Genomic DNA, 57,671 nt, shown 5'->3' with positions numbered 1-57,671 from the left:
AACAAAACGCTCCGTTGTCGTCGGCATTTTTATTCTGCTGGGGATCGTCATTTTCATTGCCGGAGTCTTCGTGTTGGGTGGCCAACAAAAGCGTTTCACCAAAAGCATTCAAATTATTGCCGTTTTTAAAGATGTGGCCGGCCTGAAAGCAGGCAACAATGTCTGGTTTTCGGGCGTCAAAATCGGCACGGTTAAGCGAGTAAGCTTTTTCGGAAACGCTCAGGTAGAAGTGGACATGAACATTGAGCAAAGCTCGCAACAGTATATCCGTAAAGACGCCAGTGCTACCATCAGTTCAGATGGACTTATCGGCAATAAGATCGTAGTGATCACCGGCGGCACAACCAACCACCCCGAGGTAGAAGAAGGAGATCGGCTGAAAACGCAGGAAGCGCTCAGCTCCGATCAGATCATGACGACGCTTCAGGAAAATAACCGCAACCTGCTTAAGGTGACCAACGACTTCAAAGCGCTGGTTGGCAACATCAGACGCGGGAAAGGAACCGTTGGAGCGGTATTGACCGATTCGATTGTCGCGCTGAACTTCAAACGCGCCATGCAGAATCTCGAACGGGCTTCCGAAAATACGGCAAACGTAACGCGCTCGGTTTCGCAGTTCGCGGGCAAGCTGAATACGAAGGGCACGCTGGCCAACGAACTGGTTACAGATACCACCGTATTTCGCCGATTGAGCCGCTCGGCCAATCGACTCGAAAGTGCCGCCAGTTCCGCCGATCAGACCGTCAGCAATCTCAACCGCACGTCGGAGAATATAAACCGGGCTTCGGAGAAACTAAACAATACCAACAGTCCTCTGGGCGTGTTGTTGACCGACCAGGAAACGGCGACCAACCTGCGCAGTACGTTACGTAATCTAAACCAGGGCACCCTGTTGCTGAACGAGGATTTGAAAGCGGCTCAGAATAACATTTTGTTACGTGGTTTTTTCAAAAAACGCGCGAAGGAAGAAGCCAAACGCAAAGCGGATAGTACAGCAGCCGTTGGTAAGCCTTAAGGGTTCTCATTAGTAAAAACGTGGCGCCTGTTCTTGAGACCAATCGGTAACAAGAGCAGGCGCTACGTTTTACGTTTATAACGTTCGCTTCTCTCCTGATAACGCTCTTCCTAAAGGCAGGTTATGGACGTTAGGTCCAGCAACCACGACCAGTAAAGCAAGCGGTTTACATCTTCCGCCGACAGCGCACAGGTATCTATAGATCCAGCAACCGCTGATCGTAGCTGTGACAATCTGCTTTTATCAGGATTGCGCCCTCTCGTAAGCTTCACCAAGCAGTATTTATAAAATTTTTCAAAATATTCTTTCCCAAAGAGAGTATTCACCGCTACGTCCTGCATCTTTCCTTTAACAAAGCGAAAGTATCATTGGCGTTTATGCACGAATACAGAGATTTTGAGCCTGAAGAATTAGCTGCTGATACTTCATTTCAACGTTGGAAACTTTTTGACAATCCCATTGACAAGGCATTTTGGGAGCAGTGGCTGCTCAGCAATCCGGACCGGCGCGAAGTCGTGAATAAAGCGTACCACTTGCTGGTTACGCTGCACACTGATTACAAACGGCAGATTGACGAGGGTGAATACATCTCGAAGCAGGAAGTAAAGCAGGAGATTACGCGGCTGCGGGAAGCCATCGACCCACCGAAGCGGCATGCTGTTCAGCCAGGCTGGTGGCAGTTTACACCGGTTCGATACGGCATGGCGGCCAGTTTTCTGGTCTTAATTAGCCTGCTGGGCTGGCACCTGTTTCATCCGGCCTGCGCAAAGCGTGAGATTACGTATGCCGAACTCGTTGACCATGCGACCAGCTCCCTGACGGAAGTCAGCAATGCAACGGACAAACCCCTGCGGGTGAGTCTGCCCGATCGGAGCACCATTCTGCTGTCCCCAAAAAGCCGCGTGAGTTACGCGAAATCGTTTTCGGGTCGTAAACGGGAGGTGTATCTGTCAGGCGAAGCGTTTTTCAGTGTCATGAAAGACCCGACCCGGCCCTTTTACGTACACAGCAATCGGCTGGTCACAAAGGTATTGGGAACGAGCTTTATTGTGCAGGCCTACGAAGGAGCGAAACAGGCCCGGGTGATTGTCAGAACGGGTAAGGTATCGGTTTATCCGCAGAGCCGGGCAACGGCAACGAATTCAGCGAAAGAGCCAAAAGCCGAAGGGGTTGTCTTAACGCCCAATCAGCAGCTGGTTTTCTCACCTGAGGAGTCGAGCTTGGTAAAGAGCATCGTTAAACAACCGGCCCTGCTCGCGCCATCGGCCCCGAAGCAACTCTTTACGTTCCGCCGGACGCCGATTGCAGACGTGTTTGCGACGCTTGAGCAGGCTTACGGTATCCGGATTGTCTTCGACGAAGAGCTGATGCGCGATTGTTACCTGACGGCAGCCCTGGCCGATGAACCGCTGTACGAAAAGTTGACCTTGATCGGGCATACGATCGACGCGACGTTTGAGCAGCTGGACGGATACATCATTATTCACAGTAAAGGCTGTAAGCCGCGAACGTACTAGTTTCCTAACAACCACTAAACTAACCGATTGCCTATGCACATCATTACCTCGTCCCAATAAAAAAAGAGTCGAAAATGCGCCAACATCTTCGACTCCGAATGTCCCTCATGTATTGCCTACGATGATGTCCGCAAGCCGGACCAGGACTCCTTTTTGCCGAATTGTGAACCCGACAAAAGCCAAAACTATGTCAAAACGAATACAGTTTCAAACGACATTACAGAAAATTATGCACGCTGGCCTTTATCAAGTCTTCCTGGCTGTGGCCTTCGTTTCCCTGGCGCACGCCGTTGACGTCAGCGGCCAGAAAGTACTGGAACAAAAGGTGACGCTTCGGCTCACCAGTGCCGATGTAGAAACGGTGCTGGAGCGAATTGAGCAGGTTGCCCGCGTTAAGTTCATGTATAACCCCCAGATTTTTGGGAGCAGCCGCAAGCTTTCCTATACCTTCCGCGAAGAGCCGCTCGGTCAGGTCCTCACGACGGTATTGGCTCCTTATCAGGTTGGTTACGACGTATTTCAGGAACGGATTATTCTGAAACGGCAGGAGAGCAGGCTGGAAAGTAAAGCCTCCGATCGACCGGAAGCGCCCAAACGAAAAATAACGGGTACTGTACTGGATGAAAAAGGGGCACCACTGCCCGGTGTTAGTGTGGTCATCAAAGGTACGACGCGTGGTACCAGCACCGTCGCCGACGGTACGTTCGCGCTTGACGCTCCCGAGCAGGATGCGGTGCTGGTCTTCAGCTTTGTGGGGTACAAACGGCAGGAAGTGACCGTTGGCAACCAAACCAACCTTGCCGTAAACCTGGAACCTGAATCCAGCACCTTGAGTGAAGTGGTTGTTACGGCCTTAGGTATCTCCAAAGAGAAAAAAGCCCTTGCCTACGCCGTATCTGAAGTAAAAGGCAGTGAGTTTACGCAGGCTCGTGAAAACAACGTAGCGAATGCTTTGACGGGTAAAATTGCGGGTGTGAACGCTACGGGTATGTCGACGGGTCCGGGTGGCTCCAGCCGGATCATTATCCGGGGGAACGGCTCGCTGAACGGCAACAACCAACCTCTGTACGTCATCAACGGGATGCCTATGGACAATAGCATTCCGGGTGGTGGTACTATGGCTGACGGTAACGGCATGAACGTCGACCGGGGCGATGGCATTGGCGGCATCAACCCCGACGATATCGAATCGATCAGTGTCTTAAAAGGCGGTCCGGCTGCGGCTCTGTACGGTGCCCGGGCGTCGAATGGCGTTATTCTGATCACGACTAAGAAAGGACGTGGCCAGAAGGGTCTTGGCATTGAAGTAAACAGCACGACAACTTTTGAAGACATTGCCGTGATCCCGAACTGGCAGTATGAATACGGCCAGGGCCTGGACGGTAAAAAACCCACAACCCTGACGGAGGCTAAAAGTACCGGTCGTCTCTCCTACGGTGCCCGGATGGATGGCCAGCCCACCATTCAGGTTGACGGTCAGCTTCACCCCTACTCGCCCCAGAAAGATAATCTGAAGAACTTTTACCGAACCGGCAGCAACTACATCAACTCGGTAGCCTTTACGGGTGGTAACGAAACCGTCAACTTCCGGTTGGGACTCAACAATACGAGTTCAAACAGCATTGTCCCGAATTCGTCGTTTACCCGGCGTATTGCCAACCTCAACCTCAATGCATTCCTGGGTAAAAAACTGAGTATTGAAACCGTGTTTCAGTATAATCTGGAAGAAGGCATAAACCGCCCAAAGGTGGGGTATGCGGACATGAACCCGCATTGGGCAACGTACCTGATTGCCAATACGGTCGACATTCGTTCGCTGGCTCCGGGTTATGATCCAGTGACGGGTAAAGAAGTGGAGTGGAACCCCGTTCCGGCCGCACCAAACCCATATTTCGTGGTGAACAAGTTCAAGAACGACGACCGGAAAAATCGATTTCTCAGCCAGGGAAGCATCCGGTACGACATCCTGAATAATCTGTCCATCAAGGGTAGCGTCAGCCAGGACTACTACAGCTTCCAGTCCGAATACGTCCAGCCGACCAACAACGCGTTTCAGCCCCTCGGTACGTATGACGCCCGCAAAGTGATGTCGTCGGAAACGAACGGGATGCTGACGCTGAACTATAACACGAATTTTTTGAAAGACAATCTGAGCTTCTCCGCGTTATTGGGCGGCAACGCGCAGCAGTCTATGTACGACCAGACCCAGATTGCGGGCAGTGAATTTACAGTTCCTTACTTCTATAGTTACACCAATCTGGCCGCTTCGACCACGACACCGACGTATCTGAAGAGTGCGATCAACTCGGTGTTTGGCTCGGTGGACTTTGGGTATAAGAACGTAGCGTACCTGACCCTTTCGGGCCGTCAGGACTGGTTTTCGGTCCTGAACCCGAAGAGTAACAATATTTTCTATCCCTCGGTTGGCGGCTCGTTCATTCTGTCGGACGCGTTCCAGTTACCCAAGGCGATCAGTTTCGCCAAGCTCCGGGCTTCCTGGGCGCAGGTCGGTGGCGCAACGGTAAACGCGTATCAGATCTACCAGTACTACTCCATGCAACAGGGCGGTCACAACGGTCGGCCGGTGCAGGTCCTATCGTCGTCACAGGTGCCGAACCCCGACCTGAAACCGTTGACCTCTACTACCTATGAGGGCGGTATTGAAGCGAAATTCCTGAACAACCGCCTGGGTATTGACCTGACGCTGTACAACCGAAAAACCACGAATGATATTGTAACGACCAACATCGCGGTGTCTTCGGGCTATACGTCGGCGCTGCTGAACGTAGGCGAACTGAGCAACAAGGGTGTTGAGTTGCTGCTCACCGGAACGCCCGTCAAACAGAGTAATTTCAGTTGGGATGTGAGCTATAACATGGCGTACAACCGAAGCAAGATCGAACGGCTGGCCGAAGGTCTGACCGGCATCGACATTGGCTCCGGCGTAGGCGGTGGCCTGGTCCGTAACGTACTGGATCGACCTTACGGAACCGTCTGGGGGTATCGGAAGAAAACCGATGCGGGCGGTAACGTCGTCTTCAATCCGGCCAGTGGGTACGCCGTCCGGGGTGATCTGGAAGAAATCGGCCAGGGTACGCCACCGCTGACAATGGGTATCACTAACAACTTCCGGTACAAGAATTTCTCCTTGAATTTCCTGATCGACGGCAAATTCGGCAGCATCGTGTACTCGAACCTCTACCAGTATGCGTATCGCTTTGGCTTGCCGCAGGAAACCCTGCCTGGTCGCGAAACCGGTGTAACGGTAACGGGCGTAACCCCGGAAGGGGCTCCCTTCACCAAAACCTGGAAGAAGGAAGAGGTGGATACGTATTACGACAATGACAAGAACTACACGGCATTGTTCATGTTCAACAACGACTTTATCAAGCTTCGTCAAGTCGTTTTGAGCTATAATCTACCGGTTAATAAGCTGTCGTTTCTGAAGATTCAAAGCGCATCGATCTCGCTGGTTGCCCGGAATCTGGCCATCCTCTACAAGGACAAAAAGAATCAGTATTTCGATCCGGAGTCGAGCTACACCAGCACGAATGCCCAGGGTCTGGAAGCGTTCGGCGTGCCCAGAACCCGTAGCCTGGGCGTGAATCTAATGGTGAAATTCTAATCACGTAATCCTCTGAACCATGAAGCGTTTGATTCAAAAGATACTCTGTTTGGCTCCGTTATTCCTCATCTTGTCAGCCTGCGACAAAGGCTTTGAGGAGATGAACGTAGACCCCAATAAATACTCTCAGGTTGTTCCCGAATACCTGTTCACCAGAGCGCTGCTGGATGGCGTAAGCACCAATTTTACGGGTGCGGCTTACCTGACCATCGGTCAGTCGATGCAGCACTTCGCTACGTATAAAGAGGTGCCCGCGGCCGGTGATAAGTACTTCAACTACAACTATTCGACCGCCAGTTGGGACGCCTACGCAGGCACCGCAGCCGGGCAAGGTTCGGTGATTTCGATTAGTCAGGTGATTGATGCCGTATCGGGAAACGCTGCCAACGTAAACAAGCTGTCGGCCGCCCGCATCTGGAAGGCATACCTCTTCCACCGGCTGACCGATCTGTACGGCGACATCCCCTATTTCGACGCCGGGAAAGCGCTGGCGAATAAGAATTACGCGCCAAAGTACGATACACAACAGGTCATTTACGCCGATCTGCTGAAAGAACTCGACGAATCGATTGCCGCCTTCGACCCGGCCAAAGTCACCTTCGGCAATGCCGATCTAATGTACGGTGGCGACATTACCAAATGGAAGAAGTTTGCCTATTCGCTGATGCTTCGTTTAGGCATGCGCCTAACTCAGGTTGACCCGGCTTTGGCAAAAACCTGGGTTGAAAAAGCCATTACCGGTGGGATAATCCTCGACGACGCTGACCGCGCCGTGATTGCCTACGTAGATGGGTCGCAGATTGCCAGCCGTAATTTCATCGCCAACGGATTGCTCAGCACGGATTACATTACGCCGGGTGGCGACAACGTAGAAGGTGGTAAACTGGCGAAAACGCTGATCGATTACCTCAAGAACACAAAAGATCCCCGGCTGAACGTCATCTCGATTGTCTGGACAACGACGGATAACAAAACGTTCACCGCCGACACCACAACAGCTCGCCAGAGTGGAATGCCCAATGCAGCCTTCAACAATCTGCCCGCTAACTTCAACTCATTCTCGGAGCCGAACCCCAATACGTTGCTGAAGTACAGTGCACCGTTGATTGTGCTGGGCAATGCGGAAACGAACCTGCTGCTCGCCGAAGCCGCCGTGCGTGGCTGGTACAGTGGCAGTACGGCCGAAGTGGCGTACACCAACGCCGTTAAAGCGAATATGCGGCAGTGGTCGCTGTTTGGTACGGGTGGTGTCATTTCGGATGCAAAAATCAACGCGTATCTGGCCGCTAATCCGTACAAAGGCGGAACGGTGGCTCAGCAGATCGAGCAGATCAGCACCCAGAAATGGGTTTCGCTTTTCCTGGAAGACGAATACGAGATCTTCGCCAACTGGCGACGGACGGGATACCCAGTGCTTACGCCAACGAACTATCCGGGTAACCTTACCGGCGGCCAGATTCCAACCCGCTTCGTGATTCCCGATTCGGAAGGCATTTACAACAATGCCAACTTCGTTGAAGCGCGGACGCGGCAGGGCGGCACCAATACCCTTTCCAGCGTCGTCTGGTGGGACAAGTAAATTCTGGCTTTATCTGACTATTACCAGTACCCTCTCCCTATAAGGAGAGGGTACACTAATTCAACCGTTCATTAAACCCGTAATGAAAGTAGAACGCCGATCCCTTTTAAAACGTCTTTTCGCATTCCTAGCCGGTCTGACCGGGCTTACGGCAAGCCCTTCCACACTCGCCGAATCGCTGACCCGAAGTCAACTCGCGGATTTAGACGCGCAGCCGGACAACCCGCTCTATTCGAGTTCAACGAAACTAGGCAACCTGGTTTTCATTCAGGGTATTGGTGCCCACTTCGAAGGCGACGTAAAAGCCCATACCGATCACGTACTCAAAGAAATGGAGAAAGAACTGGTAAAAGCGGGCTCGTCGATGCAAAAGGTGTTGAAGGTTGGCGTTCTGCTTCATGACCCCAATGATTACAAAGCGATGAATGAGGTCTACAAAGGACGCTTTGGCAGCAAGCCCCCCGTCCGCACCACGGTGGGTGTACGGTCAGGCGTACCGAACAAATCTCTGGTCGAAATGGATTGCATTGCCTTCATCTGACAAGAATCTCCTCTGTTTTACGATTAATTAGCTGGTCCTGGAATGAAACGAATCGGTTGGATAGTCCTCTTTCTGGTCTTGTATGAGTGCTACGTAGCCCCACACGCCTACGCGCAGGAGAAGGACTCGTCGGTGATTCACATTCGCAAAACAGAAGATTTTCAGGTCAACGGCAAAGGCGATCACATCAATTGGACGAAGACGCCCTGGCTACCAATCACAATTCAGGAATCGGCGGGCAGAATGCTGACGACCAACACCAAACTGCTCTACTCAGCCACCGGCCTCTACGTCCTGTTCCAGTGCGAAGACCAGAAGCTGACGGCAAGTATTGAGGAGGATTTTGCCGCTTTGTTCAAAGAAGACGTAGTAGAGGTGTTTATCTGGCCCGACCCATCGGTACCCATCTATTTTGAGTATGAATTGTCACCCCTGAATTACGAACTGGCGATTCTGGTGCCCAACATCAACGGGCGGTTTAACGGATGGAAGCCCTGGAATTACAAAGTTGGTTCAAGAACCCAGCACGCGACCAGCGTACAGGGTGGCGACAAAATCAGCCAGGCAACCGTCAGCGGCTGGACGGCCGAAGTGTTTATTCCGTATCGGCTGCTGGCCCCCCTCGTACAGTCACCGCCCACGCCGGGCACCCGATGGCGGGGCAACCTATACAGAATTGATTACGACCAAGGCTACACAACCTGGTCGTGGCGAAAAACGAGTGGCAGTTTCCACGAATTCGATAAATACGGAACCTGGATTTTTGACTAATTATCTTTTCCCTTTACATCCCCTACAACTATGCTCAATCGTAGAAGTCTCATCAAGCGTTTGTCGGCCCTGCCTTTGTTTGGCGGCTTTTTAGGTACTGCCACACCGTTTGAATCTGCCGTAGCCGCTCCGGCGCTGGCGGCACGTAACGTGGTCAAAGAGTTAGGCATTCGGACCTTTATCAACGCGGCCGGTACGTATACGGCCATGACCGGCTCCCTCATGGAGGACGACGTTGTCGATACGATCCTGGCTTCGTCGAAGGAGTTTATGATGCTCGACGACGTACAGACGAAGGTTGGCGAAAAGATTGCCGCCTTGACCCACGCGGAGTCGGCCGTGGTATCGGCCGGTTGTTTTTCGGCGATGACGCTGGGACTAGCGGGTGTCCTGACGGGCATGGATCAGAAAAAAGTAGAGCAACTGCCGCACCTCGAAGGCACGGGCATGAAGTCCGAAGTGATTGCCCAGAAAGCGCACGACATCGGCTACTCGCACGCCTTGACCAACACCGGCTGCAAGATCATCCAGGTGGAGACGATTGAGGATGTCGAAAAAGCCATCAGCGACAAAACGGCTATGCTGTGGTTCCTGAACATCCAGTCTGACAAAGGCAAGATTACGCACCAGCAGTGGGTAGACCTCGGCAAAAAGCATAACATCCCGACTATGATCGACATTGCCGCCGACGTACCGCCGGTCGAGAATCTCTGGAAGTTTAACGACATGGGCTTCGACCTGGTCTGCGTATCGGGTGGTAAGGCGATGCGTGGTCCTCAAAGTGCGGGTCTGCTGATGGGCAAGAAAAAATACATCGATGCCGCCCGGCTCAGCATGCCACCCCGTGGCTCAACCATCGGCCGGGGTATGAAGGTCAACAAAGAAGAGATTCTGGGCATGTACGTCGCCCTGGAAAAGTTCGTGAACCTGGACCATCAGAAAGAATGGAAAATGTGGGAAGAGCGGACAGCACACATCGCCAACACGGCCATGTCGGTGAACGGCGTATCGGTCCAAACCTTCGCGCCGGAATTGGGTAACCACACCCCCACGCTACGTATCGCCTGGGCGGCCGATAAAGTAAAAATTACGCCCAAAGCGCTCCAGGAGCAGCTACGTAATGGCAATCCGTCCATAGAAGTAGTGGGCGAACCCGCAGGGATCAGCATCACCACCTGGATGCTGAAACCGGGACAGGAAAAAATCGTGGCCGCTCGTCTTAAAGAAGAATTCACCAAAGCGTCGGCTTAGTATACCCTGTCTATTCGCAGCACCTATGCGTACCTTGTATTCATTTTTTATTGCGCTTAGTTTACTCGGCAATGCGGTCTGGGCGCAGTCCTATACGATTGTCATCAAAGGCGGGCATCTGATCGATCCGAAGAATAACATCAACGCCCCGATGGACGTAGCGATCACCGACGGCAAAGTCGTTAAAGTCGCCAAGTCCATCGACGCCAAACAGGCCAAGCAGGTCGTGGATGCCAAAGGCATGTACGTAACGCCCGGCCTGATCGACATTCACGGCCACGTTTTCCACGGCACCGAACCCGATCACTACCTCAGCAATGGGTTGGTGGCGGTTTCGCCCGATGGATTTACCTTTCGGGTAGGCGTAACGACCATCGTCGATGCGGGCGGAGCGGGCTGGAAATCCTTCGAGACGTTTAAGCAGAACGTCATTTTCCCGTCTAAAACGCGGGTATTGTCGTTCATGAATATTGTCGGCGAAGGCATGCGGGGTGGCAAATTCGAGCAGGATACGTCTGACATGGACCCGAAGATGGCGGCTAAAGTGGCCCTCGAAAACAAGAACGACATCGTCGGCTTTAAGGTGGCTCACTTTCAGGGACCAAGCTGGGCTCCGGTCGATCATGCCGTTGCCGCCGGGAAGCTGGCCAATATGCCCGTCATGATCGACTTTGGTGGCAACACCCCTCCGCTCCCCCTCGCTGACCTGTTCCTGAAACACCTGCGGCCGGGCGATATTTTCACCCATGCCTACACGCTGCTGGAAGGTAATGTTCGCGAAACGATCGTGGATGAAGGCACCAAAAAAGTAAAGCCGTTTGCCTGGGAAGCCCGCAAAAAAGGCATCGTCTTCGACGTGGGCTATGGCGGAGCCAGCTTCAACTATTCGCAGGCTATTCCGGCGGTGAAAAGCGGGTTTTACCCCACTACCATCAGCACTGATCTGCACACGGGCAGTATGAACGGCTCAATGAAAGACATGCTCAGCATCATGTCGAAGTTCCTGGTGATGGGCATGGACATGCCGAGCATCGTGAACGCCAGCACCTGGACACCCGCTCAGGTCATCCACCGCGAAAATCTGGGACACCTGTCAGAAGGCGCGATTGCCGACGTCGCCATTTTCAGTATGCGAACCGGCAATTTCGGCTTCTACGATAAAACAGGCTACAAGATGGCGGGCAAGCAGAAGCTGGAATGTGAGATGACCATCAAAGGCGGTAAGGTAGTCTATGACCTAAACGGCATTGCCAACCCCATTGTGACGCGATGAGGAGATGATACTCCCTTCCCGGCTTTATCTATTCATTATTCCCTTCCTTCTATGACCTCTAAAGTTTACGCGAAAGGATTTGTGCTGGCGCTGGTAACCTTGGCTGGGTTTGTCCAGCGAGAGTCCGGAAACGGAATTCCTGTTCAGACTGACGAAAACGGCGGCCTGTTCCTGCCCGATGGGTTCGAGGCTACCGTCGTCGTTGACAGCCTGCCCGGCCGCGCCCGGCACATTGCCATTAACGACAACGGCGACATCTACGTAAAAGCCCGCTTCGCCCGCGATAAAGGTGAGTCGGTTATCGCCCTCCGCGATACAAACGGCGATGGTCGGGCCGACATCATCAAAACGTTTGGCGGCAACGCGCGCGAACGGGCCTACGGTACGGCCATGCGGATTTACAACGGCTACCTGTATTTCAGTTCCGAACTATACGTGTACCGCCAAAAACTGACGCTCGGCAAACTAGTGCCCGAGGAACCAATGGAGGTTGTGCTGACCGACGATCATAAGCACGGCATGCACGAGCACATCGCCAAGCCAATCACCTTTGATGACAAAGGCAATATGTACGTACCGTTCGGAGCGGCCTCCAATGCCTGCCAGGAAACAAACCGTATGCCTAGCTCACCCGGTATCGACCCTTGCCCGATGCTCGACGACCACGGGGGCATCTGGCGGTTCGATGCAAACAAAATCGGTCAGACGCAGAAAGACGGGTATCGCTTCGCCAGTGGCCTGCGGAGTGTAGTAGCGATGGACTGGAACCCCGAAGACAAAAACCTGTACGCCCTTCAGCATGGCCGCGATGATCTGCTGATGCTGTGGGCGGGGGTGTATACATCCTGGCAAAGTGCCGTGCTGCCCGCCGAAGAGCTGTTACTCGTCAAGGATGGTATGAACGCCGGGTGGCCGTATTGCTACTACGATCAGATTCAGGGCAAGAAAGTGCTGGCTCCCGAATACGGTGGCGATGGCAAAACCGTCGGCCGCTGTGGTGACTACGAAAAGCCGATCATCGGTTTCTCTGCTCACTGGGCTCCCAATGACCTGCTTTTCTATCGCGGTACTACGGCTAAAAATGGCTTTCCAGAGCATTACAAAAACGGCTCGTTCATTGCCTTCCACGGCTCGACTAACCGTGCTCCGTATCCGCAGGCGGGTTATTTTATCGGCTTTGTTCCGGCCAGAAACAACGGCGCACCAACGAGCGACTGGGAAGTGTTCGCCGACGGTTTCGCTAAAGTCGACCCAATCGTTAACGTCAGCGACGCCGTCTATCGCCCAATGGGTATTACGATGGGGCCAGACGGTTCTCTGTACGTAGCAGAAACCGAAAAAGGCAAAATCTGGCGCATTACGTATAAAGGGAATAAAGCCAGTTTCGGCAAGGCACAACTGGCGCAGATGGAGAAACGTAAGACCATGTCCAACATCCGTGACCCGGACCTGGTGGCCGACAATCTGGACAAAGGCAAGCCGGTTGCGGGTGGCAAAGTATATGGTGTGTACTGCTCGGCCTGTCACCAACGTAACGGCCTGGGCGACTCGCAACGATTCCCACCCTTAGCGGGCTCGGAATGGGTTACCGGCGACAAAAAGAAGCTGATCACCGTCCTGCTGAAAGGCCTGGAAGGCCCTATCGAAGTAAAAGGGCAGTCCTACAACAACGTAATGCCGCAGCACAGCTTCTTGAAAGATGAAGATATTGCGGAAGTGTTGACGCACATCCGTAGCAATTTTGGCAACGTAGCCGATGCGATCACCGCGAACGAGGTCAGCGAGGTCAGAAAGAGTATCGACAAGAAACCCACAGATAAGCCTAGGGGCGCAGTTAATCGTAAAAAGTAACCATTTAATTTTCAATTATTCTCTCATGAAAGCAGAACGCCGTTCCATTCTTAAGCGTCTTTTCGCATCTGTCGCCGGAGTTGCCGGTCTGAGCACCGCAGCCAAAGCCGTAGCTGAGCCAGCCGCCGAAAAAGAAGTCTTCAACGTAGTTAATCATCAGGATGTGCCCTTGTTTTCGGGCTCTACCAAGCTTGGCAATCTGGTCTTCGTTGCCGGAAAAGGCTATCATAAAGAAGGTGACATTAAAGTTCATACCGACGAAGTCCTCAAAGAGCTGGAAAAAGAGCTGATCAAAGCGGGCTCATCGATGGAGAAAGTTTTGAAGGTAAGCGTGTTCCTGCACGATCTGAACGATTACAAAGCCATGAACGAGGTCTACAAAGGTCGGTTCGGCAGCAAGCCCCCCGTTCGTACCACGGTGGCCGTGTACGGTGGCGTTCCCGGCGATTCGCTGGTTGAGATGGATTGCATTGCTTACATCTAATCCGTACCAACAACCTCTATGTTAAGCCGACGCAAACTCATCAAGCGCTTGTCGAGTGTTCCCGTTCTCGGTGGACTACTCGGCAGCGGCTTACCCATAGCGGCTACCGAAGCGCTGGCAGCCGCTCCCAAACGCGACTTGTTCAAAGAGCTGGGCGTACGTACGTTCATCAATGCCGCCGGTACGTTGACTTACATGACCGGTTCGCTCATGCCCGACGAAGTACTCGATGCCATCAACTACGGGGCCAAAGAGTTTTGTCTGCTCGACGAAATTCAGGACAAAGTAGGCGCGAAGATTGCCCAGATGACGCATGCGGAGTCGGCGGTGGTTACCTCCGGAGCTTTCTCGGCGATGACGCTGGGGCTGGCGGGAATCCTGACGGGCATGGACCAGAAAAAGGTAGAAATGCTACCGCATCTGGCCGGTACCGGCATGAAAACAGAGGTGATCTGTCAGAAAGCGCATGACATCGTCTACAACCACGCGCTGACCAACACCGGCTGCAAAATCATTCCGGTTGAAACGGCCGAAGACGTGGAGAAGGCCATTAACGAGCGGACGGCGCTTATGCACTTCCTGCACATCGAAGCCGACAAGGGCAAGATCATGCACGAAGAGTGGGTGGCGCTCGGCAAAAAGCACAACATCCCGACCTCCATCGACATTGCCGCCGACGTACCGCCGGTCGAAAACCTGTGGCGCTTCAACGACATGGGCTTTAGCTTCGTGGTGATTTCGGGCGGGAAGGCCATGCGTGGTCCGCAGAGTGCAGGTTTGCTGATGGGTAAAAAAGACATCATCTCGGCCGCCCGGCTTCACATGCCTCCCCGCGGTTTCAACATCGGCCGGGGTATGAAGGTCAACAAAGAAGAAATTCTGGGTATGTACGTCGCCCTGGAACGGTTCATCAACCAGGATCACGACAAAGTCTGGAAGTCGTGGGAAGAGGGTATTTCGCACGTCGACAATGCCGTCAAATCGATCAGTGGAGTAAAAACGGAGGTGAAGGTTCCACCGCTGGGCAATCACACGCCTACGTTACGTATCGCCTGGGACCCGGCAAAGCTCAAGATTACCAGCAAAGATTTGCAGGAAGCCTTACGGAAGGGCGACCCCTCCATCGAAGTCGGCGGTGGTGGTCCGAGCAATATCAACGTTACGGTCTGGATGCTGAAACCCGGCCAGGAGAAAATTGTAGCCAAGCGCTTAAAAGAAGAGCTTTCTAAAGTAGCCGTTTAACGTTATCCTTCCCTAAAAAGCCCATTACGTTTGTGATGGGCTTTCCAAATTATTCACGTTGTAGCCAGGTTAAACTCCTCAACCCATGAAGAAACTATATCTCATCCTGTGTCTCCTGATCAGCTCGTTTGGACAGCTAGCCGTTGCGCAGACGTACAGCGTTGTTATCAAAGGCGGACACGTTATTGACCCCAAAAACAACATCAATGAGGTCATGGATGTCGCCATTAACGAAGGTAAGATCGTTCAGGTGGCCAAAAACATCGATCCGAAAGGCGCTCTACAGGTCGTCAATGCCAAGGGTCTCTACGTAACACCCGGTATCATCGATATCCATACGCACGTATTTTTTGGCACTAATCTGGACCAGACCTACAGCAACGGTCCCAACGCCCTGCCGCCCGACGGCTTCACGTTCCGGAACGGCGTAACAACCATTGTGGATGCAGGTTGCTCCGGCTGGCGCGACTTCGAAGCGTTCAAGAAACAAACCATCGACCTGTCGCAGACCCGTGTGCTGGCCTTACTAAATATTGTCGGCAGCGGGATGCGGGGCGGGCGGTTTGAGCAGAACATTCAGGACATGGACGCCCAACAAACGGCAGACATGGCCAAAAAGTACCCCGAACAGGTAGTCGGTGTTAAACTCGCGCATTTCAACGGCTACGACTGGACCCCAACCGATCGGGCCGTCGAAGCTGGAAAGCTGGCCAACATACCCGTTATGATCGACTTTGGCGGTAGTACGCCTACGCTGTCGCTCGAAGACCTTTTCCTGAAACACCTGCGGCCGGGCGATATCTACACCCACTGTTTTGGTCAGCTCAAAACCCGCGAAGCCATTGTGGATGTCGCCAATAACAAGGTCAAACCGTTCGTCTGGGAAGCGCAGAAGAAAGGGCTCATCTTCGATGTAGGCTACGGTGGCATCAGCTTTGCTTTTTCGCAGGCCATCCCGGCTCTCAAGAGTGGCTTCTTCCCCAACACAATCAGCACCGACATTCATACGGGCAGCATGAACAACGCCATGAAAGACATGCTCAATGTGATGTCGAAGTTTATGGCAATGGGTATGGATTTGCAGCAGGTCATCAAAGCCAGTACCTGGAACTCAGCCAAAGCGATCCGGCGCGAAGAACTAGGGCATCTGTCGGTGGGCTCAGTGGCCGACGTAGCCATTCTGAACCTGCACGAAGGCAAGTTTGAAGTACGGGATACGGGTGTTTTCGGCTTCTTCGATTATACCGGCTACAAGATTGAAGGCAAACAGAAATTAGCCTGCGAGATGACCATCCGTAACGGAAAAATCGTGTATGATCTGAACGGAATTGCCAATCCAGTTGTGGTTACGCAGAAACCTCGTTCATAATCCAAAAAAAACTTCAGCAAGCAGCCAATGCGTTTACCCTTATTTTCCTTAATTGCTTATAGTACGGTAGCGGTGTCTGGTGCCGTGAATTCGGCGAACGCCCAGCAAAGCCCCGCCCTCAAAGCCAGCGTCTTGACGCCTGCCAACGGTTTTACGTCGGGCGTTGAAGGTCCCGCCGTCGATAAGGCTGGTACGTTGTACGCCGTAAATTTTGCGCGTCAGGGCACAATCGGCCAGGTGACACCCGATGGTCAGGCCAGTGTCTTTGTTGAGTTACCCGCAGGCAGCATTGGCAACGGGATTCGGTTTAATAAGCGGGGCGATATGTTGATTGCCGACTACCCGAAGCACAACATTCTGAAAGTGGCGGCTGGCACGAAGCAAGTCAGCACGTTGGCCCACGAACCGCGCATGAACCAGCCCAACGACATCGCCATCGACAGCAGAGACCGCCTGTACGCCAGTGATCCGAACTGGAAAGAGAACACGGGCAACATCTGGCGCATCGATCCTGATGGCAAAGTGACGCTGCTGGAAGCGAACATGGGCACGACGAACGGCATTGAAGTGAGTCCCGACGGCAAGACCCTGTACGTGAACGAGTCGGCGCAGCGCAAAGTCTGGGCCTACGATTTGTCGGCGACCGGCGAAGTCAGTAAAAAACGCCTATTGATCGAGTTTCCGGATTTCGGCATGGACGGCATGCGCTGCGACGCGAAAGGAAATCTGTACATTGTGCGCTACGGCAAAGGCACCGTCGCGAAAGTGTCGCCGTCTGGAAAGGTTATTCAGGAGATTACCTTGATCGGCCAGAAGCCTACGAACATCGCGTTCGGCGGCAAAGACGGACGTACCGCCTACGTAACGCTCCAGGATCAGGGCAACATTGAAACCTTCCGCGTCGATGAGCCCGGTCAGGAATGGGTAATGCGTCAGAACTAAGCAGAAGCTTCAAGAGTCAGCTGGCCAGCAGAAGCACCAGAATGATCCAATACGTAAAAAAAGTCATCTGGCTTTTCAGCGCGCATAACGCTTTATACAGCAGATTAGCGACCGATTGCCGATTGATGTCCATCAACTCGGCAATCTGGTCGTTTTCCAACCCCTTATAAAATTTAAGAAAAACGGCTTCCTGCTGCCGTTTGGGCAACGTACCGATAGCCTCCCGAATTCGGCGCTGGCTTTCAGAATCCGTTTCGCTTTGTTCGATCTCGGTCTCGATGGTTTGCCAGTCTGACAGTTCGCTTACTTCCTGACTATAGACTGAAGAAAACGGCTGTTTGCTCCGCCGAAATTCCTGCAACAACTCGTTACGCAGCGATTTGAATAAGTAGATGGCGATGAACTGAATGCTCGTAACGGCCCGCTTTTCCCAGATGCGAATGAATATATTCTGGATCGAATCTTTGATGAACTCCCGGTCATCCGTAAAATTCGTTGCGTACGCGAACAAGGAGCTGTACTGAGTTTCGGCTAACTGACAAAACGCCATTTTGTCTCCAGCTTGTGCTTTGTGCCAGAGCTTTAGCAAATACTCATTCTCGTCGATAATACGTTGTCGCTGATCCAAAACGCCTTACTTCGGTTTACGAGTAAATTAATGACAAAATTTGCAAAAAGGCGAATAAAATAGGGCTAATCGTTAGATAGCCCAAACATCTGCCTAACTGCACCTACGCCCGTTTTTCTGTAAACCGTACGATCAGATGGTTTGTAACTCCTGCCACGAGATCAATCCGATAGCCAGTATCGCCAGCACTAAACCGATTTTGTTGGCCGTCGTGAGTTTTTCGTAAAAAAAGATAGCCGCCGTGAGCGCAGCGACTAGAATCACGCCAATGTTGTAGATGGGATACACAAAGGCCCCGTTACCGCCAAAGGCCGATAAGGCCAGCAGCAGGGTATAAAAACTAAGGAAATTGGGAATGCCTAATGTAACGGCTCCAATGAGGCTTCGCGGCTGAATGGTTTCTTTCCCCTGAATAATTCGTACGCCCAGCATGAGCAGACCGGCCACAATGGCACCAATGACCATAGTTAACGTAACCTGGACCGTCTTATCGGGCGAGGGAATGTAGTGCAGGTTCATGTAGTTGATCAGGGTATTTGTTGCCCCATAGAAGAGAAACACTGCGACCGGCAATAAGACGTTCGCGTTTAGTCGGCTCGGCTTTGGAAGAACCTGCCCTTCAGCCAGCCCGGAGTCGGTCTTCTTATACGTGCTGAGCCCAACGGCGACAACAGCGAGCACAAGACCCAGGTAGTTCAGCGCGTCAAACTCTTTCCCGCCCACCTTAAACACGAACAGGCTGAAACAGACTGGTATCACCAGCGACAGATTATTCGCCAGCGACGTAGCGGTGATGCCTGTGCGCTGCGTAGACGCCCCCGACAGCAGGAACGTAAGAATGAAGCCAACGCCAAGCCCCAATGCAAGCCACGTCCAGGTCTGACTGAAGTCAATTGAGAACGATTGTCCGGCTGGTAGCAGCAGAAGCCCCGTCAGGAAGCAGACAGGGTAGTTAAATACGATGGCCTGAAACGTATTAACCTCGTAGCGCGGAAAGAGACGAAAGTTCAGCAGTAACAACACCGATAACAGGATACTGAGGCCTAGGAAGAGCATGGCTTGGGGGATCGGCTGGGTAATTTTCGGGCGAAGTTAACAGGAGCAATCGGTTGTCCATGTATCTTTAGCAGCGGGTCGAAACCGCTCTCTTCGTAATGAATAAACCGCTGTATGTTCTGCTTTTGCTGATAACCCTCTTTAATTCCTGTGCTTTCGGCCAGAAAAAAGTGTCGGTTTCGGTAACAGCCGCGCCTGTTTTTGCCAGTACCAGCTACGTTCGCCGTTACTTTTATCCGAATAGCGACGGCCAGGTTGTTGAACCCATTTTCATCAATGGCCGTCGCTGGTCGACGGGTTTTTCGGCCGGCGTGACGGTGCAGTATACCTATGCGCCCGGCTGGTCGGTAGCCTCGGGCCTATGGTATGGACAGTTAAGTGTTCGCCAGGAGCGCCTGCCCATCATGGGTGAAGGCCAGTCGACGGTGAGCAGCCGGGCGATTCGGCTTCCGTTTTTGGTCAACTACCGCTCCTCGACCCAACGACTCTCCCCGTATTTCAGTCTTGGCGTACTGGTCGACTTCCCGTTTACGTCGCGCGTGGTGGTAACCCGCGCCAATGAATCCACGCAGCGCCTTAGCCTGGATAGCGGTAAAGGACCAGTCTTCCAGCCGCTTCTGAGCGCGGGAGCGGATTATCAACTCAGCAGCCGATATTCGCTTTTGGTACAACCCACCTGGACCTATAATATGGGCCGCTTCGGTGGTTCTGCTACGTACAATCCTTCGTTTGAGCTAAGTTTATTAACCCAACTTGTTTACAAGCTCTGATCAATCACGTAATACGGCAACGTTTACAGCCGGATCCGCATCATTTAGGTATCTCTTCCCATCCGCTCATGAAACTAGCCTCTCCATTACGTTCTGCGGGACTCCTGGCCTTGCTGCTGTGTTTGACCATCGGTGCAAAGGCGCAATCTGAACAACCCGATTTGCGCCCAACCACACTCGATCCGTTCATAACGCGTCTGATGGTCAGTGCTCGTATACCAGGACTGACCATCGCTATCATCCGGAATGGGAAAGTGGCCTACAGCCAAGGCTATGGCCTTACCAAATCCGATTCAACGCAGCGCGTAAATTCAGCGACCATTTTTGATGCGGCTTCATTAAGTAAACCCGTATTTGCCTATGCCGTTTTGCAGTTGGTGGAGCAAGGGATGCTGGATCTGGATAAGCCCTTGTACGAGTATCTCCCCTACCCGGACGTGGCCGACGACGAACGGTACAAGCAGATTACCGCCCGACTGGTGTTGAGCCACCGGACCGGTTTTCCCAACTGGCGGAAAAACCGGCGGTCGAAACAACTGGCGATGATTGCCCCTCCCGGCGAACGGTTTGGGTATTCGGGCGAAGGGTTCGTGTATTTGCAAAAGGTAGTTGAGAAAATTACGGGCAAGTCCATAAACGATCTCATGACGGAGCGCGTATTTACCCCTCTCGGCATGAACCGCAGCAGCTACGTCTGGCAATCTGCCTTTGACGCTAATTTCGCGCTGCCCCACAACGAAGCAGGCGAGCCCGATACGAAGGGTAAATCAGCCGTTGCGAACATGGCCTACTCACTGCAAACGACCGCCGACGATTACGCCCGGTTTATTCTGGCGGTTCTGGATGCGAAGGGACTAACGGCAGGTACCGTTAAGCAGATGCTTTCGCACCAGACCCGACTCCCTAAACGACTTTCAGCCGGCGATACGTTATCGACAAATCTGTATTGGGGGTTGGGCTTTGGACTGGAAGAGACGCCATCGGGTGAATGCTTCTGGCACTGGGGCGACAATGGCAACTTCAAATGTTACGTTGCCGCCAGCAGCGATCAGAAGCAGGCAGTGGTCTACTTCGCCAATAGTGAGAATGGCCTGAGCATAATCGAACCGATGTTGCAGCACACCATAGGCGGTCAGCACCCCGCCGTTACGTTCCTGGGGTATAAATCGTACAAAAAGCTGGCAGAGCAAGCGAGTAAAACTCCTAAAAAGTAAGCGTAATACACCAACGCTACCGGTAAGGCTGGTCAGTGCTGCTCATATCAATGGCTTTGGTTTCGCCCAGCAACCGCATCCGGTAGGCGTTCATAGCAGTGCGGCCCAATTGGTTAAGCAACCTGTAATTGACGACAATACCGACGGCGGCACCAATACCCGGAATGAGCTGCGCCATTTTGGCCAGATCAATATAATCGCGGTATTCCTGCTGAAACGTCTGCCAATCGAACTGATTAATGTCTTCAGGAAGTTGTCGGCTGTGCTCGGGCCAGTTCGCCAGGTGTTGATACACAGCCTGCCGGCGCTCCTGACTCGAAAAAGCCAGTTGAAAGATGTACAGAATATACACCCGCTCGCGGTAATCGGTCACCGAGTATCCGTATAACGTAGCGATTTCGAACAGCATCTTCATTTTCAGGGTCAGCAGCAACGGAAAATCGGCAAACGCCAGTAATAGTCCGCCCGCGCCCGTCACCCCGCCCTCCGCGGCTCCGGCTTTTTTGTAAAACTCGATCCGATCCGCCACGGCCCCATCGCGCTGGGTGAGCGTTAGCCCTTCGGCGGGTGCGCCCGTGAAAAATTCGGCTCCAAACAACACAGCCCGCGTCATCTGCTTAATGGCAGCGGTGACTACGTCGTGCACTTTTTGGGGGATCATGCGATTGATTCGACGCTGCACGGCCGTCGATAATCGCCCTACCCGCGAGGGCGGCTTTTGCATCGCCAACTGCCAGCGAATGAGTTCGGTGCGCACGGCCTGTTCATACGTAACGGGGGTGGTCATGGTAAAATGTAGTGCCTTTTGCGAATTAAAACGTCATCAAAACGGTTTTATTCGTAGATTTCCTTATAAAACCCATAACGACCGATTGTGCTTATGAAGAAAGTTCTTTTGCTGCTGGTTACGCTCGCTCTTTTCAACTTTGGCAGCTCAGGTCCTAAAACCATCCGTACCGTTGCTATAACCGCACCGACCACACCAAAGGCGGCTGATTCAAAAACGATTGTTCACCTGGACGTGTACGATCAACTGAACCTGGGCCACACGGGCTTGCAGAAAAGTGTATTTGAGTATGCCTTGCGCGGCTGGCAAAAAATGGGAGCCACCAAACCGGTTCTTTCCATTGTCGACATGAGCCAGCCTTCAACCAAAAAACGGCTCTACGTTGTTGACCTGCAAAATAAGAAACTCTTATTTAACACATATGTTTCGCACGGACGCAATTCGGGCGATCTGGTGCCGAATCAGTTTTCGAATACGCAGTCATCATTCCAGACCAGCCTGGGATTCTATCAGACCCTGAAAACCTACATGGGTAAGCATGGGTTGTCGCTGCAATTGCAGGGGATGGAAAAAGGCTATAACGATAACGCCTACAACCGGAACATCGTCTTACACGGCGCCGATTACGTCTGCGAAGATTTTATTCGCAAAACGGGCCGGCTAGGTCGCAGTCAGGGTTGCCCGGCGGTGCCATATGCTGAATCGAAGGGCATTATTCAGGCTGTGAAAGATGGTACGTGCCTTTTTGTGTACTATCCGAATACCGAATATTTGAAGAATTCAACCTTTTTAGCGGAGGCCAACACCCCGATCACTTCGCTATAATCCTCAATTAATATAGACATACGACAGCCAACCGGACGATCCGGTTGGCTGTCGTATGTTTGGGCCGAATCGAATACAATAACCTTATTTTGTTCCCATTTTGCCATGAAAAAAGCCCCGCCGGAATATAGACGGGGCTTTTCATTTGCAAGTCAGTACGTATCAATTAAGGCAGACCAAACTACTGCTTCTCCACAGATACCTGTACGGTATAATCCTCCAGCTTGATTTCCTTACCCACTTCGGGATAAGGCAAAACTTCGCTCAGGTTCAACTGGTACGTCTGTCCGTTCACCGTGAACTGTTTCTGAACCGGTTTTTCGGGGTAAGCCGGTAAATCAACTTCTACCTGCTGGGTGGCGCCCTGTTCGCTGGCTTCGAATGATACTTTGACTGAACCAGCTGTGATGCACCGGGCGTTGATTGGGCACCGGCTATCAGCCACCTGGGCCACTTTTAAATCCAGGGCCGTCCCCGCCAGTCGAACGCTTTTTTGATACGCTACTTTCTGATCCGATGCTGGATTTGGCGTTACATTAGCCTGCTTGTCACACGCTGTCAGTAATCCCAGCAAAGCCAGACTAAAAAAAACAGTTTTCATAAGGTACTACGTGTAATGGTTACGCCTGAACGACTCCATTACCCCAACAAGCGTTGGAAAGGCCGATAAACTTTTTTACCCGTTAATCAGCCATCTGCCTTAACACGTTGGCAGCCAAGTTGCTTAACAACCTAATACCTTACGGTCAGCTGCACGCAGCGCAGACTATTGAGCGTCCTTCGCAGTCAGCGCGTATACATCTTTATAAAACCGGAGTCGCCCGGCCGCGTCGACATCCGCGGTGTTGTACGTAATAAAAACCGGAAATGGCTTAGGCATGGCTAAGGTCTGCGGTTTCTGGTCGATCAGGCAGCGATTCATGAAACCAGCGTCGAAGGTTTGCTTACCCAGCACAAAATTGGCCAGTTCGACCGGTTTCTGCACCCGAACGCAGCCATGACTACGCCAGCGGTCGTTCGTGAGGGTAAATAAATCCCGACCGTTGGTATCGTGCAGATAGATGGCGAGCGGATTTTCGAGATCAAACTTGATCAGCCCGAGTGAGTTTTCGCAACCTGAAGCCTGCCGAATCCGGTATGGGAAATTTGTTTCGGAAAGACTCTCCCAGTCAATCTCTTCCGGATCAACCTCCCGGTTACGCTCGTCGAGTACCTGTAGGTTCTGATTGTATAGAAAGCCGACATCCTTTTTGATCTTGGGCAACATTTCTTTCACCGCGATCCCTTTCGGTACGTTCCAGTACGGGTAGGCAACGATGCCTTTGATGAAGGTGGTCATGCAGGGCGTGCGCTTATCGGGTTTTCCTACAATCACCTGCATAGGCAGCAGACGCTTGCCGCTTCGATCGAATACGTTCAGTTCGCTGGCCGGAATATTCACAACCGCAAACTTGTCCGCGTTGAAGCGATTCACGTACCGGTAGAAATTAAGCGACTGCCGAATCAGCCGCAGGGAATCCGTCAAGGCAGGGCTTGAGGCTCCGCGTGACCGCAACCGGTTATAGTGCCCAACCAACTGACTGTATGGGGCGAAATTAGCGAACTCAGCCACTACAGACGGCGAGAAGGCCGTATCGGCTTGTTGCGCCCAAGTCGAGTCGATCTGTTCTTTCAGACCAGTAAACTGCATCCCCGAAGGCTGTTTACCGTAGCGAACTTCCATCAACAGGCGGGTTACCTTATCGTCGATTTCGGCTTTAGACATACCGGCGGTAAGCGCAAAGCGGCTGGTGTCAATCCCAACCGAGTCGGCATATTGACAAACCTGATGAAGCGTTTGCTTTGCTTTAATCAGGCTTCGCTCCGCCTGTTCGTGCTGCTGTTTAGAATTTTGCCAGGAAATAACTTCCCGTCCGGCAAAATACAGCAACACAAGGCCCGCGACTATGGCAAGGCCAATTCCTAGTTTCCGTTTATCCATGTTCATTTGTTGAGTAAATCTGTTCTTATAACCGATAAAGCCCCGTATTGGTTGTTTTTTGGACTTCTTGCAGCAAATCAGGCGATTTCGAACGCCTGAAAACACAAAGCCCGATCAACTAGACGGGTCGATCGGGCTTTGCAAAAATGGCAGGACGGTTAGCTGTACGGTGGCTTACCGATGTCAACCTTACCATCCCGATTTCGGTTTGGGTGGGTTGTTGCTACGTCATCGTCTTCACCGTCCTCAGCGGGTTCGGTTGGTAGTCCGTCAATTGGTGAGTCTTCGGGGCGGTCGTTGCCGGGCAACCTCGTTGCCTTATCCGATCGATCGCCTAAACCAGCGGGCGAAACAGCCTGCTTAGCCCGCAGAATATCTTCTTTATCCGGGTCCTGATTTTCCATAACGCTAGTCGTTTATACGATAAAACTTATCCTCTCTAACCGGCCTCGCGCCAGATTGTTTGCCCCATTGCGTAACAGGCCGCTTTATCCTACAGCCTTTCTATGGTTCAGGTTGGTGCAGCCGATCAGACGCAAAACGGCCAACTACCGTATGGTCAGGGCAGTTGGCCGTTGTTGAGTCGATTATTTCTCCGAACGGATTATTTGGTGCTGGTGGCGGGCATGAGCACCGTATCAATGGAGTGAATAATTCCGTTGGTGGCTTCAACATCGGCGTAATTTACGGTTGCCGTGTTTCCAGCGCCATCGGTAATGGTAACCGCATCGCCTTGCTTACCAACCGTTAATACGCCCCCCGTTACGGTTTTCAGTTTCTGCCCGTCCTGCAACTGAGCGGCCGTCAACTTGCCCTTCACGACATGATAAGCCAGTACTTTCACCAGTTTGTTTTTCGCAGCAGGCTTTAGCAGTTCGTCGACAGTACCAGCCGGTAGCTTGTCGAACGCTTCGTTGGTTGGCGCAAAAATGGTGTACGGGCCTTTGCCAGCGGCTTGCTCGGTTAAGCCCGACACGCGCAACGCCCGGAATAACGTAGTGTGGTTGGCTGATTTTGCCGCGCTGATGGCCAAATCCCGCCCCGTTGACCCACCGGACTTCACTGCACCTTCCGACATAGATGTGGTCGATGCGGTTGCTGGTTGAGCAGCTGTGTTCTGATCCTGAGCGTTGACGGCTGCCTTCGTTCCGGTTAGCAGCGTAAGTGCCAAGGCCCATCTGAAACCTGATTTCATTGTCATTTGGGTATAGTTGGTAAGTGAAACATCCGGCTCGTCTGCCCGACAAGCCCGGAGCGACCTGCTCCGATTTGTTGATTCAACGGTATGTTCAAGTAAAAAAATGCCTGACAGCCAGAAATCTGAGCCAAAGGTCCGGATTAGGGACTTAGCGGACTACGGTAAGCTGACCACGGTAGGTGTTCGCTTTGGTTCCTGCACCGGTACGGATCTGGTAGGTATACACGCCCGCGCGCACCAGTTCCTGCTGATAAGTGCCATCCCAGGGCTGCTGGTACCCGCGTGAATAAAAGACCAACTCGCCCCAGCGGTTGTAGATGGTTACCTCACACTGCGGAAACGAGCCGATGTTCTGAATTATCCACGCATCGTTCACGCCGTCGGCATTGGGCGAAAATGCCGACGGGATATACAGCAACTCGATCACTTCGACCAGCACCGCGAACGTAGCGGCACAGCCACTCTCGCTCACCGCCGTCAACTGATACGGCGTTGTTTCGGCCGGGCTGGCTAAAGGGCTGGCTACATCCGTTCGGTTGAGCGCGGTTGGCGGAGTCCATTGGTAGCGGCTGATGGGGTCACTGGCCTGAGTCTGCAGCCGAACGGTATCACCCCGCGCAATCAGGTAGGTGGTTTTCCCCGACAGGGTGGGTCGTGCGTTTAGGGTAATCGTCAGGCTGTCGGCGCCCTCGCAGGCGACATCGGACGCCCGGGCAACAACTTTATACTGACCAGATTGATTGATACGTAGCGTAGGCTGCTGTTGCCCCGACAGTTCGCGCCCATCGCGACGCCACTGGTACTGATAACCCGGCTGTCCGTTGGCTTGTAAGGTGACCGTATCGCCTACGCAGTAAGGGACCTTGCCCAGGGCAGATAGGCTTACAGAGGCTGGCTTTGCCAACGAAACGCGCATGGCCTGCGAGACCGTATCATTCCCACAGGTTTTGGCCTGGCTCCTCACTACCGTATATACCCCCGACTCGCGCACCTGTAGGGTACTGGTTGTGTCGCCCCGCAGATTTTGGCCATCTCGTTGCCACTGGTAAGCCCATTGCGGGGTTTTCTCGACGGTTAACACAAGCGGCTGCGCAGAACACCAGCTAATGTCCTGTGCGGGTTTGTTGTTCACCATGATCACCGCCGGGGGGGGCGTATTCTTCGAACAGTCAATAACCGGTAGCTGAAAATCCCGCCGAATGACGCCAATGCGCTGTCCGTTCCTGAACTCTTCGCATTGGACGGTGAATAGAAATAAGCCTTCCTGCGTAGCCTGAACGCTAAGCTGACCCGTAGTGGGGTTGATACTAAGGGGAGGATTACCAGGAATAATATTCTGAAGACTGATACCAGGTGCCCAGGCGATGGTTGGATAAGAGGCTTTGGGCGCATCGTTTACGCTCTCGGTTGTCTGGCGCGTGGTGTAGCCATTCAGCGGGGTAACGAGCGAATAGCGCAACTCATCACCGTCGGCGTCGGTAGCGCCAGCCTTGAACGTAAACGGTTTGTTGAGACAGATGTAATCGCCGTTAGGTATGCCGAAATTCGGGGATGAGTTTAGGAATGGCGCACCATTCTGGCGCATGGCGGGGAATTCCATGTAGAAGACCATACCCAAGCCGTCCTGCCCGGAGCTTATCGTGTTCGTCAGGACATCGTTGCGGCAGCACCGCTCCCAGACCATGTAGTACCCACCCGGATCGGTGTATTTACTAACATCAAACTGGTAGGTTTTATAATACCGGGCTTCCAGAAAGCTGAGTTTTTGCAGCTTGGCGCAGGCTTCGTTATCAAACACAAGCGGTAGCACCTCCTGCAGGTTTAGGGTCAGGCTTTCAATTAAGACCGGTTTTTGCTTCCGATAGATTAGCAGACGGACCGATTTATCCTGGTTCCCGCTCGAGGAATTCGCCTGGTCCCAATATTGATTCAGCTGAATCCGGAATGAACCAGGCGTATTGCCTACGGCCTGCATCGTTACGTCACCGCCGATAATGTGCGTTGCACTGACCCGAAAGGAGACGACTACAGTCAGGAAGTATAAGATCCAGACCCACTTGTTACGGAGGGTACGATACGAGTTGACCACCTGCATAAACTCAGAGCTGCAAAATGCAGAACAATATAACTGATTTACAGCTCAGTTCAGCGCAGACACGTATCGAATTTTACCAACCGGCTCCGGGTTGAATACTTACTCTGGCAGGCTTTCTGACGCAGGGTTATTTGGAGAGAACACCTTTAGTAATGAGGTAGGGAATTAAGATCCATAAAAGTCCTTTTATCAGAAAGAAAAGGAAGCCAAGCCAGCCAACACGCCTGATCCATTTTTTAAAGCGCTCATTCATACGGTAAATATAGCGAATTCCGCTCCCCTCGCTCATAGGCACAGACCCGCCTAGGCATTTTATAAACCGTCCAGACTAAAAAAATTAAAAAATACGTAATGGCACTAAGCCAATTTGCCCGTTCATTTGTTGTCTTACCATAACCAAAGCAGTGCACCGAGAATCAGTCATGAACATCACTAAACACAAAGTAGCGGCTATCCACTATACCCTGCGCGACAGCAATGGCAACGTGCTGGATTCAAGTCAGGGTCGTGATCCGCTCTATTATCTGCACGGAGAAAATAACCTGATTCCTGGCATGGAGGAAGGACTGGAAGGGCGCGCGAAAGGCGATAAACTTCAATTGGACGTAACGCCCGAGAAAGGATACGGCCGACGCGACCCTCAACTGGTTGAAGAAGTGCCCCGTAAGGCGTTCGGTGGTCAGAATATCGAAGTGGGTATGCAGTTTCAGGCTAACGACGGGCAAGTCATTACCGTAACCAACGTCGGCCCCGAAACGATAACGGTAGATGCCAACCACCCGCTGGCCGATCAGAATTTGCACTTCGACGTCGAAGTCATAGAAGTGCGCGACGCGACGCCGGACGAACTGGCGCATGGTCACGTACATGGGCCTGGTGGACATCATTAAGCCGATCTTGTTTTATATGAGCCTGCGTAACTACGCAGGCTTTTTTCTGCCCTGCTTGTTTCTCCGTATCTTTGCGGTCCACGATTATGGCACAGATTGGTCAGGACAGGCAGGCTGCAAAGGCGCTCCTGGAACAAGGAAACGTGGTTGGTATACCAACCGAAACTGTATACGGATTAGCCGCAAACGCACTCGATGCTGACGCCGTTCTCACGATTTTTCGCGTCAAAAACCGCCCCTCCTTCGATCCGCTTATTGTTCATACCGATTCCGTTGACAAGCTTTCGCAGTTTGTTACCACTATTCCGGAAGCTGCGCGTCAACTGGCAGAAGCGTTCTGGCCCGGTCCGCTAACGCTGCTATTACCCAAACAGGCACTCATTCCGGACCTGGTTACGTCGGGACTGCCGAACGTAGCGGTTCGAATTCCCAATCATCCCTTAACGCTTGATCTGCTCCGTTCGCTGGACTTTCCGCTGGCCGCCCCCAGTGCGAATCCATTCGGTTACATCAGCCCGACAACGGCCCAGCACGTAGCCGATCAGCTTGGCGAGCAGGTCCCGTACATTCTGGATGGTGGCCCGTCGGCGGTTGGTCTGGAGTCAACGATCGTCGGCTTTGAAGACGATCGGCCAACTGTTTACCGCCTGGGTGGTATGGCCCTTGATCAGATCGAAGCCCTTATTGGACCCGCCACGGTGCGCAGCCATTCTACGTCGAACCCTAAAGCACCGGGTATGCTTAGCAGCCATTACGCGCCACGCAAGCCGCTTATCTTACTGCCAATGGGCGAAAGTGCCCCCGTTGGCGAGCGTATCGGAGCCCTCGCATTCCGCGAACCGTTTGGCGGTATCACCGGTACGTATCAACGCGTGCTCTCCCCCACCGGCGACCTGAACGAAGCCGCCAAAAACCTCTTCGCAGCCCTGCGAGCCCTCGACGGGTTGGACGTGGATGTTATTTACGCGGAAACGCTACCCAACCAGGGACTGGGCTGGGCCATGAATGACCGGCTACGTCGGGCCAGTACACGCTAGATTGATTACACCTTACCCGTTTCAATTGAGGCCACCGCTTTGTTGGCCAATTCAACAATCATGGGCAGGAGATGGCCAAATCGACTGTCCTGGCTATGACCCTGTTTCCAGCGCGCATAGATCTGCTGCGCAATCACCGCATTTTTGTATAAGCCGAAGACGTAGTAAAACAGAATATTCGACACGTCACGACCGCTTTTATCGGCATAACGCGTCACGACCTCCTGCCGGGTCAGATTGCCGGGGAGCCAGGTCAGGTTAAAGTTCTTGTACGCTGGGCTGTCGGTAGCTTCTGACCAATACGCCAGCGTAGCACCCAAATCCATCAGCGGATCGCCGACCGTAGCCATTTCCCAGTCGAGTACGCCGGTTATTACGGGCGTGGGCATTCTGTCAGCATCCGCAGCCAGCACGACATTATCGTATTTGTAATCGTTGTGCAAAAAAGCCGGGGGCTGCGGCTGTGGGTAGTTAGTCGGCAGCCAATTTCCCACCGCATCCATAGCCGGAATTGCATCCGTTTCAGCCGTTCGGTACCGCTTTATCCACCCCTCCACCTGCCGCTGCACGTATCCTTCGGGTTTACCCAACTGAACCAACCCAGTCGATTGCGTATCGAGAGCATGAATGGCAACCAGATTATCAATTAGGGCTTCGGACAATTGCCGCATCAGTGCAGGCGACAGGCTTAATTTCGGAGCCATCGATGCTCGCAGAATTATCCCCAACACGCGTTCCATTACGTAGAACGGCGCCCCCAGCACGTCCGTGTTTTCGCAGTACGCAATGGGTACCGGAATCCTGTCGTAATGCCCCTGGAGCAAGGACAGCACCCGAAACTCACGGCCCATATCGTGCCCACCTTTGATGTTTGCCCCGAACGGCGGCCGACGAAGTACATACTCGTTATCGACCGTTTTGAGCAGATAGGTCAGGTTAGAAAATCCGCCCGGAAACTGCTGTACGTCCAGAATTACGCCTACAGTGGGGGCGTGTTCGTGCAAATACGCATTAAGCGTAATCAAATCAAGTTCTTCACCCATTTGGACCGGGCGCGCAGCGTCAGGAGACATCATACATCAAGGAGACTATTCTGCAAACAGGATCAAATTCAGGAAGCTGTTCACTTGTTCATGTTTCTTTTATTTCTGTCATTCCGGACGTAGCGACAGAAACAATCTTATTTCATAGCTCTTTGCTGAACCTTAAATAGCTTCTACATTACACCTGATCAATCACACGCTGCTCGGCCGCTATTAGTCGACGGAGTTCCTGTAACTGACGGGCTTTTTTCTTTACGTCCAGCCCGTAGTTTTTTAAGATGCTGGCGGCCAAGTTCTGCTTATGGACCTCGTCAGCCCCATCCCAGATTCGGGCCCCACGCTCGTGGCGATACATCGCCGACAGAATGGTATCGTCCGTGACGCCCAGCGCCCCATGGACCTGAATCGCCCGATCCAGCACCCGCAGAAAGGCGTTTGCTACAAAAAACTTAATTGCCGATACCGCATCGCGTACGTTGGCCACACCGACCGTATCGATCTGGTGGGCCGTATTCAGTACGTATAGGCGACTGGCGTCAATTTCGGCCCGGCTCTCGGCGATGAAATCCTGAATGAACTGCTTTTCGCCCAGCATCACGCCGTCTTCAATTTCGCGCGTAGCCGCTCGCTGGCACATCAGATCCAGGGCGCGTTCGGCGTTGCCAATCCAGCGCATACAGTGGTGAATCCGGCCCGGCCCCAGCCGCTCCTGCGCCAGTCGAAAGCCCATGCCTTCGCCCCCGATTACGTTAGAAACCGGTACCCGGCAATCGGTGTACGTAACCTCAGCGTGACTGAACCAGCCCTCGCCGACTTCGCCGAAGATGGGAATGTTCCGCTCAATGCTAAAGCCGGGCGTATCGGTCGGCACAACGATCATGCTGGCCCGCTGGTGCAAAGCCGCATCCGGATTAGTCACCACCATCGCAATGGCAAAGGCAGCGCCATCGGCCGAGGATGTAAACCATTTACGGCCGTTGATGACGTATTCATCTCCGACGCGCACGGCCGTCGTTGCCATACGTGTGGGATTAGAACCCGCGAATTCGGGCTCTGTCATGGAAAAACACGAGCGAATTTCACCCGCCATCAGCGGCTTCAAGTAACGCGCCTTTAGTTCGTCGGACGCGAACCGATGGAGCAGTTCCGTGTTGCCAATATCAGGTGCCTGACAGCCAAATACGTAATGCCCGAAAAACGGCGAATACGCTAATACTTCGCTGATCTGCCCAAATTCCGTAAGCGTCAGCCCATGTCCACCGTCTTCTTTAGCAAGGTGCAGTCCCCATAAGCCTGCTTCCTTAACTTTATCCCGCTTCTGATCGAGCACCGGAATCAGCTCGCCAAGTTTATGGTGCGAAAAGCCTTGTTCAAGTGGAATCAATTCGGTCTCCACAAACTCCCGAACGCGGGCAATCAACGGGCGTACGCGTTCGGTGGTAAATATCGTTTCCATGTCATACTAGCAATCTATAAACATAACAACCAGCGTTCACCCTGGTTGATTGAATGCACAATTCTAGTCCAAGGTAAGGCTTTTTTGGTTAGAGAGTCCGCATTCGAAGCGCTAATCCAGCGCTTTACTTCTACCCTGTAAACCACCCGTATGCACGGCAACAACGGTAGCCCCGTCGGGAAAGAAACCCTGCCGAGCGAGGTCATAGATACCATACAGCATCTTCCCGGTATAGACCTGCTCAATACGTACCCCTGTTTTTTGCTCAAACCCGCGGATGAACGCCAGCAAATTGGGCGTTGTTTTGGCATATCCACCAAACGCATATTCAGACACTAGTTGAACATTGGGAGCTGGTAGCGGTAACTGGAAATCGCGCGCATTTAGCGCTAAAAATCCTAGAACGGTTGTGGCTACCGGAGCGGTCTGGGCGAGTCCAAGCACGGTTCCGCCTGTGCCAACCGCGCAGCAAACGTAATCGAGTGCGCGCCCGAGTTGGCTTATAATTTCGGGCATAATTTCGGCCGTTCCCTGAATAGCCAGCGCGTTGGTTCCGCCTTCGGGCAGGACGTAACAGGGCCCAAACCGATGCGTTAGTTCCGCCAGAAACGCCCACTCGTCTTTCTGCTTATAATCCGTTCGGCTGACGAAAACGAGCTGCATTCCGCACGCTTCACAGAAGGCTAAGGTAGCATTGCGGGGTACCTGGGCTAATTCATCACCCCGCACGACGCCAATCGTTTGAAAACCGAAGGTCTGACCAGCCGCAGCCGTCGCATACAAATGCGTTGAATAAGCCCCGCCAAAGGTCAGCAACGTAGCATACCCCTCTGCTTTAGCCGCCAGCAGATTGTACTTCAGTTTACGCCATTTGTTTCCCGAAATCTGCGGATGAAGCAGATCGTCCCGTTTCAGATACAGGCGAATAGGCACCGACTCCGCAAATGGCTCATCGAGGTACTGAAGGGGCGATTCAGCGTCGAAGCGGGTAAGTAGCCGGTTTATTTCGGTCATCTGCGTATCTTCGTGGCTTGGCATCAGGCAAAAATAGCCAGCGATACGTAACCGGAGTCAACCCTTGTTGGTTCATCCGACGACCGGCTTGCCCAAACTCGACAACGATAGTGACGGACGAACACGAAGTTAGCTCCGAAGAGGACGACGAATTATACGAACACCACCGCATTGTGGTGGATAAAGGCCAAAGCCTGTTGCGGATCGACCGATTTCTGATGGATCGGCTGCAAAACGCGACGCGCACCAAAATTCAGGCCGCCATTGATGTTGACTCCGTGCGGGTGAACGGAAAGATTACGAAAGCAAGCTACAAAATCAAGCCGTCGGACGTTATTACAGTTTCGCTGCCGCACCCACCCCGCGACACCGATATCAAGCCCGAAAACATACCACTGACCATTGTTTTTGAAGACGACGAGCTGCTGGTACTCAATAAGCCCGCAGGAATGGTCGTCCACCCCGCGCACGGGAACTGGGACGGTACGTTAGTAAACGCCCTAGTGTATCATTTTCAGAATCTGCCGACTTCACGTAACGGCGAAATCCGGCCGGGGCTGGTGCATCGAATCGATAAGGATACCTCGGGTCTGATGGTGATTGCCAAAACGGAGTACGCTATGACCCACCTGGCCCGCCAGTTCTTCGAACATAGCATCGAACGTACCTACAATGCCCTGGTCTGGGGGGTGCCGAATCCGGTCGATGGCACCATCACCGGTTACATTGGCCGGTCGGTGAGAGACCGGAAAGTGCAGACCATCTACGACGACGAAACCAAAGGTAAATGGGCCGTTACGCATTACAAAACCCTTGAAAATATGCGCTACGTAGCGCTCGTTCAGTGCAATCTGGAAACTGGCCGAACGCACCAGATTCGTGCGCATCTGAAGCACATTGGTCACCCGTTGTTCAATGACGCCATGTACGGTGGCGATCGTGTGCTGCGTGGCAATCCCGTTGGCAGTTACAAAGCCTTCGTCGAAAATGCGTTTAAGCTCCTACCACGTCAGGCCCTGCACGCGAAGTCACTGGGTTTCATGCATCCGCGCACGCATCAGTGGCTTCAATTCGATTCGGCCCTGCCCGATGACCTTCAGGCGGTAGTAGACAAATGGCGCAAATTCAGTGGGCCGCTGTCCGATAATCTTGAACCGTAAACTAGTTGGCTTGCCCATTATATAGTTGCCTTTACCCAATTTTGCGTTCCTGCTAACCATTCCTCCTACTATGATTTCCATCCGCCCCGGCACCCGAGCCGATATTCCGCAGGCCTTTGGCTTAGTTACCGAACTGGCCGTCTACGAAAAAGCGGCTGATCAGGTCTCCAACACCGCCGAACAAATGGCCGAAGATGGGTTTGGACCCAACCCGTTGTTCGGCATGCTCGTCGCCGAAGACTCCGATAGCCAGAAGATTGTTGGGCTGTCGCTGTATTATTTTCGGTATTCGACCTGGAAAGGAAAACGGCTGTACCTGGAAGACATCATTGTGACGGAAGATTTTCGGGGCTATGGCATTGGTAAACTGTTGCTGGATGCGACCATCGACATGGCCCAGGAAACCAAATGCACGGGCATGATGTGGCAGGTTCTGGACTGGAACCAGCCCGCCATCGGCTTCTACCAACAGTTCGGCACTCGCTTCGACGATGGCTGGACCAATTGTCACCTGGACTTTTAGCAGCAGGATAAGAACACGCTGGGGTTACCGCAAAACCCGCTGTCTGCGGCCGGTGCCCTATTCTCAAAAACTCTATCTTTGCGCTTCCGAATTAAAATTCAGCATGACGTATCGTCAACGTAAAGCTCTCCGGATTGCCGGCTGGGTATCGTTAAGTCTTTTTTTACTAGCCCTGGTTGGGGCGGGGATTGCGTATTCGAAGCGCGAAAGCCTGCTGCAAACTGCCCTAGAGCGCGCCATACGTAAAGCCAAACGCGACTATGATCTGAATGTGCGCATCGGCTCCGCAAAATTTACTGGCTTTAACGCGCTGGCTTTTTCAGACATATCCGTTGTTCCCCAGGATCGCGACAGTCTGGCCCGTATTCAACAGGCCGAAGTCAGCGTTCGGTTCTGGCCGCTGCTGATGGGGAAAGTAGCTCTCCAAGGGCTGACGCTCGACAATGGGCTGATTCAGGTGGTGAAGCGCGATTCGTTGACGAATATCGATTTTCTGCTGCGCCGGAAGCGACGCGATTCGACCGCAACAACGACTAAACGGCGCACTGACCTGGCCGACGTCGCTGAAAACCTGATCGATAATCTGCTATCCAAAATTCCCGACGACCTGAACGTTCGCAATCTGGAATTTCGGGCTATGGACAATAACGACACCATAAGCTTGTTGACCCAGACCGCCTTAATCAAAGACGAGGACGTAACGTCGACGCTGAAACTCAATCAGAATCAGGCCACCTGGCACGTAACGGGTACCGCTGACCCCGGCGACCGCGAATACAATCTGGCTTTATACGCCGACGGAAAACCGCTGGAACTGCCTTACATCCAGAAAAAGTACAACCTCAAACTCCAGGCCGATACGTTGCGGGCTGAGTTGCACGACGTGGACCGGAGGGGCGGTGAGTTTCGACTTGAGGGAGCCGGGTCGGTACGCAATCTACGCGTCAATCATCCGGCCATTGCCCGCACTGACGTACTGGTGCAACAGGCCGCGATGGATGCCAATGTATTTGTGGGCGAGAACTACGTTGGCGTCGACAGTTCCTCTACGTTACGGCTGGGCGAGGTGAGTGCCCGCCCGTTCGTGAAATATACGTTGTCGCCGAGTAAGGCTTACGAGGTTCAGTTGCATACGGACCCACTCGACGCGCAGGCATTGTTCAACTCGTTTCCGCAGGGCTTGTTTGAGTCGCTGGAAGGTATGCAGGTTGCCGGAAAACTGAAGTACGATCTGTCCTTTCAACTGGATACATCCCTTCCCGACTCGGTGAAGTTTAACTCTGGACTAACCTCCGACGGGTTTCGCATCCTGAAAATGGGACGTACCGATTTCGGCTCGATCAACAAGCCTTTCGTGTATACACCGTACGAAAAAGGAAAGCCTGTCCGTCAGATTATTGTCGGTCCCGAGAATCCGGATTATACGCCCATCAACCAGATTGCGCCGGATTTACGGAATGCGTTGCTGACGTCCGAAGATTATAACTTCTTCACCCACAAAGGCTTTAACGAAAAAGCGTTCCGGGTATCCATCGCGACAAACTTTAAGGAAAAGTCATTTAAGCGCGGGGCGAGTACTGTGTCCATGCAGTTGGTGAAGAATGCTTTCTTAAGCCGCAACAAAACGCTCTCCCGCAAGATTGAAGAGATTCTGATCGTCTGGCTTATCGAGAATCAGCACATCGTCCCGAAAGAGCGGATGTATGAAGTGTATCTGAACATCATTGAATGGGGACGTAACATTTACGGTATTGGCGAGGCTTCGCGCTATTATTTTGGCAAAAGTCCGGCTTACCTTACCCTTGGTGAAAGCATCTTCCTGGCCTTTGTTGTGCCACGTCCGAAAGCGGCCCTCGACTGGTTTTTGCCCGATGGATCGCTACAGGCACGTAACGTTCGGGGTTATTTTCGGCTTATCGGCCGTATTATGGCCCGACGTGGCCTGACTGCGCCCGATTCCGGAGCGTACGGTTTCTACAGCGTTCGGCTGCGCGAAGGGCTCCGTCGGCAGGTAGCCCCGGTGGATTCGCTTTTTCAGACCGACAGTCTGTTAACAGACCCGATTAATGGCGATGCCGAAGAAACGGATGAAGCGGCTGGCATCAGCAATTTCTTCCGGCGTTTGTTTAAAGGCAACCGGGACAATAGCCGGACGGAGGATCAACCGGCGGTTCAGCCCGACCGTCGGACCTTTGACCCGGCAACCGGCGAAATCGCTCCGACCGATACCGTGAAAACGCGTCGGCAGCTGCGCCAGGAGCGACGCGAACGCAAACGGCGCGAACGGGAAGAAGAACGTCTGAGGGAGACAAACGGCACGGGTGGTTAAATCACTGAGCGGCAACCAGGCTGGTTATCGCGGTAATCGCAGCCTCGAATCCGTGAATCGTTGTGGGTTTAGTAATAAAGTGGTTAGCCCCCAGTTTCAGACAGTAAAGCTGATCATCGAGGGCCGATGAAGTCGTTAAGACGACCAACGGAATAGTCCTGAATACATCCGTAGTTTTAATCAGTTTCAACACCTCGCGTCCGTGGACGCGGGGTAGGTTGAGATCCATGACGATAACATCGGGCAGGAGCGTACACGTTCGCAGATACGGCGCGACCATATCCCCTTCCATAATCACATCGAGCTGACACGATAGGGCATTCGAGGACAGGGCGTAGCGGAACAGATCCACATCGTCCTGGTCATCTTCTATCAAAAGAATACGTATATCGTCCTTCATTCTGATGGTTAGCCGTCATCCAAAAATAGAGAATAGATTTCATACTATCCTACTGGTTTAGAGACAAATCTGCTATCTAGTTCTGGGTTAGCAGATGCTACCTCCGACGAAGATTAAAGCGAAGTTTGTACATTTGGTTAGTAAGCATTTTAACCAGGTTCTTTCACCGTTGCAGCCTATGCAAACCTCACGAACCTACCCCAATAACCTGTTACTGAACGGTGGTGAAATGGGCGACCTTATTCGGGCAACCGACTGGTCGCAGACTACCCTTGGTTCCATTGAGACGTGGCCCCTGTGCCTGCGTCTGGCCGTTCAACTGATGCTGGACAGCGACTTAAGCATGTATATGGTCTGGGGGCCGGATTTCACCCAAATTTATAACGATAGGTTTCGGCAAATTCTAGGTACGGAGAAGCATCCGGTCGCTCTGGGCAATAGCGCAAAAGATACATTTGCCGAAATGTGGGACCGGCTCGAACCTATACTGAACCGCGTTTTAGAAGGCCAGCCGTTCGGAGCACAGGATATGCTGGTTAATCTCAATCGCAATGGCATCTCCGAAGACTGTTATTTTACGTTCTCCTACACGCCCCTGCGCGATGAAGCCGGACAGATACAGGGCATTCTTGTTTCCGTTACCGAAACGACCCAAACGGTCCGTGCGCTCCAGCGCGCTGGTGAATCGGAACGGCAGTTGTATAACCTCCTCGCCCAGATTCCCGTAGCCATTGCCATCTTTCGGGGCCCAGCGCACATTATCGAACTAGCCAATGCGGCTCATTTAAAGCTGTGGAAACGTAAGGCCGAAGAAGTAATAGGAAAACCTTTTTTTGAAGCGGTGCCCGACGCGAAAGGCCAGGGCTATGAGGAGTTGCTCGGCTCCGTTTTACGCACTGGAGAACCCATTTACGCCTATGAACAGTCAGCCAATCTGACTCGTAACGACCAGGTACAAACCGTTTATTTCAATGTCGTATATCAGGCATTACGTGGCCTCGACGGTGATATTTCGGGCGTTGTCGTCATTACCAACGAGATTACTGAACAGGTAGAAGCCCGGAAAAAGCTGGAAGAAAGCGAAACGCATTTTCGGGAGTTAGCCAACCTGATGCCGCAAATTGTGTGGACTGCCCGACCCGACGGGCAATCGGATTATTACAACCAGCAGTGGTATGAGTTTTCAGGTTTAGAACAGAAAGCCGGAGGTCAGGATTGGTCGTTTATACTGCACCCGGACGATCGCAAGCGGTCTGCCGAAGCCTGGTACCACTGCATAAAGACGGGGGAGCCTTTTGCGGTTGAATACCGGTTTCACGATCGGCGTAACCCCGGTACGTATCGCTGGTTTCTGGGAAGAGCCACGCCCATTCGGGATGCCAATGGTAACATAACCAAATGGTTCGGGTCGGCCACCGACATTGACGATCAGAAACGATTGGCCGAGCTGCTGGAATCGCGTGTGTCAGAGCGCACGGAAGAGCTGAGTCTGGCCAATAACCGACTCGAACGCTCGAACTTCGATCTGATGCAGTTTGCTTCGGTAGCCAGCCATGACTTGAAAGAGCCGCTGCGCAAGATCCAGATGTTCGGCAACCTGCTGCGTTCAACAGCTGACGAAAAGCTGACGCCCACCGAGCGCGACTATTTTAATCGCATGATCAGCACCTCCAACCGCATGCAGGATCTAGTCGACGACGTATTGAATCTGTCGAAGTTGTCGAACCAGGCCATGTTCTATACCGAAACGGATCTAAACGCTGTGATTAGCAGTACCCTCGACGACCTGGAGATTACCATTCGGGAACGCGGGGCGACCATCAACGTTGGCCCATTGCCCACCATCGAAGCAAATACCGGACAGATCCGTCAGCTTTTTCAGAACCTGCTCAGCAACGCCCTGAAATTTCACAGTGCCGATCGGATGCCGGTGATTGCCATTCAGCAGGCCCCTCTTTCAGACCCTGAAGCCAGCCTGATACCGGTTCGTCCTGACAAGTACGTTTGTATTCAGGTAGCGGATAATGGCATCGGCTTCGACAAAACGTATCAGGAAAAGATTTTTGGTCTGTTCCAACGCTTGCATGGTGGGCGGTACCGGGGCACCGGTATAGGTCTGGCGATCTGCAAAAAGATTATCGAAAATCACCAGGGATTTATTCGGGCGGAAGGTACGCCCAATGTAGGGGCAACGTTCACCGTTACGTTACCCCTGAAGCAGGAATAATCAGGTCAGCAGATCGGGACGACGTAGGCGGGTCCGCTCCAGTGCCTGTTCGTGCCGCCACTCATCAATTTTAGCTTCGTGCCCCGACAGTAAAATATCGGGCACGCGATGGCCTTCAAACTCAGCCGGGCGCGTGTAAACCGGTGGGGCCAGTAAGTTATCCTGAAAGGAGTCGGTCAGGGCCGATGTCTCGTCATTGAGAACACCCGGCAACAATCGAATAATGGCGTCCGACAGCACCGCGGCAGCTAGTTCCCCGCCCGACAATACGTAATCACCAATGCTGATTTCTTTCGTCACAAATAGTTCCCGCGCCCGCTCGTCGATGCCTTTGTAGTGCCCACAGAGAATAATCAGGTTTTGACGTAGTGACAACGCATTTGCGGTTTGCTGATTTAAACGCGCGCCGTCGGGGGTCATATAAATGACCTCGTCGTAGGTACGAGCGTCTTGGAGCGAGCGGATGCAGCGGGCGATCGGCTCAATTTGCATAACCATACCGGCTCCACCACCGAAGGCATAGTCATCGACCCGCCGGTGCTTATCGGTGGTATAATCGCGCAGATCATGCACCACCACTTCTACGTAACCGCCCGTTTGCGCTCGTTGCAGAATGGAATGGCTGAAAAAACTGTCCAGCAGCCGGGGCAGGCAGGTGATAATATCAATCCTCATCGGTATCGTCAACGTCTCCGTCGATCTCTGGCTTTGCCTTACCGTCGTCTTCCATATAAATGGCCAGCAAACCTTCGGGCAGCGCTACGTTCAACTTCTGATTAGCCCGGTCCACCGTCCGGACGATGTCGCTGTTGATCGGAATCAACACTTCTTTACCCTGGTAATCCATTGCGATCAGATCCTGCGCGTTCATCGCGTATACGCCCCGTACAACCCCCAGCTCACCCGCTTCGGCGTCGACAACCTGGTAGCCGACGATTTCGTGGAAATAGAAGCGAGTCTCGTCCGTGATGGGTTCCAGTTCGTCCAGCGGCAGATATGCGCCACAGTTGATCAGTCGTTCGGCCTGTTCAATGGTATCCACATCCTCGAAAGCAATAATGGCCCGGCTCCCCTTCACAATAGCGATGGACTCGATGAAATAGGGGATCAACTCTCCTTTTACCTCCAGGAGAACGGACTCCAGATCAGCGTACTCGGAGGCATTATCGACATCTAAGAAAAGCACCAGTTCTCCGCTGACACCGTGAGTTTTGGTGATATGGCCAACTTGATAACAATCGTCTTTTGTCACAGTAGTAATAGGTATAAAAAGAGCCTGTCCAAAGTCGAACAGGCTCTTTAGTAACAGATTTAAGCAGAAAACTATTCCGCAGCCGGAGCATCCGTTGCAGGAGTCTCTTCGGTTGCGGGTGCTTCTTCAGCAGCTGGCGCTTCTTCTGCAGGAGCTTCAGCAACAGGCTCTTCTACTTTGTTTTTCTTGGCGATAGCCTCAGCGCGGGCTTCGTTCACCTTACGCTCAGCCTCCAGGCGAGCCGCACGGCTCTGCTCTTTAGTTTGCGACTTGGTTTCGGCAGCACCCGCTTTGCGGTTCTCTTTGTCTTCTTTCCAGGTATTGTATTTCTCATCAGCCTGATCCTGGGTGATGGCACCTTTGTTCACACCTACCTGCAGGTGTTTACGATACATTACGCCTTCGTGCGACAATACCGAACGAGCGGTGTCTGTCGGCTGAGCGCCAACCATGAGCCAGTAAACAGCCCGGTCCGACTTCAGGGCGACCGTCGAAGGGTCGGTGTTGGGGTTGTACGTACCGATTTTCTCGATAAACCGGCCATCGCGTGGAGAGGTTGATTCTGCCACTACGATGTCGTACATCGCCATCTTCTTGCGTCCACGACGCGCTAAACGAATTTTAACAGCCATTTGTGCTTGTAAGTTTTGATGAGGGACGCATCCCCCCTGTAAAACGTGGCCGCAAAGGTACGAAAAATAGTTGAGGCTTCCCTACTGATTTACAGTTTTTGTCTTCGTCCGAAAAGTGGCGTTCAAAGCAATCAGTCACGAACGCCCTTAAAGAGGGTTTTCGGCCTGATGCAAGGCGCATTTATTTACTTTCGTGCAGAGGAAATACCTTTACCTACCACGTAGAACGTTCAATACGTGTCGCCTTCTCTCCTAATACTGCCGCATGTCCCCCTAGCACCTGTATTAATGAGATTTGTGCCCTCACAAAACCCGTTTCAAATAGTTAACGAACAGGTGGAAAGAGAAGAATAATCGTTCAAAACTTGGCAGAGACCTACTGAAAAGGAACCATCATTTGTAGTCGATCCATATCCTTTCTTTAAGCAAGTGCAGTAAAATGAGGCTCACAATTCAATCAGCGCTACCTGATCCGTCGATTTCGCATTTTCTTCACAGCTTCTGGTTTCTGGAAAACAAGACTGGCAAAGATGTATCGGCAACTCTGCTGCCGAATGGAATGGTTGATCTGGTGCTGATGAGCGTAAATTCTGAATATTGGGAACTGTCGCTGAGAGGTATTGATACGGTACCTGGCCAGGTTACCATTGCAGCCAACACAACTATGTTTTCCATAGGACTGAAATTATTGGCTGTAGAATACTTGCTGGGCGATTCGGTTAACGATGTCTTGAACGAAGGAAGAAGTCTTACAAATGATTTCTGGCAATTTGAAGCAGGCGATGTGAGCAGTCTGGAAACCTTTTTAACGAAGGCCACCAAACGAATACAAACCATTACAACGGAGCATATTGATAACCGGAAGAAGAAATTATTCGATCTTCTTTATGCCTCTCATGGCTCAATACCGGTAGCCGAACTATCCAAAAACGCGTCCTGGAGTAGTCGGCAAATGAATCGGTACTTCAATCAACAGTTTGGGCTTTCGCTTAAATCCTATTGCACCATTCTCCGTTTCGCGGCATCGTTCAAACACATCAGCGAAGGCAGGCTTTTTCCTGAACAGAATTTCACCGACCAGAACCATTTCATCAAAGAAATCAAGAAATACGCTGGCGTTACGCCAAAAGAGCTGAGCAAGAATACAGATGGCCACTTCATCGACCTGGTGGCTATCAAAAACCTCCCTCCTTTAAACGGCTGATTTTTACTATTTCCTGTCTAACCTCCCCATCAATTTTGCATCGTCAATTTATAATGCAAAATCATGTTATTGAACAACAAAAGAGTAGCCATCATCGGTGCAGGCCCCGTTGGTCTGACCATGGCCAGACTATTACAGCAAAAGGGGATCGATGTACGAGTTTACGAACGAGACAAAGACGCGCAAACCCGAGTTTGGGGTGGCACGCTCGATTTGCATAAAGGTTCTGGACAAGACGCCCTGAACGCAGCAGGACTGCTGGAACGGTATTACGCCCTGGCGATACCCATGGGAAGAACCGTAGCGGATGAACAAGGCAACATCTTATTTTCTCAGATACCAACACCGGAAGAGCAATACGACGCTCCGGAAATCAACCGAAACGACCTTAGAAAGATACTGCTGGACAGCTTAACCAGCGATACGGTTGTCTGGAACAGAAAGTTTGCAGGGCTTGAGGAGCAGCATGGCGTGTGGGTGTTGCATTTTGACGATCAACCGGACGCAAGTGCCGATTTTGTGATCGGGGCTAACGGCGGCATGTCGAAAGCGAGACGATACGTAACGGATGCCGAAATTGAGTATACGGGTACGTATATCATACAAGGTGAAGTCGCTCAACCCGAATCAACATGTCCGGAGTTCTACCAGTTCTGTAACAACACCATATTAATGGCAGCCAGCCGGGGCAATCTACTGGTAGCGAGTCCAAGAAACAACGTATTGAGTTACAACGTAATATTCAAAAAGCCAGCAGAATGGAGTCAGGAGACCAGCCTAAACTTCCAGGATACGGACAGCATTAGTACGTTTCTTTCGAATAGATTTTTAGACTGGCATGATTGCTACAGACAATTATTCCAGGCAACCTCTTTTTTCGTTGGGTTGCCGACCAGAAGATTACCGTTGGTTTTCCCCTGGAAAACGAACCGGCCGCTACCTATAACGCTGATCGGAGATGCTGCACACGTAATGCCCCCTTTCGCCGGCCAGGGTGCGAATATCGGACTGCTGGACACCTTAATTTTAACCGATAATCTGACTAACGGAGAATTTGGGACGCTCGAAGCGGCCATCGACGATTACGAACAAAAAATGATCGTTTATGCCACCGAAGCCCAACTTGAAACAAGCCAGAATGAAATACAGATGCTTCGTCCCGACTTTTCGTTTCTTCAATTTATTGAGTAGCCACGCAGTCACTACGTAGAAGGCAATTCTAATAACTTCAAAACGCTGCCGATGAAAAGCGTTTTGCCACCCACACCACTCTTAAACGAAAACCAGCTTTTTGAACCAGCAGCACTCAATCGTTGCTGGTTCAAAAAGCTGGTTTATAACTCCATACCTAAAAAGCCCCTATCTAATCCAGACCTATAAGCCGGGTTCTGTCCATCAGCAGATGCTGACTGGCTTATCATTTATCTGGGATGCCGGTCACCCGACACCTCGTTCGACCTACCCGCGTCGGTGTTGGCCCTGGTGGACCGCTGGCGACGAGCAGCCGCGCGTCCGACGCTTATTTGGTCTTTCAGCCCTTAAGGGTTGCCGTGCCCCGTTGGTCACCCAACGAGCGGTGGGCTCTTACCCCACCGGTTCGCCCTTACCTTCTTAATCAGTGAATGAGTGATTGAGCGAATATATTCAGTTTTGCTGCCAATTCGCTCAATCGCTCATTCACTAAATAATTTTGGCGGTATGTTTTCTGTTGCCCTGTCTGTCAGCCGATCGTCGCCAATCGACTGCCTTCCCGTTAGGAAGTAAGGTGCTCTGCGCTGCCCGGACTTTCCTCGCCCGATGTCTCGGACGCGATAAGCCAGCCTGAGCTAGTTAGGGACGACAAAAGTACACATTTAGGCGGTACCGTCGGCAACGTTATGCCTCCTAATGACGATCCATAACCGTTTCTTACTGTAGGCCGTCAACCTTCACATCAATACGACCACGGGCATTCACAACGGCTAGCAACGCCGTGGGCGTCAAATACACCTGGTCGGGCTTAATCTCGTCGATACGTCCATTTACAACGATTCCCTTCGCCACCTGATTATTCTTAAGCCGATCCTGCAACAATTTTTGCATATCGGCCAGTTGCGAACCAACCGGAATAGACAATTGCTTTTCGAGCGTTCGGGCAAACGTACCCTGCAAGAGCCAGCTAGCTGATCGTTGCAAAATATTTTTCGTATCCAGATCGTAGGTTAGGTCTTTGAGCGAAATGGTCTGGTCTTTAGCGTCGTAATACGGACGCCCACGCAGGTAAATATCGCCACTGATCGTGCCTTTCAACCCCGCCTTAATAATCAGGTTGTCGTTCTGACCGTACAGGTCCATGTTCGTGATCGTAATCGCATAGCGGTCATTGTTGAATTTGAACGTCTTACCAACGAACTCTTCAGCAGCCAGTTTCGCAGCCTCCGGATACGTAGCTTCACTCAACAGACCAATCTGAAAATTATCGTTTACTTTCGAAACAACCGTCAGATCAGGCAGCGATACCGCCGGACGTACATCCGGTTTGGCTCCGGTAGTGGTAAGCGTATAGCCCTCGATACCGATAGTCGAACGAATAAACCGCCCTTCAAAGCGCAGCGGAGTGATCAACACCCGCTTGGGTACTACCTGTAAGTAGGTGCGGTATTTTTCCGAGATCAGATACGGCTCCCGAAGTGTATTCCAGGCTTTCAGGACGGGCGTTTTCAGGTCTACGTTACGACGTACCTGCTGGTCGATGGCTTTGGTAATGGTGCCCATGTTTTTATCAATCATCCGACTGACAAAACTTGTAATGGGAATATTTACGCCAACCACACTCACCGTGGGCCGACGAACCCACCCGTAGCCATCGGCCTGCGTCTGCGTACTTACGGACCAGTCTTTGTCGAGGTCGAATCTGGTTTTAAACCGCAGGTCGATCTCGAACTCGGTTTCTTTATACTGCGTAAGGCCCAGAACCGATATTCCTGCTTTCGCCCATATTTTTAGCGGAACCGTAAACTGAAACAGACTGTCTTCGGCGCTGACCAGAATGGTACCGCGCTTCCAGACTTTCGCCATGAAATTATCCCGATTGTTATCTTCCAGGCTATTGTCCTCGTAAATAAGCCCGTTGATCTGCGCGTTAATTTGCCGCTCCACATCACTCAGGGCAATGGCTACGGGCACATGGGCGGTAGACAGAAAACGTTCGTTACGGACTTCCATTTCAGAGGTAGAATAGGTTTCTTTGGGTGCCTTCGGATTGATTCGGCTGGTAGATGACTGACAACCTGCCAGCATAACTACCCAAAAAGAGAACACAAACCAAGAACCCCTATTTAATCGTAACCTTGGTGGCACCATAGCCAAATTTTTGTTTCTGCGCGTCTTCAAAAAACCGTACGTTTGGATGCTGCCCCAGACGTTTGTGCAACTCCGTCCGCAAGGCCCCACTGCCAATGCCGTGAATAAACGTAATGTCGTTCATGCCGGTCGCAATGGCGTTCTCCAGCGCTTTTTCAAACGTATCGAGTTGAAGCTTCAGGAGATCAGCCGGGTTCCGGTTCGCGGTCCCCTTGGGCAGCAAAGCCTCAATGTGCAGATCCACCACCGCCGATGGTCGCTCCACCGATAAGGCAGTCGCTTCGGCTTTAGGCTTCAGCATTTCGGCTTTCAAGTCTTCAGGACGTATCGTAGTCGGCCGGGATTGCGCCGACCGATTGCTGGAAGGGCTAGTCGCCTGCGACGGATCCATCGCTTCGCCATCCAGTTGCGTCATGAAGCCGGGCTGGTTGAGAACCGGCACCGACGTCTTGTTCTTGAAGAACGTAGCGGCCCGCGCTTTAAACCGCTTCACTAAAGGTTGCCGCAGCGATGCCTTTCCAGACCTGAACCACAAGCCCTGCACCACAAACGTTGGCCAGTCTTCAAATTTGGCGTGGGCGTAGAGCTCATTCGTTTTTTGCTGTGACTTGGGTTTGAGCACCCCGCTTTGCAATCCGATGAACTGCACGCCCCCTCCTGCCGCGGCCGATTCTTCACCCAATACGTACGGGAATTCCCAGTCGGTGTTATTCACCAGATGCAGCGTGTATTCGCGGTCGTTTACCGGCACGAAAGCCAGGTAAATACCCTGGTTCGACAGGATCGACTGCGTTGGGGTTGCCGCTGGCTTCTGCGGGGCGTAAGCGCTGGTTTTCAGTAACCGCTCAGCCTCTAACGGTGAAACCGGTACCAGCTCCGATTGCATAACGGGAATCCGAAAGCCGTCTTCTATTTCTATTTCTATCATGTTTCCGGCCAAGAAGCGGGTAATCACTCCTTGCTCCTTAGCCCGCAACAACCGAACTCGATCGCCAATATTCATACGTAGTCAATAAATCAATTAGATTGTATAGTACAACACGAAGTCAACGCATTTCGATTTCTCAAAAGTACAATTTGACTGCCTAAAAGCGCTACGTAGCCAAAATCATCAACAGACTTTCTGTAGTTAAGAACTGGTAAAGGCCTGATCAACGTAACGTTGTCATAAAAGGTAGTCTCCGAATTCCGGTACGCTCTCAAAAAATATGGGCAAATCCTCAAACGGATTTGCCCATAGATAACGTAACAGACAAGCCAGCAGGAGCCAGCGATCAGCCAACCTAGTAGCCGCCGTAGAATTTACGCAGGCCCCACTCAATTGCCGCCATGGTCAGCACGACAAAGAACAGCCACCGCCAGTTGATAATCTCGTTCATTTCTTCGTTGCTCGTCAGACGGGCGGGACGGGTTTGACTGGTCAGGTTACGCACTAACTCATCCACACGATTTGGTCCGTAAAACTGACCACCCGTTTGTTGAGCCAGTTGCCGGAGCAAACCGTGGTCGGCCGTTGTGTTCAGGGCTTCGATTTGCAGATCGCGCACTACAAACTGACCAGCCGACTGTTCGGCCCGGTTGTTAACCGTAACGCTGGCCCGGAACCGGTAAGCCCCTTCGGGTAGCCGACTAATTTCGAAGCGGCTGTTCGTGGTCGTGGGCATGTAATTATATGTTCGGGTCAGGCCTTTTTCATCGCTGATTTCAAGGCGAACTGGCTTATCGTACACCCGCTCATAGATGTCGTTATACAGCTCGGTTTCGAATATGACCTTCTCCCCGGCCACGAACTCATTCCGGATTGGATACACCCGCAGTTTACGCCGGTCTTCTTTCACCGATATAAGCTGAATGACTTTCTGAACCAACTCATCGACTACGTCCTGCTTATCGGTCAGAGCATACTCTTCGAGTCGCCAGCCCCAAAGACCTTCGCCCGCCAGTACGGCGGTTTTACGGGGGCCTGCTATGTTCAAAGCTAGCAACGGCTTGGTCGTACGCACAGTACCCACCTGCTGCCACAGCACCACTTCGCTGCCCGGCTGTAGCCGAAACTCGCCATAAGGAACCAGCATTGGTGGCAGCTTGGCCAGCAGGGCAAGCCGCTCCTGGTCCAGGTTAAGTTGCCGGAATTCCGGATTAAACACGCCCGTTACCTTATCACTCTGATTGGGCTGAGCCGTTACCTGCATCACCGAATTCGACGTATTGAACGGCCCCAGCGACGACTGATTACCCAATACAAACAGAACGGGCGTGTTTTTGGCCAGATACCGCTGAATCATGGCATTGCCTACCCCACCGTTGTCGGGAATCTGATGCAGAATAATCAGATCATACGTTTTATCGGCCGGTGTACGGTCCGCCGATGCGGTTGCCTCGGTCGGCGTACCCGTTAGGATACGAATGTCCAGTTCATAGTTCTGGTTCTTTTCCAGAATACTACGTAACGCTTTTAGGTCAGGATGGGGCGATAAGGCTAACAGTAAGACCTTCTCTTTGCCATCGATCACATCGAGGTAAACATCCTGCCGGTTGTTACGGGTACTGAATTCGCCCGGCTGTGGCAACACCTCAACGACGTAATGCTGAACGCCTTTCTGGGTGGCCGTTGCCTGGAATGTTAGCTGGTTAAACGTATCGTTCCGCCCAAAGCTTACGGACTGCCGACCGAGTTCTTTGCCATTCTGCCGCAGCACCACCGTAGCCGTTTTGCCCTGGAATCCGTTGCTGACCACTTCAGCCTGCACCGGAAACTGATTACCCAGGTAAGCGATGCGGTTCACCGTGATGCCTTTCAGTTGAATGTCCCGCTTCGGAATCGTATCGCCCAGTCCCACCGTTTGCACGGCAAAGGGGTATTGACCAAACGTAGGCGAAAGTCCCTGATTAAAAATCCCGTCCGATACCAGCACGACGTCAGTTAGGTTTCGGCCTTCATAGTCGGAGCGGATACTGGATAGCAGTCCCGATAAGTCGGTGGTGCGCCGGGTAAACGGAATCTGCGTCAGATCAGCCTCGGTAACGGTGTCACTGAGCGTACGTACCGAAACGTCCAATCCTTTATCGACAAGCTGCTGCCGAATCTGCTGCAAGCCCGCCAACGTCCGGTTCAGAGCAGGCCGACCTGCGGCTGCTACCGACTCGGAGTTGTCGACCGCCAGAACAACCTTGGGCTTTTCAGTGAAGGTACGCAGGCTGCGAATGAGCGGATTCAACAGCAGAAAGCAGAGCAGGCTTACAATGATAAATCGCAGAGCAGCCAGCCCATACGTAGTACGCCGGTCAAATCCGCCTACGGTAGCCCCGCCGACTAACTTCGGAAGCGGCTGATACATGGCAAACGCATAGACGGCCCCTACCAGCAGGCACACCAGAATCCACCAAGGCGAGGATTGAAAAGTAACATTCATGTACGAAGTGCGATAGGCGACTTACGATTTACTGACGCACGTATTTCCACCGTACCTCGTAACCCAAACCATAAATCAAAATTATTACGTTAACATACCGCCATCTACCTGCAGTACCTGACCGGTAATGTAGCGGGAAAGGTCGGAAGCCAGAAAAACGGCACAATCGGCAACCTCATCGGGTTGGCCACCCCGTTTCATTGGGATCTGCTGCTTCCATTCTTCAACGGCTTTTTCGTTTATTTCACCGGTCATTTCAGTCTCAATAAATCCGGGGGCAATGGCGTTGGACCGGACGTTACGCGATCCTAACTCAAGGGCTACCGACTTGGTAAATCCAATTATACCGGCTTTTGACGCTGCATAATTGGCCTGCCCTGCGTTACCCCGAATCCCAACGACCGAAGTAAGGTTTATGATTGACCCTGCTTTCGCCTTCATCATCGGCTTGATAGCCGCCTTTGTGAGGTTAAAGACCGACTTTAAGTTAACGTTAATAACGGTATCCCATTGTTCTTCCGACATCCGCATTAACAGGCCATCTTTTGTAATACCCGCATTGTTGATCAATACGTCCAGCTTACCGAAGTCAGTGATTACCTGATTAATCAGTTCTTCGGCCGCTTTATGGTCTGACGCATCCGACCGGTAGCCTTTTACCTGACCGCCAAACGCCCGCAGTTCTTCTTCCAGGGCCTGGCCTTTTTCAACACTCGATAGATACGTAAACGCCACTGCGGCCCCCTCCTGCGCAAACTTCTGAGCCATGGCCCGTCCAATCCCGCGCGACGCGCCGGTAATCAGCGCAACTTTTCCTTTCAGTAAATCCATTTTTGATTAGATAATGAACAAAGGATAACATAAGTACAAAGAATAATACGCCAGTACTACTGCTGGGTACGCTTTCTCTAACTTAGTTATCAACAGGGCCAAAAATAAGGCTTTGCCCGGAAACGGCAAGGTGGCCTAGCCTTACTTAAAGGCGTAACGGACGGCAAAATTACCCGTTAGTTCCGCCGTAATGTTGGCACTCCAGGCATCATTAATCGGGCCTCCTTTCATATAATTAAACGATACGTTAGCCAGCGAGGTTTCGACGATGAACCGTTGCCCGGCCATGTACGCCAGCCCTAAATTAAGTCCAGCGCCAAAGTTGTTGACTTTCTCATCAATGGTAGTAAACGACACCAGCGTATAATTGGCACTCACTCGGGTGTAGGGTGTTAGACGCGTCGAAGACCAGTAGCGCTGGTAATAAGGCGATATGCCTATGTTCCAGTTCGTGACTGATTGACCACCGGGCTCCGTTTTATATGTACCGATTGATACGGGTACACTGATACCCAGCAGGCTATTCTTTTTGACAAAGAATCCGACTGAAGGATTTAGGGCGTACGTAGTATTGGCCAGACGCACACTTGTTCTAGGACTGGTTTGATCTTGTTTAGTTGTTTGGCTGGAAACCGAGAAACTACCTTCCAGCAACCAGCGTCCTTTGTCTGTTTGTGGATTGGCTTGCTCACGTGGTACACTAGCTCGTCGGCCGGGGCCTGTCCAGTACACTAATCCGACATTCACTCCAGCTACTCTAAACGGAATTGATGTAGTACTGGCTACGAGTTGCAACCCCAGTCGATTCGTCAGCAAGTAATTTAGTCCTCCCTCAAAATAAGGATCAACTGAGACACCAGTTAAGCGCTGCTGGACAAAAACGGGTTGTCCATCATTAGAGACCAAGTCGGTTTGCCGCGACCCCGTCACACCGATGGTAAGCCCGGCCCCGGCGAAAAAGTGAACCGGATCGAACCGCCAATACCGACGAACGAAGGGAGTAATGGACGACCTGACAGTGCTGTTATTGATGAAAGGCTCACCAGGTAAGCCAGCAGGTTTTGTTTTCAAAAACGTTGTATTGACCGTTGTCGACAGCCCCATTAACCAATTATTGGCAAAAAAATGTCCGGCCGTAAGGTTGAGACCGGGTGCAATTGAGCGGTTACTATTATTCGCTTTCGAGTAATCTACAGAAACAGTGCCGCTAATAATGCCATTGCTTTTTTCAGTTTGTGCCCAACCAGCGCTAGCTAAAAACAGCCCAATCACTATCAGTACGTATTTTTTCATTGTGTTGATTAAAAATTACGGCAATTATACACGTCTGGATAGGAAGTTACTTCACACTACGTCCTAAAATTTCTTTCCTGTCTTCTGGTTTAATCATGCTATAATCCAAGACTGTTGCTTAACTTTCTGCGCACTCAGCCCACCACCTTTTCGCTATTTGTATGATGATGCGCTACGTTCTCTTCTTCAGTTACTTGCTGACCGCTTCTTTTGCGTCAGCCCAGAAGGTGCACTCCCACAACGATTATAGCCAGGCCCAGCCGTTTGTTGGAGCTTATCAACAACGCGCAGATTTCATCGAAGCTGATGTCTGGTTACAAGATGGTAAACTGGTGGTATCCCACGACAAGCCCCAGGCGAATGCGCCAACTCTGGATTCACTTTACTTAAAACCGATTGCTAAACTGTTTGCCCACCACAAGGATAAGGTTAGCGCTGATCGGGATTATACATTCAACCTGGTCATTGACGTAAAAGATAGTCCAGCCGATGTGCTCCCAAAACTGATTACGCTCCTCCAGCAAAACCTTACGTGCTTCAACCGCTCAGCCAACCCCAAAGCCGTGCAGGTGATTATTAGCGGAAATCGCCCCAAGATTGATACATACCTCGATTACCCGATACTTTTGCAATTCGACGGTCGCCCCAGCGAAGTCTACGATAAAGAAACGCTTGAGCGCGTAGCGCTGATCAGCGACAATTTCCGGTCTTATTCCAGGTGGGATGGTAACGGCGAGCTTTCAGACATAGATCGCGAGAAGCTCAAGCGGGTCATCAAACGCGCGCACAGTGACAATAAACCGATTCGGTTCTGGGCCATTCCAGATACGCCTAATGCCTGGAAACAACTGAAAAAGCTCGGCGTAGATGTTATTAACACTGACAAAGTTGCTGAATACGTTCAGGCCATGCGCTAGTCCAAAGCCCCTTAACTAGTTGTTAGCTGTTTTATTACGTGTTGCAGATTATCAGTCGGTAAGCGTAAAACGCTGGTTACTACAAAACAAGAAAGGCCGGACATCACTGCCCGGCCTTTCTTGTTTTTATACTCTATTACGTTATTCGACCACTGCTTCCGGTTTTTTAACCGTGATGGTGAGCGTTTCGCCTTCACCGCTGTAGTCGGCCTGAATCACGTCACCATCCTTCAATTCACCTTTCAGAATCTCCTCAGCAACGGGATCTTCTAGGTAACGCTGGATGGCCCGGCTCAATGGACGAGCACCGTACTGCTGGTCGTATCCTTTTTCAGCTAGGAAGTCCTTAGCCGTATCAGTCAGCTCGACTTTGTAACCAAGGCTGGTTACGCGGCCAAGTAGTTTGCCCAGCATCAAGTCAATGATCTTGTGAATATCCTCACGTAGCAGCGAGTTGAACACAATCACATCATCGAGACGGTTGAGGAACTCTGGAGAGAACGCTTTGCGAAGGGCACTTTGAATCGTGCTCTTCATCAATTCGTCCTGGCTTTCGGCCGACCGCTTGGTAGCAAAGCCGATACCGGCACCAAAGTCTTTCAGGTCACGTACCCCAATGTTCGAGGTCATGATGATGATCGTGTTGCGGAAGTCTACCCGGCGTCCCAGACCATCGGTCAGGATACCATCGTCGAGCACTTGCAGCAGGATGTTAAACACATCAGGGTGTGCTTTCTCAATCTCGTCAAGCAAGACGACAGAATAAGGTTTCCGACGAATCTTCTCGGTCAGTTGACCGCCTTCTTCATAACCGACGTAGCCCGGAGGGGCACCAACCAGACGGCTGACGCTGAACTTCTCCATGTACTCCGACATGTCGATCCGTACAAGAGCATCGTCTTTATCGAAAAGATAGGTAGCCAATACCTTAGCCAGCTCTGTTTTACCAACACCTGTTGGACCAAGGAAGATAAACGAACCGATCGGCTTCTTCGGATCTTTCAGACCAACCCGTGTGCGCTGAATCGCTTTCACAAGCTTCTCAATCGCAGCGTCCTGACCGATAACCCTGCCTTTCAGTTCCTCGCCCATGTTCACGAGCTTCTTGCCTTCGTCGTTCGATACACTGGTAACCGGGATACCCGTCATCATCGCTACAACCTCGGCCACGCTTTCTTCGTTAACCGTATACCGACGCTTCTTGGTATCTTCTTCCCAAGCCTGTTTCGCACGATCAAGCTGGTCGATCAGGCGCTTCTCTTTATCGCGAAGCTGAGCAGCCTCTTCGTACTTTTGGCTCTTGACAACCTGGTTCTTTTCCTTCTTAATGTTCTCGATTTGCTCTTCGAGCTTGAGAATATCTTCAGGAACCGTAATGTTCGAGATGTGTACCCGAGCACCCACTTCGTCCAGAACGTCAATCGCTTTATCGGGTAAGAACCGGTCCGAGATGTACCGCTCCGACAACTTAACGGCGGCTTCGATCGCTTCCGGCGTGTAGTTGACGTGGTGGTGATCTTCGTACTTATCCTTGATGTTGTTCAGGATTTCAATGGTTTCGTCAATCGACGTAGCATCGACCATCACCATCTGGAAACGACGCGCCAACGCGCCATCTTTCTCGATGTACTGACGGTACTCATCTAAAGTCGTTGCACCAATGCATTGAATGTCGCCCCGAGCAAGCGCTGGTTTGAACATGTTCGAGGCATCAAGTGAGCCAGAAGCGCCACCTGCACCTACAATAGTATGCAACTCGTCAATGAACAAGATTACTTCAGGAGATTTCTCCAGTTCATTCATAACGGCCTTCATCCGCTCTTCAAACTGACCACGATACTTCGTGCCAGCAACAAGCGATGCAAGGTCAAGAGTAACTACGCGCTTGCCGAACAATACCCGCGATACTTTCTTCTGCACAATACGCAGGGCAAGACCTTCGGCGATGGCGGTTTTACCAACACCAGGCTCACCAATCAGAATCGGGTTATTTTTCTTCCGGCGGCTCAGGATCTGAGCAACGCGTTCAATTTCTTTTTCGCGACCAACGATTGGGTCGAGTTTGCCAACTTCAGCCAGCTTTGTGAGGTCACGGCCGAAATTGTCTAACACAGGGGTCCGCGATTTTTCGGAGCCTTTCGGGTCTTTACCCGAGCCAGAGCTACCGCTACCGCCAAACATACCCCGGTCGTTGTCGTCATCGTCGGTTTCGGGGCCCATCACCGGACGGCTTCCCGAAGATTGATATTCCAGCATCTCCTTAATGACTTCGTAATTAACGTTGAACTTGTTCAGAATCTGCGTGGCGACATTGTCTTCATCGCGCAGAATCGACAGCAGAAGGTGCTCGGTGCCAATGAGAGGGCTCTTGAAAATCTTAGCCTCCAAATACGTGATTTTGAGCGTTTTCTCCGACTGACGGGTCAGCGGAATGTTCGCCAGGTTTTTCACATTGTTGGTAGCGGTTCCTTTCGTTGCCTGCTCAATGGTGACCCGGAGTTCGTCGAGCGAGATGCCGAGTTTTTTCAGCAGCCCGACAGCCACACCCTCACCCTCACGTATCATACCCAGCAGCAGGTGTTCGGTGCCGATGTAGTCGTGGCCTAAGCGTAAGGCTTCTTCCCGGCTTAGCGAGATCACTTCCTTAACGCGGTTTGAGAATTTTGCTTCCATTCGCTTTGGGTCTCCTTAGGTAAGCGTAATACTGGCTTAACGAAGAGTTTTAGGGATTTGTTCACTTCTGAAGACCGGCCTTTAACACGTCCGAAGCGGCCGGTCCCTGGCAGAACATCAGGTCTATAATACTCAAATTTGTTACAAAATCAGGGCCAAAGTTCTGTGCATAAGGCACAGGCTGATGGAATACCTGCGATTCCGCCCTGTTTTGCGGAATTACCTTCGACCTGGCGTCAAATAGACCGGTCGTAGGATCTTTAGTATAGCAATCTGTCAGGTTTATCTGGCACTTACCCTGAATCAATCTCAGACAAATTGTCAGCAATTCCAGGTTCAAATCAAATAAAAAAGTCCAGTTTTTATGATATACCGGCTCAACCTCAGGGGCGTAGTATTCAAAAAAAGGAGCTTTTCCGTAAGCTGCCTGCAAACACCGCCAGTGGTGCAGCTGCCAGCGTTGATCGTTGTCAACCCGAAGATCACGGATAAACTGGTGCCGTGTTCCCTGCTGCACCGGTACCGTCAGCACATCAACTTTATTTGCCGTCAGTACGTAGCAGCGATTTCTGTAACTTTGCTTCTGGTAATGCTCATGAGCCTCGATCTGTACCCGCTCGAACTGGATTAACCCTGACACGTAATCCAGACAAGGCAAATAATGGAGTTCAATGAGCAGTTCTGTTGACGAAGGCGTTACTTGGTACTTTTCCAATAATCTAATCGTATCCGTTCACAAGTAAAGCAAAAAATCAATACCACCAACTGATTTTTCATATTTTTAATTATTAGGTATCGCTGCAGCAAAATCACGGTTTTACTACAACGGTATCTGTTTGTTATTGAATGATTTTTTTTCGTTTGTTGTCGCGTCTGCCTCTCCCTATATTATATGGGGTTGCCGACTTCTTGTACTTTTTGTTGTTTTACCTCATCCGCTACCGACGTACCGTCGTGTTTGGCAACTTGACACGCTCCTTCCCGGAGAAGTCAGCTTCAGAGATCAATCAGATTGCCAAAGGCTTCTACCGCAATCTGACAGATCTGCTGGTGGAAACGATAAAGATGCCTACGTTATCGCCCCAGGAACTTCGGGAACGTGTTCAGTTTATAAATGCTGAGCTCGTAAAAGCCGAACTGGACGCGGGCCGGGCGGTGATTGGAATGGCCTCGCACTCCAGCAACTGGGAGTGGATACCGTCAGCGTCGGTTTTGCACGGTATGCCCACCGACAGTATCTATAAGCCGCTAAACAGTCCATTTTTCGAGAAGTTGATGCGGTCAGTACGTTCCAGCTTCGGGGCTGTTCCCGTACCCATGCAGACCTTGCCGCGCCGGATGGCCGCCCAGAAAAACAGTCCCCGGATTATCGCGCTCGTTGCCGACCAGGTTCCGGACGTACCGGAACAGGCGTACTGGATCGACTTTCTTCACCAGGACACGCCTTTCTATCCCGGCTCTGAGCGACTGGCCCGTAGCCGTAAACTGGCAGTTTTTTATACGGAATTAGCCAGGATAAGTCGTGGCCGATACGTAGTTACCTTTACGCCCATCGGGAAGCCGCCTTACGCCGACTCTCCTCCGGGATACATTCTGGAGCGCTATCGCGATTTGTTGGAAGAAACGATTCGTAAGCGCCCTTCCGACTGGCTCTGGTCGCACAAACGCTGGAAGCACTGGCGGGGAAAATACCCGAAGATTGAGACAAAACTTAACTAAAAAAGGACGCCCAAGAGCGTCCTTTTTTAGTTCTATTGGGTTTCTGAGGCTTCTGTCAAATCCATGCAGGGCACTATAAGGTATCCCGTTTAGCCGCCCGAATCGAATCACGCCTAGCCTTTATGTGGTCGGCTTCACTCTGAATGGCATTACCTGCTTTATCCACTCCCCGGTCAATGGCGGCACCCGCTTTCTTAGCGCCCGTGCTGATGGCCTGTCCTGCTTCTTTAGCGTTTTCTTTGGCTCCCTGGCCAAGCTCACTGGCTGCGTCACCAACGTGCTGACCGGCATTTTTCAAATCG

Annotated in this window: 49 protein-coding genes and 1 other RNA gene (2 of these 50 running past the window's edge); 26 read left to right on the top strand and 24 right to left on the bottom strand. The window is 52.0% G+C overall.

Annotated features, from left to right (window positions below; all coding sequences use genetic code 11):
* The 13 genes from ACYVIY_RS07380 to ACYVIY_RS07320 all read left to right on the top strand — a co-directional run.
* Nucleotides 1-1,015 carry the 3' portion of an MlaD family protein gene (locus ACYVIY_RS07380; protein ID WP_460975660.1) on the top strand. 14 nt of this gene lie to the left of the window's left edge, so the window shows 1,015 of its 1,029 coding nt (coding positions 15-1,029); its start codon lies off the left edge, out of view; it ends in the stop codon at nucleotides 1,013-1,015.
* Nucleotides 1,016-1,392: 377 nt separating this feature from the next.
* The gene (locus tag ACYVIY_RS07375; protein ID WP_460975659.1) at nucleotides 1,393-2,532 is read left to right on the top strand and encodes a FecR family protein; all 1,140 of its coding nucleotides are present in this window, start codon (nucleotides 1,393-1,395) and stop codon (nucleotides 2,530-2,532) included.
* A 187-nt stretch (nucleotides 2,533-2,719) separates the two neighbouring features.
* A complete protein-coding gene (locus ACYVIY_RS07370) occupies nucleotides 2,720-6,157 on the top strand; it encodes a SusC/RagA family TonB-linked outer membrane protein (protein WP_460975658.1) in 3,438 nt (1,145 codons plus the stop codon).
* Nucleotides 6,158-6,176: 19 nt separating this feature from the next.
* Nucleotides 6,177-7,736: a SusD/RagB family nutrient-binding outer membrane lipoprotein gene (locus ACYVIY_RS07365; RefSeq protein WP_460975657.1), complete on the top strand. Its 1,560-nt coding sequence runs from the start codon at nucleotides 6,177-6,179 to the stop codon at nucleotides 7,734-7,736.
* An 82-nt stretch (nucleotides 7,737-7,818) separates the two neighbouring features.
* A complete protein-coding gene (locus ACYVIY_RS07360) occupies nucleotides 7,819-8,277 on the top strand; it encodes a RidA family protein (protein ID WP_460975656.1) in 459 nt (152 codons plus the stop codon).
* 42 nt (nucleotides 8,278-8,319) lie between these two features.
* Nucleotides 8,320-9,048: a carbohydrate-binding family 9-like protein gene (locus tag ACYVIY_RS07355; RefSeq protein WP_460975655.1), complete on the top strand. Its 729-nt coding sequence runs from the start codon at nucleotides 8,320-8,322 to the stop codon at nucleotides 9,046-9,048.
* Between the two features lie 30 nt (nucleotides 9,049-9,078).
* A complete protein-coding gene (locus ACYVIY_RS07350; RefSeq protein WP_460975654.1) occupies nucleotides 9,079-10,299 on the top strand; it encodes a selenocysteine synthase in 1,221 nt (406 codons plus the stop codon).
* A 25-nt stretch (nucleotides 10,300-10,324) separates the two neighbouring features.
* The gene (locus ACYVIY_RS07345) at nucleotides 10,325-11,572 is read left to right on the top strand and encodes an amidohydrolase/deacetylase family metallohydrolase (RefSeq protein ID WP_460975653.1); all 1,248 of its coding nucleotides are present in this window, start codon (nucleotides 10,325-10,327) and stop codon (nucleotides 11,570-11,572) included.
* A gap of 51 nt (nucleotides 11,573-11,623) precedes the next feature.
* On the top strand, nucleotides 11,624-13,423 hold the full coding sequence (locus ACYVIY_RS07340; protein WP_460975652.1) for a PQQ-dependent sugar dehydrogenase: 1,800 nt from the start codon (nucleotides 11,624-11,626) through the stop codon (nucleotides 13,421-13,423).
* Between the two features lie 25 nt (nucleotides 13,424-13,448).
* Nucleotides 13,449-13,907 carry a RidA family protein gene (locus ACYVIY_RS07335; protein ID WP_460975651.1) on the top strand — a complete coding sequence of 153 codons (459 nt, stop codon included), beginning with the start codon at nucleotides 13,449-13,451 and terminating at the stop codon, nucleotides 13,905-13,907.
* An 18-nt stretch (nucleotides 13,908-13,925) separates the two neighbouring features.
* A complete protein-coding gene (locus tag ACYVIY_RS07330) occupies nucleotides 13,926-15,149 on the top strand; it encodes an aminotransferase class V-fold PLP-dependent enzyme (RefSeq protein ID WP_460975650.1) in 1,224 nt (407 codons plus the stop codon).
* 85 nt (nucleotides 15,150-15,234) lie between these two features.
* Nucleotides 15,235-16,518 (top strand): amidohydrolase/deacetylase family metallohydrolase, encoded by a 1,284-nt coding sequence (locus tag ACYVIY_RS07325; RefSeq protein WP_460975649.1) that lies wholly within the window; start codon nucleotides 15,235-15,237, stop codon nucleotides 16,516-16,518.
* A gap of 27 nt (nucleotides 16,519-16,545) precedes the next feature.
* A complete protein-coding gene (locus tag ACYVIY_RS07320; RefSeq protein ID WP_460975648.1) occupies nucleotides 16,546-17,460 on the top strand; it encodes an SMP-30/gluconolactonase/LRE family protein in 915 nt (304 codons plus the stop codon).
* Between the two features lie 16 nt (nucleotides 17,461-17,476).
* On the opposite strand, the gene ACYVIY_RS07315 is transcribed toward ACYVIY_RS07320, so the two are convergent.
* On the bottom strand, nucleotides 17,477-18,088 hold the full coding sequence (locus ACYVIY_RS07315) for an RNA polymerase sigma factor (RefSeq protein WP_460975647.1): 612 nt from the start codon (nucleotides 18,086-18,088) through the stop codon (nucleotides 17,477-17,479).
* A 132-nt stretch (nucleotides 18,089-18,220) separates the two neighbouring features.
* Nucleotides 18,221-19,144 carry an EamA/RhaT family transporter gene (locus ACYVIY_RS07310; protein ID WP_460975646.1) on the bottom strand — a complete coding sequence of 308 codons (924 nt, stop codon included), beginning with the start codon at nucleotides 19,142-19,144 and terminating at the stop codon, nucleotides 18,221-18,223.
* A 98-nt stretch (nucleotides 19,145-19,242) separates the two neighbouring features.
* Between ACYVIY_RS07310 and ACYVIY_RS07305 the strand changes: the two genes are divergently transcribed.
* Both ACYVIY_RS07305 and ACYVIY_RS07300 read left to right on the top strand, forming a co-directional pair.
* A complete protein-coding gene (locus ACYVIY_RS07305; RefSeq protein WP_460975645.1) occupies nucleotides 19,243-19,914 on the top strand; it encodes an outer membrane beta-barrel protein in 672 nt (223 codons plus the stop codon).
* Nucleotides 19,915-19,982: 68 nt separating this feature from the next.
* A complete protein-coding gene (locus ACYVIY_RS07300) occupies nucleotides 19,983-21,128 on the top strand; it encodes a serine hydrolase domain-containing protein (protein WP_460975644.1) in 1,146 nt (381 codons plus the stop codon).
* A 16-nt stretch (nucleotides 21,129-21,144) separates the two neighbouring features.
* Here the strand turns inward: ACYVIY_RS07300 and ACYVIY_RS07295 are convergent, their stop codons facing one another.
* Complete coding sequence (locus ACYVIY_RS07295) at nucleotides 21,145-21,915, bottom strand: EcsC family protein (protein WP_460975643.1); 771 nt, start codon at nucleotides 21,913-21,915, stop codon at nucleotides 21,145-21,147.
* A gap of 93 nt (nucleotides 21,916-22,008) precedes the next feature.
* Here ACYVIY_RS07295 and ACYVIY_RS07290 point away from each other — a divergent pair, with 93 nt between their 5' ends.
* Nucleotides 22,009-22,740, top strand: a complete 732-nt coding sequence (locus tag ACYVIY_RS07290) for a murein L,D-transpeptidase catalytic domain family protein (RefSeq protein WP_460975642.1) — start codon at nucleotides 22,009-22,011, stop codon at nucleotides 22,738-22,740.
* 181 nt (nucleotides 22,741-22,921) lie between these two features.
* Here the strand turns inward: ACYVIY_RS07290 and ACYVIY_RS07285 are convergent, their stop codons facing one another.
* From ACYVIY_RS07285 to ACYVIY_RS07265, 5 genes are all read right to left on the bottom strand, one after another.
* Nucleotides 22,922-23,341, bottom strand: a complete 420-nt coding sequence (locus tag ACYVIY_RS07285; RefSeq protein WP_460975641.1) for a hypothetical protein — start codon at nucleotides 23,339-23,341, stop codon at nucleotides 22,922-22,924.
* Between the two features lie 165 nt (nucleotides 23,342-23,506).
* Nucleotides 23,507-24,721, bottom strand: coding sequence for a L,D-transpeptidase family protein (locus ACYVIY_RS07280; protein WP_460975640.1), 1,215 nt, complete (start codon nucleotides 24,719-24,721; stop codon nucleotides 23,507-23,509).
* A 158-nt stretch (nucleotides 24,722-24,879) separates the two neighbouring features.
* A complete protein-coding gene (locus tag ACYVIY_RS07275) occupies nucleotides 24,880-25,125 on the bottom strand; it encodes a hypothetical protein (RefSeq protein ID WP_460975639.1) in 246 nt (81 codons plus the stop codon).
* 200 nt (nucleotides 25,126-25,325) lie between these two features.
* Nucleotides 25,326-25,916, bottom strand: a complete 591-nt coding sequence (locus ACYVIY_RS07270; RefSeq protein ID WP_460975638.1) for a fasciclin domain-containing protein — start codon at nucleotides 25,914-25,916, stop codon at nucleotides 25,326-25,328.
* Nucleotides 25,917-26,067: 151 nt separating this feature from the next.
* Nucleotides 26,068-28,014, bottom strand: a complete 1,947-nt coding sequence (locus ACYVIY_RS07265; protein ID WP_460975637.1) for a gliding motility-associated C-terminal domain-containing protein — start codon at nucleotides 28,012-28,014, stop codon at nucleotides 26,068-26,070.
* Nucleotides 28,015-28,436: 422 nt separating this feature from the next.
* Between ACYVIY_RS07265 and ACYVIY_RS07260 the strand changes: the two genes are divergently transcribed.
* Together ACYVIY_RS07260 and ACYVIY_RS07255 are read left to right on the top strand one after the other, a co-directional pair.
* On the top strand, nucleotides 28,437-28,904 hold the full coding sequence (locus ACYVIY_RS07260) for an FKBP-type peptidyl-prolyl cis-trans isomerase (protein WP_460975636.1): 468 nt from the start codon (nucleotides 28,437-28,439) through the stop codon (nucleotides 28,902-28,904).
* Nucleotides 28,905-28,990: 86 nt separating this feature from the next.
* On the top strand, nucleotides 28,991-29,941 hold the full coding sequence (locus ACYVIY_RS07255) for an L-threonylcarbamoyladenylate synthase (protein ID WP_460975635.1): 951 nt from the start codon (nucleotides 28,991-28,993) through the stop codon (nucleotides 29,939-29,941).
* A 5-nt stretch (nucleotides 29,942-29,946) separates the two neighbouring features.
* On the opposite strand, the gene ACYVIY_RS07250 is transcribed toward ACYVIY_RS07255, so the two are convergent.
* The 3 genes from ACYVIY_RS07250 to ACYVIY_RS07240 all read right to left on the bottom strand — a co-directional run bounded on the left by ACYVIY_RS07250 (nucleotide 29,947) and on the right by ACYVIY_RS07240 (nucleotide 33,454).
* Nucleotides 29,947-31,017 carry a phosphotransferase family protein gene (locus tag ACYVIY_RS07250; protein ID WP_460975634.1) on the bottom strand — a complete coding sequence of 357 codons (1,071 nt, stop codon included), beginning with the start codon at nucleotides 31,015-31,017 and terminating at the stop codon, nucleotides 29,947-29,949.
* A 145-nt stretch (nucleotides 31,018-31,162) separates the two neighbouring features.
* Complete coding sequence (locus tag ACYVIY_RS07245) at nucleotides 31,163-32,440, bottom strand: acyl-CoA dehydrogenase family protein (protein ID WP_460975633.1); 1,278 nt, start codon at nucleotides 32,438-32,440, stop codon at nucleotides 31,163-31,165.
* A 111-nt stretch (nucleotides 32,441-32,551) separates the two neighbouring features.
* The gene (locus ACYVIY_RS07240; protein ID WP_460975922.1) at nucleotides 32,552-33,454 is read right to left on the bottom strand and encodes a 1-aminocyclopropane-1-carboxylate deaminase/D-cysteine desulfhydrase; all 903 of its coding nucleotides are present in this window, start codon (nucleotides 33,452-33,454) and stop codon (nucleotides 32,552-32,554) included.
* Between the two features lie 110 nt (nucleotides 33,455-33,564).
* Here ACYVIY_RS07240 and ACYVIY_RS07235 point away from each other — a divergent pair, with 110 nt between their 5' ends.
* The 3 genes from ACYVIY_RS07235 to ACYVIY_RS07225 all read left to right on the top strand — a co-directional run bounded on the left by ACYVIY_RS07235 (nucleotide 33,565) and on the right by ACYVIY_RS07225 (nucleotide 37,466).
* Nucleotides 33,565-34,614, top strand: a complete 1,050-nt coding sequence (locus tag ACYVIY_RS07235) for an RluA family pseudouridine synthase (protein ID WP_460975632.1) — start codon at nucleotides 33,565-33,567, stop codon at nucleotides 34,612-34,614.
* Between the two features lie 70 nt (nucleotides 34,615-34,684).
* A complete protein-coding gene (locus ACYVIY_RS07230) occupies nucleotides 34,685-35,137 on the top strand; it encodes a GNAT family N-acetyltransferase (RefSeq protein WP_460975631.1) in 453 nt (150 codons plus the stop codon).
* 103 nt (nucleotides 35,138-35,240) lie between these two features.
* Nucleotides 35,241-37,466, top strand: coding sequence for a transglycosylase domain-containing protein (locus tag ACYVIY_RS07225; protein ID WP_460975630.1), 2,226 nt, complete (start codon nucleotides 35,241-35,243; stop codon nucleotides 37,464-37,466).
* 1 nt (nucleotide 37,467) lies between these two features.
* Here ACYVIY_RS07225 and ACYVIY_RS07220 read toward each other — a convergent pair whose 3' ends face one another.
* Complete coding sequence (locus tag ACYVIY_RS07220; protein ID WP_460975629.1) at nucleotides 37,468-37,866, bottom strand: response regulator; 399 nt, start codon at nucleotides 37,864-37,866, stop codon at nucleotides 37,468-37,470.
* A gap of 178 nt (nucleotides 37,867-38,044) precedes the next feature.
* On the opposite strand from ACYVIY_RS07220, the gene ACYVIY_RS07215 reads away from it, so the two are divergent.
* Entirely contained in the window at nucleotides 38,045-40,093 is a 2,049-nt protein-coding gene (locus ACYVIY_RS07215; RefSeq protein WP_460975628.1) for a PAS domain-containing protein, read from the top strand.
* Here ACYVIY_RS07215 and trmD read toward each other — a convergent pair whose 3' ends face one another.
* From trmD to ACYVIY_RS07200, 3 genes are all read right to left on the bottom strand, one after another.
* Nucleotides 40,094-40,768, bottom strand: coding sequence for a tRNA (guanosine(37)-N1)-methyltransferase TrmD (trmD, locus tag ACYVIY_RS07210; protein WP_460975627.1), 675 nt, complete (start codon nucleotides 40,766-40,768; stop codon nucleotides 40,094-40,096).
* Nucleotides 40,758-41,345: a ribosome maturation factor RimM gene (gene rimM / locus ACYVIY_RS07205; RefSeq protein WP_460975626.1), complete on the bottom strand. Its 588-nt coding sequence runs from the start codon at nucleotides 41,343-41,345 to the stop codon at nucleotides 40,758-40,760. Before rimM ends, trmD begins: the two co-directional genes overlap by 11 nt.
* Nucleotides 41,346-41,416: 71 nt before the next feature.
* The gene (locus ACYVIY_RS07200) at nucleotides 41,417-41,977 is read right to left on the bottom strand and encodes a 30S ribosomal protein S16 (RefSeq protein ID WP_460975625.1); all 561 of its coding nucleotides are present in this window, start codon (nucleotides 41,975-41,977) and stop codon (nucleotides 41,417-41,419) included.
* 439 nt (nucleotides 41,978-42,416) lie between these two features.
* On the opposite strand from ACYVIY_RS07200, the gene ACYVIY_RS07195 reads away from it, so the two are divergent.
* Complete coding sequence (locus ACYVIY_RS07195; RefSeq protein ID WP_460975624.1) at nucleotides 42,417-43,181, top strand: DUF6597 domain-containing transcriptional factor; 765 nt, start codon at nucleotides 42,417-42,419, stop codon at nucleotides 43,179-43,181.
* 63 nt (nucleotides 43,182-43,244) lie between these two features.
* Nucleotides 43,245-44,372, top strand: coding sequence for an FAD-dependent oxidoreductase (locus ACYVIY_RS07190; RefSeq protein ID WP_460975623.1), 1,128 nt, complete (start codon nucleotides 43,245-43,247; stop codon nucleotides 44,370-44,372).
* Nucleotides 44,373-44,542: 170 nt separating this feature from the next.
* On the opposite strand, the gene rnpB is transcribed toward ACYVIY_RS07190, so the two are convergent.
* The 6 genes from rnpB to ACYVIY_RS07160 form a co-directional block, all read right to left on the bottom strand.
* An RNA gene (rnpB, locus tag ACYVIY_RS07185) (RNase P RNA component class A) lies at nucleotides 44,543-45,009 on the bottom strand.
* Nucleotides 45,010-45,089: 80 nt separating this feature from the next.
* Nucleotides 45,090-46,481 (bottom strand): DUF4403 family protein, encoded by a 1,392-nt coding sequence (locus ACYVIY_RS07180; protein WP_460975622.1) that lies wholly within the window; start codon nucleotides 46,479-46,481, stop codon nucleotides 45,090-45,092.
* A gap of 13 nt (nucleotides 46,482-46,494) precedes the next feature.
* Entirely contained in the window at nucleotides 46,495-47,526 is a 1,032-nt protein-coding gene (locus ACYVIY_RS07175; RefSeq protein WP_460975621.1) for a Smr/MutS family protein, read from the bottom strand.
* A 280-nt stretch (nucleotides 47,527-47,806) separates the two neighbouring features.
* Nucleotides 47,807-49,936 carry a VWA domain-containing protein gene (locus ACYVIY_RS07170; RefSeq protein ID WP_460975620.1) on the bottom strand — a complete coding sequence of 710 codons (2,130 nt, stop codon included), beginning with the start codon at nucleotides 49,934-49,936 and terminating at the stop codon, nucleotides 47,807-47,809.
* Between the two features lie 84 nt (nucleotides 49,937-50,020).
* On the bottom strand, nucleotides 50,021-50,767 hold the full coding sequence (gene fabG / locus ACYVIY_RS07165) for a 3-oxoacyl-[acyl-carrier-protein] reductase (protein ID WP_460975619.1): 747 nt from the start codon (nucleotides 50,765-50,767) through the stop codon (nucleotides 50,021-50,023).
* A 141-nt stretch (nucleotides 50,768-50,908) separates the two neighbouring features.
* The gene (locus tag ACYVIY_RS07160; protein WP_460975618.1) at nucleotides 50,909-52,060 is read right to left on the bottom strand and encodes a hypothetical protein; all 1,152 of its coding nucleotides are present in this window, start codon (nucleotides 52,058-52,060) and stop codon (nucleotides 50,909-50,911) included.
* Nucleotides 52,061-52,224: 164 nt separating this feature from the next.
* On the opposite strand from ACYVIY_RS07160, the gene ACYVIY_RS07155 reads away from it, so the two are divergent.
* Nucleotides 52,225-52,977 carry a phosphatidylinositol-specific phospholipase C/glycerophosphodiester phosphodiesterase family protein gene (locus ACYVIY_RS07155; protein ID WP_460975921.1) on the top strand — a complete coding sequence of 251 codons (753 nt, stop codon included), beginning with the start codon at nucleotides 52,225-52,227 and terminating at the stop codon, nucleotides 52,975-52,977.
* Nucleotides 52,978-53,118: 141 nt separating this feature from the next.
* On the opposite strand, the gene ACYVIY_RS07150 is transcribed toward ACYVIY_RS07155, so the two are convergent.
* The gene (locus ACYVIY_RS07150; RefSeq protein ID WP_460975617.1) at nucleotides 53,119-55,650 is read right to left on the bottom strand and encodes an ATP-dependent Clp protease ATP-binding subunit; all 2,532 of its coding nucleotides are present in this window, start codon (nucleotides 55,648-55,650) and stop codon (nucleotides 53,119-53,121) included.
* A gap of 61 nt (nucleotides 55,651-55,711) precedes the next feature.
* Nucleotides 55,712-56,365, bottom strand: coding sequence for a WbqC family protein (locus ACYVIY_RS07145; protein ID WP_460975616.1), 654 nt, complete (start codon nucleotides 56,363-56,365; stop codon nucleotides 55,712-55,714).
* Between the two features lie 131 nt (nucleotides 56,366-56,496).
* On the opposite strand from ACYVIY_RS07145, the gene ACYVIY_RS07140 reads away from it, so the two are divergent.
* The gene (locus ACYVIY_RS07140) at nucleotides 56,497-57,369 is read left to right on the top strand and encodes a lysophospholipid acyltransferase family protein (protein WP_460975615.1); all 873 of its coding nucleotides are present in this window, start codon (nucleotides 56,497-56,499) and stop codon (nucleotides 57,367-57,369) included.
* A gap of 73 nt (nucleotides 57,370-57,442) precedes the next feature.
* Here the strand turns inward: ACYVIY_RS07140 and ACYVIY_RS07135 are convergent, their stop codons facing one another.
* Nucleotides 57,443-57,671: the 3' portion of a hypothetical protein gene (locus tag ACYVIY_RS07135; RefSeq protein ID WP_460975614.1), read on the bottom strand. Its footprint extends 140 nt past the window's final position; the window shows 229 of its 369 coding nt (coding positions 141-369); the start codon falls outside the window, past its right edge; its stop codon occupies nucleotides 57,443-57,445.

It is taken from the genome of Spirosoma knui (assembly GCF_054780635.1).
Note: the sequence above shows the minus strand (reverse complement) of the source record. Positions and strands in the feature narration are given on the sequence as shown.

Coding starts and splice junctions, on each gene's coding strand:
- ACYVIY_RS07305 (WP_460975645.1), top strand. CDS start 19,243: ATGAATAAACCGCTGTATGTTCTGCTTTTGCTGATAACCCTCTTTAAT.
- trmD (WP_460975627.1), bottom strand. CDS start 40,768: ATGAGGATTGATATTATCACCTGCCTGCCCCGGCTGCTGGACAGTTTT.
- ACYVIY_RS07220 (WP_460975629.1), bottom strand. CDS start 37,866: ATGAAGGACGATATACGTATTCTTTTGATAGAAGATGACCAGGACGAT.
- ACYVIY_RS07365 (WP_460975657.1), top strand. CDS start 6,177: ATGAAGCGTTTGATTCAAAAGATACTCTGTTTGGCTCCGTTATTCCTC.
- ACYVIY_RS07295 (WP_460975643.1), bottom strand. CDS start 21,915: ATGACCACCCCCGTTACGTATGAACAGGCCGTGCGCACCGAACTCATT.
- ACYVIY_RS07375 (WP_460975659.1), top strand. CDS start 1,393: ATGCACGAATACAGAGATTTTGAGCCTGAAGAATTAGCTGCTGATACT.
- fabG (WP_460975619.1), bottom strand. CDS start 50,767: ATGGATTTACTGAAAGGAAAAGTTGCGCTGATTACCGGCGCGTCGCGC.
- ACYVIY_RS07160 (WP_460975618.1), bottom strand. CDS start 52,060: ATGAAAAAATACGTACTGATAGTGATTGGGCTGTTTTTAGCTAGCGCT.
- ACYVIY_RS07280 (WP_460975640.1), bottom strand. CDS start 24,721: ATGGATAAACGGAAACTAGGAATTGGCCTTGCCATAGTCGCGGGCCTT.
- ACYVIY_RS07140 (WP_460975615.1), top strand. CDS start 56,497: ATGATTTTTTTTCGTTTGTTGTCGCGTCTGCCTCTCCCTATATTATAT.
- ACYVIY_RS07245 (WP_460975633.1), bottom strand. CDS start 32,440: ATGGAAACGATATTTACCACCGAACGCGTACGCCCGTTGATTGCCCGC.
- ACYVIY_RS07330 (WP_460975650.1), top strand. CDS start 13,926: ATGTTAAGCCGACGCAAACTCATCAAGCGCTTGTCGAGTGTTCCCGTT.
- ACYVIY_RS07345 (WP_460975653.1), top strand. CDS start 10,325: ATGCGTACCTTGTATTCATTTTTTATTGCGCTTAGTTTACTCGGCAAT.
- ACYVIY_RS07195 (WP_460975624.1), top strand. CDS start 42,417: ATGAGGCTCACAATTCAATCAGCGCTACCTGATCCGTCGATTTCGCAT.
- ACYVIY_RS07335 (WP_460975651.1), top strand. CDS start 13,449: ATGAAAGCAGAACGCCGTTCCATTCTTAAGCGTCTTTTCGCATCTGTC.
- ACYVIY_RS07360 (WP_460975656.1), top strand. CDS start 7,819: ATGAAAGTAGAACGCCGATCCCTTTTAAAACGTCTTTTCGCATTCCTA.
- ACYVIY_RS07150 (WP_460975617.1), bottom strand. CDS start 55,650: ATGGAAGCAAAATTCTCAAACCGCGTTAAGGAAGTGATCTCGCTAAGC.
- ACYVIY_RS07175 (WP_460975621.1), bottom strand. CDS start 47,526: ATGAATATTGGCGATCGAGTTCGGTTGTTGCGGGCTAAGGAGCAAGGA.
- ACYVIY_RS07255 (WP_460975635.1), top strand. CDS start 28,991: ATGGCACAGATTGGTCAGGACAGGCAGGCTGCAAAGGCGCTCCTGGAA.
- ACYVIY_RS07355 (WP_460975655.1), top strand. CDS start 8,320: ATGAAACGAATCGGTTGGATAGTCCTCTTTCTGGTCTTGTATGAGTGC.
- ACYVIY_RS07250 (WP_460975634.1), bottom strand. CDS start 31,017: ATGATGTCTCCTGACGCTGCGCGCCCGGTCCAAATGGGTGAAGAACTT.
- ACYVIY_RS07170 (WP_460975620.1), bottom strand. CDS start 49,936: ATGAATGTTACTTTTCAATCCTCGCCTTGGTGGATTCTGGTGTGCCTG.
- ACYVIY_RS07350 (WP_460975654.1), top strand. CDS start 9,079: ATGCTCAATCGTAGAAGTCTCATCAAGCGTTTGTCGGCCCTGCCTTTG.
- ACYVIY_RS07325 (WP_460975649.1), top strand. CDS start 15,235: ATGAAGAAACTATATCTCATCCTGTGTCTCCTGATCAGCTCGTTTGGA.
- ACYVIY_RS07260 (WP_460975636.1), top strand. CDS start 28,437: ATGAACATCACTAAACACAAAGTAGCGGCTATCCACTATACCCTGCGC.
- ACYVIY_RS07155 (WP_460975921.1), top strand. CDS start 52,225: ATGATGCGCTACGTTCTCTTCTTCAGTTACTTGCTGACCGCTTCTTTT.
- ACYVIY_RS07340 (WP_460975652.1), top strand. CDS start 11,624: ATGACCTCTAAAGTTTACGCGAAAGGATTTGTGCTGGCGCTGGTAACC.
- ACYVIY_RS07290 (WP_460975642.1), top strand. CDS start 22,009: ATGAAGAAAGTTCTTTTGCTGCTGGTTACGCTCGCTCTTTTCAACTTT.
- ACYVIY_RS07310 (WP_460975646.1), bottom strand. CDS start 19,144: ATGCTCTTCCTAGGCCTCAGTATCCTGTTATCGGTGTTGTTACTGCTG.
- ACYVIY_RS07200 (WP_460975625.1), bottom strand. CDS start 41,977: ATGGCTGTTAAAATTCGTTTAGCGCGTCGTGGACGCAAGAAGATGGCG.
- ACYVIY_RS07230 (WP_460975631.1), top strand. CDS start 34,685: ATGATTTCCATCCGCCCCGGCACCCGAGCCGATATTCCGCAGGCCTTT.
- ACYVIY_RS07370 (WP_460975658.1), top strand. CDS start 2,720: ATGTCAAAACGAATACAGTTTCAAACGACATTACAGAAAATTATGCAC.
- ACYVIY_RS07320 (WP_460975648.1), top strand. CDS start 16,546: ATGCGTTTACCCTTATTTTCCTTAATTGCTTATAGTACGGTAGCGGTG.
- ACYVIY_RS07285 (WP_460975641.1), bottom strand. CDS start 23,341: ATGAAAACTGTTTTTTTTAGTCTGGCTTTGCTGGGATTACTGACAGCG.
- ACYVIY_RS07190 (WP_460975623.1), top strand. CDS start 43,245: ATGTTATTGAACAACAAAAGAGTAGCCATCATCGGTGCAGGCCCCGTT.
- ACYVIY_RS07265 (WP_460975637.1), bottom strand. CDS start 28,014: ATGCAGGTGGTCAACTCGTATCGTACCCTCCGTAACAAGTGGGTCTGG.
- ACYVIY_RS07275 (WP_460975639.1), bottom strand. CDS start 25,125: ATGGAAAATCAGGACCCGGATAAAGAAGATATTCTGCGGGCTAAGCAG.
- ACYVIY_RS07300 (WP_460975644.1), top strand. CDS start 19,983: ATGAAACTAGCCTCTCCATTACGTTCTGCGGGACTCCTGGCCTTGCTG.
- ACYVIY_RS07225 (WP_460975630.1), top strand. CDS start 35,241: ATGACGTATCGTCAACGTAAAGCTCTCCGGATTGCCGGCTGGGTATCG.
- ACYVIY_RS07240 (WP_460975922.1), bottom strand. CDS start 33,454: ATGACCGAAATAAACCGGCTACTTACCCGCTTCGACGCTGAATCGCCC.
- ACYVIY_RS07215 (WP_460975628.1), top strand. CDS start 38,045: ATGCAAACCTCACGAACCTACCCCAATAACCTGTTACTGAACGGTGGT.
- ACYVIY_RS07270 (WP_460975638.1), bottom strand. CDS start 25,916: ATGAAATCAGGTTTCAGATGGGCCTTGGCACTTACGCTGCTAACCGGA.